This is a genomic window from Paraburkholderia phenoliruptrix, assembly GCF_902859825.1.
GTDB classification, from domain to species: Bacteria; Pseudomonadota; Gammaproteobacteria; order Burkholderiales; family Burkholderiaceae; genus Paraburkholderia; species Paraburkholderia phenoliruptrix.
The window spans coordinates 171,670-229,340 of record NZ_CADIKB010000006.1 but is presented as its reverse complement, the minus strand read 5'-3'; the positions used below and the strand labels follow the sequence as shown (position 1 = coordinate 229,340).

Here is a 57,671-nt window from a genome sequence, read left to right as displayed (position 1 = left end):
GTGCGGCTGGCCGTCGACTATCGCACCACATCGATCTCGTGTGCTTTCGCAAGTATGGGCACCAGGAACAGGATATGCCGGCGATCAGGCAGCCGCTCATGTATCGCGCGAGCGTGGCCACCGGCAAGGTGTATTTCGAATTGCTCCAACATCGCCGCGACGCGGGCATCGCCCGCACACCGATCATCCGGGTCGAGCGGCAGTATCCCTTCCCCGCGCAGCAACTGGCCGCCGAACTCGCACGCTTCCCGAATCTGAAGACCGGGGTGTGGTGCCGGGAGGAAGCGCACAACCAGGGCGCATGGAGTTTCGTCGAGCCGCGGTTGCGGGAGATGCTGCCGTCCGGCGCGAGAATGCTGTATGCCGCCCCCGACGCCTCTGCATCGACCGCACCGGGATACCACTCGGCGCACGTGGCGCGGCAGGGCGCACTCGTTACGCAAGCGTTCACCGGGTAAGCGCGCATGCGTGTCGCGATGATGCTCTACACGGGTTTTCAGTTGCTCGAAGTGAGCGGTCCGATGGATGTGTTTCATCAGGCCAACCGTCTCTTCGGCGGGGTGCTTTATAAACAGCATCTGATCGGCCCGGCGCCGGGGACTGTGTTGTCCTCGAACGGCACGGCCGTGCGCGCGACGGGATGCCTGCTCGACACGCGCACGCCTTTCGACATTATCGTGGTGCCGGGAGCGCAGGCCGTGGGCTCGGCGCGCGAGCATCGGGAACTCGTCGACTGGTTGAGCGATGTGGGACCGAAAACCCGCCGGCTCGCATCCATTTCGAACGGTGCATTTCTGCTCGCCCGCGCGGGTCTCGCCGACGGCCGCTGGCTGACCACGCATTGGCGCGACGCGCACCGGCTCGCCACCGAATATCCGCTCGTGCATGTGATGTCGAATCCGGGTTGCCTGAAGGACGGCAACCTGTACTCGTCCGGTGGCGCGAGTGCAGGCATTCATCTGGCGTTGGCGTTCGTGCGGGAGGACCTGGGCGAAAACGCCGTGGGAACGATCGCGCGAGCACTCCTGGCGCCGCCGTATCGAGGCAGCGGCGATATGCGGGAAATTCAATGATAGACACCGATCTGATTCACAAGGCGCTCGCGAATCCGCTGCGGCGCGACATCCTTGCCTGGTTGAAAGTCCCCGCCGAGGCCTTTCCAGGCCGCTTTGTCGACCTGGGCCGCGGCGTCCCTATGCACGCGATTCAGGCACGCAGCGGTCTTTCCCAATCGACGGTATCGGTGCATGTCGCCCTCCTCGTCGAAGCGCGGCTTCTCGTATCGACGCGCGTCGGGCAGTGGATCTTTCTTGCACGTAATGAAGAAGTGATACGGTCCTTCGCTGAACAGCTAAGCCTGAACTTATAGATGGACATGCTCCACACAATGCGGATGTTCGCGCGCATCGCGCGAGGAAAAAAGTACGGACAACGGGGTTACGGTGTCACATGTGAATGGGTTCGGCGACATGCGCGTGGGGCGCTCCAAAGCGCTTAACTCGCACCTGCATCGATCGACGATGCTCGCTTTGCAACGCCAAGCCGGACAGACAAGAGGCTCAAAAATGTCATCGCGAAGGCCAGCATCACGGCCACATGCAGTCCTGAGGCGATATCGCTGGACTCGGGGCGCACGAGCGAACCGAATACGCCAACGCCCACGACACCGCCGACTTGTCGCGCGGTATTCAACACGCCCGAAGCAATACCGATTGAGGCTGAGTCGACATGCGCGAGCACAGCGGTATTGATGGACGGCACCGCGAGCGCGACCCCCGTGCCCACAGCCAATAAGGGCAATGCAATGGCGAGCGCGCTGCTGTCCGCGCGGAGGAACGCCAACAAGGCATAGCCGAGTGCCGCCAGCGACTGGCCGACGACCATGGGCAGGCGATAACCGAAGCGTGCGGTAAGACGGCCCGATACAACGTTGGCCACTGTCACGACTGCGGTCATCGGCAGAAACGCGATGCCGGTCTCGAGCGGCGTGTAGTGACATGCATTCTGAAAGAAAAGGCTCATCGCGAACATCAATCCGTAATAGCCAAAATTCAGCGTGAGGCCGGTGATTGAACAGACGTTCAGCACGGCGTTCCGAAAGAGCGCGAGCGGCAATAGCGGCTGCACGCGGCGCCCTTCGACGACGATGAACGCCGCTGCCGCCACCACCGCCGCCGCCAGGCCCGTCATGACCGGGGCGCTGGTCCAGCCGCGCCGGCCGCTTTCAACAACGGCGTACGTCAACACGGATAGCGCCACGACCGCCAGCAGTTGTCCGGCGAGGTCGATGCGGCGCGCCTCGTGACGCACGGTATCGGGCGCATGCGCGAGCGTAAGCCAGATGCCGACAATGCCAATCGGCACGTTGATAAGGAAGATGGACGACCAGCCAAAGCGTTCGACCAACACGCCGCCGACCAGCGGGCCGGCGCCGAGCGCGAGCGCTGCGGTGCCGGCCCAGATGCTCACGGCTTTGGCGCGCGCGTGCGCATCCGGGAATGCGGCGCCGAGCAGCGCCAGCGACGATGGTACGCACAAGGCGGCGCCCACTCCCTGCAGCCCCCGTGATGTGACAAGCACCGTCGCATCGGCCGAGAGACCACAACCGATGGACGCGCCGGTGAAGACGGCGAAGCCGCAGACGAAGATCAGACGCGCGCCGAAGCGGTCGGCGAGCGAGCCCGCCGTGAGCAACAGGCTGGCGAATGCGAGCGTGTACGCGTTGACGACCCATTCGAGCTCTGTCGAGCCGATTGCGAGGCTCGCGCGGATGCGGGCGAGCGCGACATTCACGACCGTTACGTCGAGACAGATGAGCGCAAAACCGAGGCTCGTCGCCAGCAAGGCGAGTCGCGATGATTGCCGCCGCGTGGAGAGTGAAATGTACATGTGTCCGTGCCAGAGAGAACGCGACGGGAAATTGCCTCAAAGGCCGTCGCGTAGCCGAACTCTATTCCTCAAGCAGGGTTTGGTAAATGCAATCCGATCGGGCACAGAACCCGGTATTATTGAGTAATGGACCTTCTCAAGGCAATGACCGTGTTCGTGCGCGTGGTCGAAACGGGTAGCCTCACGGCAGCGGCGGTAGCGTGCGACCTGTCGCCGACCATGATCGGTAGTCACCTGCAGGCGCTCGAAGCGCGGCTCGGCACACGGCTTATACATCGGACCACGCGTAAGCAGCGGGTGAGCGCGTTCGGCCAGACCTACTACGAGCGCTGTGTCGAGATACTCGGCCTGATCGACGATTCAGAACGGCTAGCGCACGATCATCTCGCAACGCCGCGCGGCCGCTTGCGCGTGACGGCGCCTGTCATGTTCAACAACGAGTGCCTCATTCCGGCCATTGCTGAATACTGCGACCGCTATCCGGAGGTAAAACTGCATATCGTCGCGACCGATGCTGTCTCGGATCTTCTCAATGATGGGTTTGAGGCGGCGATTCGCATCGGTGCGCTGGGCAATCCAGATCTGGTAGCACGCCCGCTCATGCCGTATCGGCTCGTTTTATGTGCTTCGCGCGCCTACCTGAGGGCGCACGGCGTCCCTGCGACGCCCGATGCGCTGCGCACACACCAATGTCTCACTTACGCGTATCCACCGCGGTCCGAGTGGTACGCGGGCGAGCCCGAGTGGGTGCTGAACGGACCAGAAGGGCGCGTGGCGGTACATGTGGACGGGCGCCTGAAGATCGACAATTCTGAAGCGTTGAGGCGAGCCGCATTGGGCGGTCTGGGCATCGCCCTGCTTCCGGCAATCCTCGTGAACGACGATCTTCGCTCAAAGCGGCTGGTGGAAGTGCTGCCGGACTACGCCGCGCCAGAGCGGCAACTGCACCTGCTATACCTACCCGATCGGCACATGTCGCCAAAACTGCGCAGTTTTATTGATTTCGTGGTGGAACGCTTCGGTGCGGAAACTACGGCACATCGCGGATAAACAGCGAGTGGCCTAAAGCCCACCATCATCGCACTTATAACGACCAAGCCCGGCGCAACAACCTTCACGCGGATGTCCGCAGCAAGTGAGAGCGCAAGCCGACTGATGCCGGCGTTATTGGTCGGAAACTGAGGTGCGGGCCAACGCGAGCCCCGTGTCGAATATCCCAAAGTTGCCGTTCCCATACCTACGAGCCCACACGAAACCGGTCGACGTCCGCGCTTGCGGTAATCCACTTGGGGCGCCGGCCGCGGCCGCTCCAGGTGTCGCCAGTCTCGGGATTCCGGTAGCGCACCGGGACAGTCCCCTTCCCTTTCGCCGCGGCATGGCGCGGCTTTGTGGGTTCTCCGCGTAGTTCGTCGAGCGTGATGTTGTAGGCCGCCATCTTGAGCCGGATCGCCGCGATCACCTGTACTTTCTCGGCAACCTGATGAACGCGGATGGTGTTGTCGATGTCCGCAAGCTGTGCCTGAAGAATTTCCCGCTGGGCCTTGAGTGTTTCGAGGTCTTCCATTGTGATTGCCTCTTCTGAATTGTTGTTCTACTGCGCGCCCGCCGAACCTGAACTTCCGCTGAAATAGTTGAACGCACCACTAAAGTCGGCCTGGGTGATGGCGACCTCACCCGTTTTCTGCAGCACGACCGCATTGTTTCTAACGATTTCGAAGTGCGGCCGCCCCGGCGCCGACGGCATACTGACCTCGTTCACACCTTCCACAAGCTCGAAGACGGCCCGATTTGCGCCACATGTCACCGTCAGCGTAGCGCGCCGCGTCATCAACGCCGTGACGTGAACTCGCGCCGTGAGCGGCGCGAGAGATCTGGGTGGGACGGCCGACGGATCAACCAATGCCCTCGCCATGTCCGTTCTCAAATCAACCGGGTGCAAGCGATAGAAATAATAGAACGCGTCACTTTCAATAACGGGCCGCGCGCCTGTTTTAAACCATGCGATGTAATAGCGGCTAGCATCAAGATACGCCGTGTGATTCAGTAGTTCTCCGAATCGGCTGTTGTAGACATGCGCTTTCGATGTCGAACCTATCGGCGCAACATAAGTCGACTCGGCCCAATCGTTCCACGTCACGATTTGCACCCAGTTCGCACCGGATTCGATCGCCGCTTGCCATTCCTTTGCCATTCCGCTGAAACCGTCCGTCTCGAACGCACGATAATTGGTGCCGTTCGAAAGACCACGGTAGTACGGTGTAACGCTCGTCATGAAAGTCTTGCCGATGCGCCTGAACGTGGATGACAGAAGCGTTGTTGAGCGAGCGAGCGCATCGGGCGGCGCGCCCGCGCCGAAGAAAAAATAGCCGTCCGCGGAGGTGGACCTCGCGGCGATTTCGGCGGCCTGTTCCTCGCCAATCGTCGCCTCGCCGCTACTCGGGGAAAAATGCGGGATGAACCACGCACCGAGCCTGTTCGCCTCCCGCATCAAGGACTCACAGCGCGCGGCATCTCTGCCGCCCAGTCCATAAGCGGACAGAACCGGCTTGCCCCCCTGCTTCAACTGCGCTTTGAGTCCGCTCGTTGTGCGTACGATATCGGGCAGTTCGTTCTGCGCGTTGCCGTCCGCGGACACGTAAAGCTTGAAAGCGCCACCCAGGCGCTCGGCCGCCTCGTACATCTGCAGTACACGCATTTTGTACATCGGCTCGCTAACGCTCCAGCCTCCGCAGTTGAGCGCGAAACCGTCGATGCCGCGAGCCATCGCCTCGCGGAATTCGGCGAGATAGTCCTCGACGCCCGCGTCGGTCCCGCCTCGAGGCCACGCCACCATGTAGTGCGCGAACACGTAGCGCGTCGATGCCGGCTGGGCACGCACGGGGGTAATCCCGCAGGGCATCATCGCGGAAAGCGCCAACCCTTTCAGCAAGCTCCGACGTTTCATACGTTCGTCACCGTGGTGGACACACTTTCATTTATACGGAAACCGGTGCTGCCTTCGCCCGGATTCGGCTCGACAACGCAAGCACGATGGCGCCGGCGAGCGCAATGCCCATTGTCGCGCCGATGAGCCCAAATGCATATGACAGCAGCGATACGAGGAGCAGCGACGCCCCCACTTCCAGCGACGATATCTTGACGAACCAGCGCCTGTCCACAGAAAACACATGAAGCGAAAATATCCTGCACATAAAGATCACGCCTGCCCCCAGGAAGGCGGCGAATAGAAAGCCAAACTGCAACGCGGGCGCACCGAGGCGACCCGTTGGAAAGAGATGGACGCGCAGCGCGATCCAACTGGTCAGCATTAACAACCCCATTGTGCCGGCGACTCCCGCGAGCACCGCTGCGGCGCGCATGCGAAGCAATGGCGCGATGGCGCGGCCGAGCTTGCTGCTTACCACGAGTGCAAATGCCTGTCCGCTATTGAACGCCAGATTGTGCACGCTCTTGACGCCGCGATAGAGCGCGGCAGCAGACGGCCCCAGAATGAATGTCACGATCATGATGTCCGCATGTTTCGCGCCCGAGAAGATCGCGTTCGAATACCAACTGCCCAGAATTTCTTTCCGGTGTTCGCTCAGGAACTCGCGATAGCGAAATGTCCACGGGTTGAATCGCTCTGCGTCAGGATATGACGCGAAGTCGGAAGGACGCGCATTGCCGCCGCGCGCCGTACCCAGATACGCCACGAGCATCATCGCGCCATATGCAGCTTCGACGAGCAGCAGCAGGTCCGGCAACATGGGTTGCAAAGCCTGCTTCGCGATGACGAGCCATACAACGGCGATGCGGCTCACCGCAGAAATCGTCGAAATCGCGCAGACGAGGCCGCTACGGCCATAGAGTCGCAGCACACCGAGCGAAAAGTGCGAAAGCCCATAACACGCGGGTGCAGCGAGCAACGTCCAGAAATAATGCGGCTGTGCAAATAGCCCGGTTCGCGCGAGCCATACGGTAAGCGACGCAAATACGATAGTCGATCCGGTTGCACTCGCGAAGTCGAGAAAGATCAACGTGGACACGCGCGAGCGAATCCGCTCGATAGTGAAGATGCGTGGCGACCCGAAGTTGAAAAGGTCGATGGCTACGTAGAATAGCGCGAGCAGCGCGTATGATTTGCCGAGCCAGTCCGGATCGAGATGGCGCAATGCCACCGCAACGGCAATGAAGTTGCCAAGCGCCGGCAGCGCGGAGGCAAGCACCACGTAGAGAAAATCCTTTTTCATCGCGAGGAAGCCGCCTTGAGCTCATCGCAATAGAGGTGGTATTGCTCCTGCAAGGTGGAGAATTGAAAGTTCCTCGCAATGGCTCGATGACTGGCTGCCTCGCGGCGCCTGAATGACGCGTCCGTCGCGCGCTGTTGAATTCGTGCGCAAAGGGCGCCGAGGTCGCCGGGCTCGACAAGACTCTGTTCTTCGAGAACCTCGCCGATTCCACCCACGCGCGTCGCGACTACCGGAATGCCCAGCGCCATCGCCTCGAGCATCGCCCGCGGCATGCCTTCCTGAAATGAGGGCAGCACGAAAAGCGCATGCTGTGCGACGCGTCGGCGCACTTCGTCGCCGTCCATCGCGCCGGCAAAATGGACGACGTCCGCCACGCCCTCTGCTTCAGCGATACGCTGAAAGCGCTCGCGCAAAACGCCGTCGCCTATCAAGGTAAGACGAACATCGAGCTTGTCGGCGTGCAGTCGGGCAATGGCGCGTATCAGCAGGTCATGCCCCTTGCTCTCGTTGTGCATCATCGCGACATTGACGATGCGAAAACCGCTCTGGTCGCCATCCTCGTCATGCGAAGTGTGCTCGAACATTTCATCTGGAAGATACACATCGCTGAATCCGAATGCACGATCCAACCTGCGTGGCGGATAACGCTGTTGCAACGAGTGTGCCGTTACATAGCGGACAGTTTTCGCACGATGAACAGCATGTTGCGTCGCCCAGCAATGCAAGCTGCGCGCAATGCGCCGTAGCGGATGGCGCGACGCGGCGTCGCTGAAATAATCGGCCGGGTCCGCGACGACTTCGGCGGAAAACGGCTTGCGCGTCAGCTTGCATATCAGCATGGCAAGCATCGCGATATTGCCTGGAAAGCGAATCAGCAACACATCGGCGTGATTAACGACGTCATACACGCGGCGCATTAGACGCGGAATACCCAGAACCAGCGCCCGTACGCCCCGGTTCGCACCGAGGTCGAGAAAAGAGGTACGCGCGCCGGTCACTTTTTTCCCGAGAGCCTTCGACGTCGGAAAGGAGCGCGCGGCAATCCTGACCTCGTCGAAACTCTGGGTGAAACGCACCGCGAACTGCTCATAGCCCATATGCGGACTATAGATTTCCGCTCCGACGCGCGAGAAGTTTCCGTCCATCAGTAGCGTGATCGAAGAGCTGTACTTCATTTTTGATGTACTCCACCAGTTCGTCGTAACGGTTCGCCGAAGCTTTATCGAGGCTATTCCAGAACGGCGTGGGATCGTTTCTCAGTCGCTCCACGGTGTCCGCCACCTTCACCGGGTCGAAGTCTCCCGCATGAAACACGTAGTCGTCGATACCGAGGTCGCTATAGGCAGCGTGTCCCTTGCGTTCGTACGACAGATGCACGCTCGGTACGCCGGCGAGCACGCTTTCCAGACTGCCATGCAGACGCACCGACACGATGATGGCATCACGCCGGAGGACAATGTCGCGAAGCAAGGCATTGCACTGCACGCCGAAGGTGCGCTGGTAGAACACGTCGTCGCTATTGCCGCGGCCTGAACTTTGCAGAGCGAAGCCGGCGTCCGGAATCAGTTCGACGAGACGCCTGATGTTCTTCAGGTACACCTCGGAATAGGGCTTGCCGCTCAGGTCGCGAAAGACGAAGAAGACCTTGCGGCGCTCCTGTGTCGTCAAGGCAATGGCGGGAATTTGCAGATGCTTGCCGATCTCCAGTACGACCAGATCGCCGGTTCGCACGCCTCGCCGGTGTTGCAACTCCTCGCGGCTCTTGTCGTCGCGAAGAAAAATCGTGTCGACATGCCGGCGAATCAGCGCTTTGAGAATGACCCCGGACATGCCTTTGAAGGGCCCGACGCTTTGCGGCAGATAAACCGTCCTGCTGCGGCGGCCACCGAGCGCTGTGCCGGCAATCTGCGTACCGTGCGCGATCAGCGCCTTCCACCCCTCGCTCAACGTGCCCGACCTCAGATAGCCGCCCCCTACCCCAAAGAAGATCGCGGCGCGCATGGACCCGATACGTCGCACGATTCTCACTACAAAATCGGCAAGGGAAATCAGCTCCACGTTCGTGTCGTCGAGATAACCGGCAAATGCAGCCTTGTCCAGACACACGACGGTAACGGGACCCACTATCCCCGCCGAGCGAATGGCACGCAGGCTTAACTTCACCAGCAAGCCATCTCCGCTATTGCGCGGGCTGTACGCATGCAGCAGGAAGACCTCAGGCGTTTTCATAGCAGCTCATGAGTGATTTGAAGAAACGATCGGCGCGGAAGGCGTGATCGAACACATGGCGGGCATTGGCGCCCATGCGACGGCATTCCTCTATCGACAATGCATTGAGCTGGTCGGCGAGGCATGTGCCGCTCAACTCCCGCAACATGAGACCGTTGTAGCCATGAATCACCTGCTCGGGCAAAGAGCCCTCGCTGGATACGACGAGCACCTTGCCAGCCCGCATCGCCTCGATAGGAACAAGCGCGAGGCCCTCCCATCTGGAAGGCACGACGATCACATCCATGTCGAGCATCGCGCGGCGCGTCTCATCCGGCCCAACCCAGCCGTGATAGGTGACCCGTGGATCGTCGGACTGCACGTTCACACCGCCGCGCACTGCAGCACCGAACACGTGTACGTGCAGTCCCTCCCTGAGCAGTGGAATCGCGTTGAGAAGGATGTCGAATCCCTTCTGATAGTCGAGCCTTCCGAAATAGCCGATATGGATTGTCGTCACAGGGTTCAGCGTCAACGCAGCGGTCTCGATCGAACGTTCGCTTGCGCTGTCGGGCGCGATGCCTGTGTAGACGAGGTCGATGTTGTCGAGCCCGATACCGTGCCGCTTGGCCGCCCGTACCTCGTCGAACGACATGCACAGAATCCGGGTGCAGCGGTTGGCCATCGCCCGTTCGACAAATGCGAACGCATGACGCGTGACGGGCGCGATGTCCCGTTTCATGAACGACCACGCATGCGGCGTGTAAAGGATCTTCTCGTCACGAAAGCGATTCAACCGTACATACAGGCCCGGAAAAGTACTGTGGCAATGAATGACGTCGGCCTGTAAACCAACGAGTACTTTTTTCAGCCTGTGAGCAATCGCCGGGACGAGAAGCGGGTTCCGGCTCGAGCGGTAATGAACAACCGAGATCCCCGCTACGCCGATATCGGCGAGCTTCAGATTTCTCGGATCGCACAAGAGCACGATTTCGTGCCCCATGTTACGTTGCTCGACCATCAGCGCGCGGACGTAGTTGGCCACACCACCTATCCATGTCTCAACCACATGTACGATCTTCATGTCGAACTCACCGAAGCAGAAAGGGAAGTACGGACGTTTTCGCCACCAGGTAGCGAAACAGCTGTTCAGGCGTTTGAAATAGAGGCTGCATTCACGTTATTTCGTCAATTTGCGGTCGTACCGATAGGCGACATAGCGATATGAGCCGTATTTCGAGCGATAACCGAATGCGCGTGCATCCACCGCATTGAAGATCACGCCCTTCAACGTTGCGTTAGCACGCTGCAAATGCCGCGCGCTTTCGGTAAGTTCGCCGATCACCGTTCGTTGGAAACGTGCAATCAGAAACGTAGTGCCTGCACCGCTTGCAACAATGCCGGCGTCGGCCACGGCGAGTACCGGCGGCGCGTCGATCACCACGAGGTCGTAGCGTTCGCTGAGGCGCTGCATCAGCCGACTCATGCTTTCGCTCATCAGCAGTTCCGCTGCATTGGGCGGAATGCTGCCGGTCGTGATCAGATCGAGCCCTTCGGAAACGTCATGCCGGATCACTTCGTCGAGCATGGCCTCTCCGGACAATACGTTCGACAGCCCCTTCCCGCGCGAAACGCCGAAGTACTGGTTGAGGTAGCCGCGCCGCATGTCGGCGTCGACAAGAATCACACGTTTGTCCGTGCTGGCCATGATCGCGGCGAGATTCGACGCCACGAACGACTTGCCCACACCGGGGCCCGGTCCCGTCAACAGCAGACGATTGTTGGGCGCGTCGAGCATCGCAAAACGCAGGGCTGTGCGCAGGCTGCGCAAGCTTTCAATAGACGGCTCATCGGGGCGAGCCGCCGCGAGCAGCGCGAGGCCCGAGCGGCGCGTCCGGATCGCTTCGTCGAGTGTGCGCTGTTCCGTCGAGTAGGGAATCGCGCCATATACGTTCAGGCCGGCATAGCGTTCAATGTCCTGGACATCCGTGATACCGCCATAGAAGTGCTCGCGTGCGAAAGCCGTCGCGACGCCCATCATCAGGCCGGCAATCAACGCAAGGCCCATCACGAGCGGTTTTTTCGGCTGAACCGGCTCTTCCGGAATGCGCGCGGTATCCACTTGCCGAACATTGCCGACCTTGCCGGCCGACACGAGTTTCAACTGCTGCAAATTGTTCAGCGCGCCGAGATAGACGTCGGTATTGACCTGCACGTCGCGCATCAACGCCACCGTGCCCTGCTCCAGATTCGGCAGCGATTTCATCCGCCCATCTACCGCCTGGAGCCGTGCCTTCATTGCAGCGATCTGCTGTTCCACTGCTCGCACCGAGGGATGATCGGACGAGTAGCCGCTCGCCAGTTCGGCGCGCTTTTGTTGCAAGGTCAACAGATTGGTTTGCCACGCGACCGTCTCCTGCAAAAGCGTCTGTGCTTCGAGACCGAGGTCGTACGTGCCCTTCGAATTCCGGTAAGCGTTGTAGCGTTGTTCTGCCTGTTCCACGTCGTGTTTCAGGCCCGGCAGCAGTCCCTCGAGAAATGCGGCCGACTTGTCAGCCTCGGCTGCTTTGCGCTTGATGTTTTGCGCCACGTAGGCACTGCCGAGCGAATTGAGAATGGCCGTAATCTGCTCCGGGTCCCGTCCTCGCAGCGACGCGGTAATGATGTCGCTCTGCTTGCCTTTCTGCTCGACGGTCAGCTTTTTCTGCAGCGCTTCGAGCGTCAGGAGTTTCGAATATCGTGTGAGAGTAAATGCCGCGCCAGGCTTGCCGCTTATTTGCTTAACGAGCAGTCGGAACTGGCCGATGCTTTGATTCGACACGATCGGCTCTCCCACCCTCCCTTCAATCGGCGAATCGAGGTCCGACTGTGTGACGCGGAACCGGTTATTACCGAGCAGCGTGAGCTTGAAGCGCTTGCCGATGAGGCCGGACGGCACGTCGAATTGCTCGACCGCGATCGATTCGCTTCCCCAGCAGAAACCTCCCATACCCAACAGTCCCGGATTGGACAGGGCGTTATTGTTATCGGCTATCAGCCAGCCGATGAGCGGAAAACGGCGCGGGGCAGCGTCGATATAAAGGCGAAGATCGTTCACCGCCTGATCGACCACCGCTCGCGACTGCAGGATTTCGACTTCACCTTCCGCCTGCGTTTTGACGTCGAAGAGAGACGATACGTCGCCGAGTAACGACGTCGCGCTAGTCGGGTTGTCCTCCTCGACCTGGATCATGATGTTGGCTTCGTAGTTCGGACGCGCCACAAATGCATACGCGGTGCCGAGAAGCACGACTACGGCGCAAATTGCTGCAATCAACCAACGGCTCCCGACCAGCACATCCACATAGCGAATGAGATCGGCATCCTCGTCGACTGGATCACCCACGGTCATGTCAATTTTATTGTTCATCGTCTCTACGTCTCTTTAAGCGAGTGCCTTAATGCGCGATGTCCAGGATTCGGTGCCACGAGCGATCAACTCGTACACCTCGTAAAAATGCGAGAGCGGCTTGCGATAAGGATCAGGCACATCGAAATCTTCCACGTCGCCGAGGCGGAACACCTTGCCTCGCGCCGACGGATGCCTGTGCATGATTTCCTGGCTGTGTACACGCTCCATCGTCAGGATCAGATCGGTCACGCTGACCAATGCCGCATTCAACGGGCGCGCACGATGCTTCGAAATGTCCAGTCCGTTCTCGGCACAGACCTGGATAGCAGCGGGATCCGCGGCATATCCGGTTAATGCGTCGAGTCCAGCCGACTCCACCACGATTCCCTCGAGCTCACGACGCAGCAGGTATTCAGCCATCGGGCTTCGGCAGATATTGCCGACGCAAACCACCAGCATGCTTCTGATCATTTCCCGGCGATCGCTCCGTAAAGTGCCGCATTCACGGCGGGCAGAAGTAGATTCAGCACACGGCTGAAACGAACGAGACCGTTTCCGTCCACGTACACAATGTCGTGCGGCTCCAGCGCAAACTGATTGGCGAGCACCATCGACACCGGCGATTTGGCGTCCAGGTGATACACCTGTGGGCTCGCGCTCAACGAGTCACGGATCACATAAACTTCCGACGCATCCGCGGAATTGCTGTTGATGCTGCCGGCCTGCGAAATGGCCTCGCTCAGCGACAAGGTGCCGTCGCGCATGGGGAGCGCGGTCGACGGCCTGGATACTTCGCCCATCACGTACACGCCGCTGTCGTCGCGCGCGCGCACACGGAGCAGGTCGCCGTCGCGCAGAATGATCCGGGCGGGATTGAAGCCGCCTTCGAACATCGAGGTCATGTCGAGCGGATACGAGCGGCCGTCGCGAACGAGGACAAGCCGGCTCTGATCCGCCGTCGTGGCGAACCCGCCCGCTCGGCTCACCGCGTCGTACAGCGTCATCGGAATGTCGTTCAGCGGCTGGGCACCGGGCGTGTGCACTTCACCGTCGACAAAGATCTGTCGCGCGCGAAACGACGCCATGCGCACCGTGACCTGCGGGTTAAGGAACGCTTTACTCAGTCGGAGCGCGAGCGCCTGCTGAATCTGATCGGTTGTCATGCCCGCAGCGTGCAAGGTTCCTGCATACGGAAATTGCAGATTGCCGCGCTGGTCCACGACGAATCCCGGCACCGGGTCAGAGTTGCGCGTTGCCGCCTGACCGGGCGCTCCCTGCGCAACCGCGAGTTCCGGATGGTCCCAGACCGTAATCTGCAGGACGTCCCCTGCTCCGACCGCATACGGTGAAGGTTTCGCGGATAGCTCGCGCACCGCCTCATCGAGATCTTTAGTGCGAGTCGCACGCAGCCTATGAATGAGCGTTGCGTCGATGTTCATGATCGGCACGGGCGCCGCCTCGGCACGCGCCTCGGCATCGTGAGAGACCGCAATAGTTGCAGGCTTGACCATCTTCATGCCGGGCGCTGCTGCGCATCCCGCCAACGCGATGGGAAGCGCCAACGCGACCGCGTTAAGAATCGCACCGCGCATCGCAGCCTTTGACTTGCGACTACCCCAAGCGCGTGCAATCTGTTTGTCCCGCTTTCGCATACATCCCCTTTACAACACGTTTGATAACGATTCCGCGAACCCTGCGCGTCACGCAAGGTTCAGAGAATTCAGTACGCCTGAGTGCCGACAAACCCCCGCAGGATCGTGGTAAAAACGATCCGCAGATCGAGTGCGAATGACCAATGACGCAGGTAGTAAAGATCGTGTTCGACGCGGGCGACCATCTTCTCTACTCGCTCGGTTTCTCCGCGATGCCCGTTCACCTGTGCCCATCCGGTGATGCCGGGCTTGACGCGGTAACGGTCCATGTACCCGCTAATCTGCTTGCGGTAGAGTTCGTCGTGCTCAATGGCGTGCGGACGCGGTCCGACCACCGACATTTCGCCGCGAAGTACATTGATGAACTGCGGGAGTTCGTCGAGGCTCGTGCGGCGCAAAAAGCGGCCGACCCGTGTGATGCGCGGATCATCGCGAGTGGCCTGCCTCACCACACCCTGTTCCGGGGCATGAATACGCATGGACCTGAACTTGTAGATAGAGAACGGTCTTCCATTTAGCCCCTTGCGGCGCTGCCGGAAAAACACCGGGCCGGGCGACGAGCATTTGACGCATACCGCAATGCCCAGCATCAGCGGTGACAAAGCGAGCAAGGCGAGCGCCGCGAACACGCGATCGAATACTTCCTTACCGGTGATTCCCTCGCGCGGCAGCGCGACGGGCGACAAGCTGATTGCGGGCCGGCCGATGTAGGCGAGTGCCCGTCCGTGCTCTTCGACGCCGAGTGCTTCCACGTCCGGTAACAGGCGCAGATCGATCAGCGTGTCGCGCAGTGCATCCACGCAGCGTTGCAGCGATGCCTGTGCTGTGGCGGGAAGCGCCAGCCACACTTCGCGGATGGCATTCGCTTCTATCGAGTCGTGGACCCGTTTCAATGCAGCGAGATCACGGTCTATCGTCGATTGATCTGCTTCTGCGCCCACGGCGCCCAGTTCGACGATATCGACAATCCTGAAGCCAGATGCAGCATTCCCCTTCGTGTCCCGGGAAACGCGATCGAAATAGCGTCCGTAGCCAATGATCGAAACATGCCGCAAGTCGTGACCAGCGTGACGGTATCGACGCAGCAGCGAATACACAAAGATTCGCGTGGCAAGCAGCAAAGCGACAGTCAGTATCGTCCACGCGAGCAGCCAGCGGCCAGACAGCATGTGCATGCCGCCGAGCAGAAGCACCAGTGCGCTCGCCATCGTCTGAACCGAGACCCACGCCGCGATGAGACGCAAAAGGAGCGGATGCAACGGCCTGCCGCGCCACGAGAGATAAATTGAAAACCCCGGGAAAACGACTGCAACCATGGCCGCCACCATTGCAGCGAAGAGACAATGCAGCAGCGGATGCGGCACCGTTTCGCCAAAGCAGAGCCGTGCTGCAATAACGGCCCCCAGCAAGGTCATCGCGATATCGCACAGTCGAGCAAGAACGATCTTCATCGGGTCTCTCCAGATGGGCGGTAAGCATGTCAACGACTAGAGCCACACCGAACGGCTAGTCGCCCGTGAGTACGACACGAAGGCACGGCGGGAAGCGATTTCCCGGCCGCGTCAATGACGCGCAACTCGCTTTATCGTCTGCGCGTGCATGAGTTACGAGTGGAATTCAATTGCGCTTGATATGCGTTTCACCATCAATAGAAATGCAATTGCATTCGGTGAAACGGATCATATTCGCGGCAATGGCGGCCCATTAATCCACGTCCGATACGAACACAGTGTTGGCGGAAACGAGCACATCGGCGATTTTTCGGCAGATCGCGCGAAATGAGCGTGCTCGGCATCGGCGTTGCCGAAGCCGCACACGGCTGAGCGAGTAAAACGGATAGAAGAGTTCGCGAGCGTCCGCGCGCCATCAGGATAGCGGCAATGCAAACCTTATTGCAGATGAACTATCGACCTTATTGGCGTCTTAATTGCCGCTACATCGAGGACTATTTCCTGAAGTGCGTTTGCCACCTGGAACCGCTTTTCGAAGCGGCGACGCCGTGGCGTCACGACCGCTCACTGGCAGCAAGGCGATCCATGCGGCCTGGAATGCGCGGCAAGGCTTTGCCGCGCGGCCAGTTCAACGCAAAGCCCATCGGCACACCGAAGAGCAGCACCCAGCGCACGACGTAATACACCAGCACATTCGAATCGAACAGGAAAAACAGAAACGGCAGAGGCCACATCACCGCTCGCAGGGCCGTCCATCGTGACGAACGCCGCCCCACCCTGTTAAGCGCGATGAGAAGCCATACCGGAATCGCGAACGACAGCACGAATCCCATCAAGCCGAAATTGACGAGGAACTCGCCCGGCATGCCGAAGAGCAATGTCGTTTTATCCATAGTGCCGCGCTCCAGTGCTCGCACGATCTCGCTCTTCTCCTGCGCGAACGTATCGGGCTTGTCATGCCACAGTGCGGTTGGAACAATCGACGCCAGTGCGCCGACAAAACTGCGGCCCATTGCGAGTTCGTACGCTGGCTTTTCTACTTCATTAATGGCGACGGCCTGGACGTCGAAACGCGACAGATCTCGAAACAGAAACGCACTCAACGGTCCCATGCTCACTTCGAGATCGCGCTGCTCCGCGAAGCGTTGCGGCAGTTTCGCGAGGTCCGAATAACCTAAACCCAGCTTCAACGGTATCAGCACAATGCCCGTGAGCGCCACGCCCAAGCCGAAGGTGCGCGACTTTTTCGCGCTGATAGGTTTGACGAAACCGTGATAGAGGAAAAGCGCAAACACGAGCACAAACACGATGCCCTGACGGCTGCCGGCCACGCCGGCGGAAAGCCACCCCAACGCACCCAACTGCACGAACGCAATAGTCGTGAACAATACGTTGCGGCGTCTCCTCATGGTGAGACAAACGAATACCCAAAGCGGGGAGGTGTTGGCAAAAGCCTGAATCACGCCGAGGCCGCGAAACGGATCGTAGTCGGTACCGTTACTTTCCACGCGAGTGTCGTAAAGTTGCACGACGTGCGAATAACCGCCGAGCTTCGCGTACATGAACGCGAGCGCGCACAGCGAGAGTGCTGCAAACAGATAGGCGAGGCCCCCTGCTCTCGCCGTTCTATCCGTGCGCGCAGTCCAATGCGTTAGCATCTTTCCGTTTATGTCGAGCGCGATCCTGATCAGCGCTACGCCCGCCATACTCAATAAGTACCACAGAACGACCGGCGCACTGTCTTGCGGAAACAGCTTCAGATAGATCTCGTCCCCGACCAGCAACTGCCAGAGCGGAAAGATCCCAAAGAAAAACAGAAGGAAAAACCGGAACCAGCGGACCGTCGGATTGCGCGGTTTGATCGACAGAATCATCGCGATCAGCAGACCGTTAAGAATAATGGTTAGTGCATGCGCGCGTGCGGTGTAGAGAACGACAAGTGTGATTGCACACGCCATGCCGGCAACGAGCGTGAGCCACAATGCTTTGAGATTGCTGGAGGGAGCGGGCACGCGTCCACTGGATTTGATTGCGATCATGGCTGCCATGTTTGTGTGGTTTTTCTCCGTTCCGCCGCCTCATGGGCCGCACAGGAGAGCCGCGCGGTACGCTTGCGCAACGTGCTTTTTATCCATCGATTGAGGTTCACTTCGACAATCGAAAAGCAGGCGTAGCCCGCTACCAATGCACTGGACACGAGAATCGCGATCGAGGCGAACGGATGGTGTTGAATACCGTATCGTTTGACAATCAACGCCGCGGCGGCCAGCGCGAATGGATGAGCGAGGTACAGCGAATAGGAAGCTGCGCCAATGGCCGTCGCGATTCTGCCGGGAATCGACTCGCACGCCGCGCGAACCAGCCACTCCATACTGACCGTCCCCGCAAAGATCATCATGAAGGGCAACCCATACGTAATCACTCGCCCATTGGCCGCGTCATTGGCGGGCATAAAAACGAGCGCGAGAAGCCCACCTACGACCAGCGCGAGGCTCAATAGCAGCGGTCGCGAGTCGTCGCGTATGTAGAGATAGGCCGCGATGCCCATGACAAACTCAAGCAGCAACGGCGAAGTGAGGAACCTCAGCGTAGGATCTGACGGCGTCAGGATCATCCCGCCAGCAACGAAAAAAAGCAGGACTGCGCAAGTAAACGGTAGACGCGCGCGCATTGGAAAGCTTAACGACGCGGCGAAGACAAGATAGAACAGGAACTCGTAGCTCAGCGTCCACCCTGTCTGTATCAGGAACTTGTCTCCCGTTGGAATCAAGGTGAACGAATTGATCACGGTCGTCGTGCCGCCGCTGCTGTTGACGACTGCGGGGTTCACCAGGTAGACCGCCAGCGCAACGAGCGACAACGTCCAGTAAAGCGGCACGATCCTGAGTACGCGTGCCTTGAGAAAGTCGCGTGCGCCAATCTTCCGGTTCATCGTTACATAGCACATGATGAAGCCGGAAATGATGAAGAAAAGATCGACGCCCGATCCGCCGAATTCCCACGTTGCGCCAGTGCCCGACATCTGCCCTTGCTTGTGAATGGCGTGACAGACAACCACCAGAACCGCCGCCACGGCTCGCAAAAGCTGAACGGAGTACAACATGTGAGCTCCCGACTGCCAGATGACGTTGATCGATGACCGCGCGCAATTCGCGCTACGAATAGCGATTGGAGCGGTCGATGTTAGCATCGGCCGTAAATCAAATCCGTCATAACGTTTGGTGAAATCCGCCACATTGTTCGGCTCTCAAGTCGTGAGCCGCGTCGTTGCGCTTCTCTCGAAAGGGCGTCATTTACCACCGCGTGCCAAGATGTTGGCAAAATCCGCCAGCCCTCAATTACCGATAAAAAGCGTCGGTAGCATACGTTCGAACGATTGAAGACGGCTTTGCAATAGCCACACAAGTCAAACATTTCGGGGAACGTACGACGATGGGCCCTCGCATCATTGCATCTCACGAGAACGCACTTGAAGCGACCACTTCGTCCCAGCAGGGCAATACGAAGCACATTGGCGTTGCACTCTTCAACGGATTCGCCCTGCCCGACGTTGCGTCCCTCATCGAGGTCTTTCAGTCGGCGAATGCGCTCAGCGACCCTGACCAATCCGGCCGCCCGCACTACGAGGTCTCGCTTCTATCCGCATCGGGTGGACGGATTGCGAGTTCATCTTCGGTATTTATCTGGACCGATGGCGTGGGTTCGCTGCGCCAGGACGATCACTTCCACGCGCTATTTATTGCGGGTGGGATCGGCGCGACAACGGCGTTCCGCGACGACCGTCTGATTGTCTGGCTTCGACGCGTGTTTGCCGGCACTACGCTGGTTCATGCCATCGCCGAGGGAAGATTGCTGCTGGACGCGGCGGGCCTCACGGGTGCGAAGAGCGCGCGAACAGACGAGCGTCACTACACGGAAGCACGAGGCGCCGCTCGCTCGATCGACCATTCGCTGAGCCCGCTGCAAATTGCTTTGCGGCTTGTTGAGCAAGACATTGGCTCGGATATCGCACGCCAGGTCGCGCAATGGGTCGCGCCGCGGCAGAAGCTCGAGCCGGAGACGACCATTCGCGCCAGGCCCGCGCCGCATGTGAGCGAACAGATTCAGGCGTCCGCGAGATGGCTGGAGGCCAACGGGACGCGCCCCGTCTCCATCGAAGCGGTAGCGCAGATCGCGGCAATGAGCGAGCGGAATTTCCTGCGGCGCTTCAAGAACGAGATGGGCGTGACGCCTTCGGACTATCTTCTGCACGTACGGCTCGAAATGAGTTGCAAGTTGCTCGCGAGTACGAGCTTGCCGGTCGACAAGATTGCGCGCCGCTGCGGAATTGGCAGTGGTGGACGCCTCGCCAAACTCTTCCGCAAGCATCTTTCGACGACACCGACCGAATACCGCATGACAAGGCAAGGGCTCAGCAAGCCCTCATGAGCCGCCAGGCCGCTTCATGAACGACTGTCGATCATCACGATGACGGCCCAGAATAAGAATATATGTAGAAAGAAAAGGCAGTCGCCGCAATTGCATCGAATTGACGAATAAGATCGACTACTCGATTATTTTACGCAAATCAGCCGATTTCACGCCGCTCTGCGCGCCTGCCAACGGCTTAATCCAGCATCGCCAATAGTTCCGCAACGCTCACATTGGGCAACTTCCGGGCGATCATATCCCAGAAAATAAGTTCGTGCATAGCGCGAGCGTCCGCGTCGGTATTCCACTGGCGGGCACCGACGATGGTGTCGGCGGTCTCGCAGGCCGCATCGACGATTGCCTGAATGTATTGTTTACGCATATCCGCGTTAACGACCGGCGTTCGGACTTATTTAGCCCCGCTCGCAATCGTTTGCGAAAATATTCCGTGCCTTGCGATCCGGCGGGAAGCGCGTTCGCCCTGGCTGGACGGGGCTGGACGGCGATTTCACTCTACCGTATGCGTTATTCAGGTGCAAAATCCGCCCCGCGGCTGAGAAATAGCGGTTCCGGCGTCCCGTTCCTTTACACGTGCCGAAGCACACGAACGCTGCACCGTAACATGTCGAGACAATGGAAAATTGCTTCCCGTATATTCAGATGTGATGCGCATCTCCACAAACAATGATATATAGACGCGCTTTGTCTTCAGAAAAATTCACCAAAAAAATTAACCAGACTCTTCGTCAGACGTGTAAGGATGTCAATTGGATAAACGCGCTGTTTAGGTGCATCTTTTGTATGACCGTGATGTCGCGAACTGCCAATTTGTTGGCCGATTCAGCCATGTAATAATGGACTGCAAGCTAATCGTATAGGATTGGTTCACAACAAGAAAAGACAGAGCTAGAAGGCTTTGCAGGCCAATACATTCCGGGGAAAAAAGATGGAGCTAATAGAGACTCTGCCGCGCTGCACACCGCACAACGTCGAAGCGACGCGAAAGACCGAGGTAACGCATGTCGACATTGCATTGTTCAATGGTTTCGCCTTGCCCAAAGTCGCGGCGATCATCGAGGTCTTTCACAAGGCCAATGCGCTAACCGCGTCGCAGCGCTCGGGCCGCGTCTATTACGAGGTTTCATTACTGTCGGCCGCAGGCGGCCGGATTGCGAGTTCTTCGTCGGTCTTCGTCTGGACGGAAAGCGTCGAAACGCATAGAGGCACCAATGACCGCCATTTGCTGTTTATTGCGGGCGGTGCGGGCGTTGAGCACGCATGCCGCGATGAGCGCCTGAGCGCCTGGCTGCGGCGCCGCCATCCTTTCAGCGAGATCGTTCATCCCATTGCGGAGGGCCGGCAGCTTCTGGAGGTAACCGGACTGCCAAGCCGCTATTGTCCTCTCATGTACGGCGAGCAGGACGCGCACGAGCCGTATTCGAAACGCTCGCTCACCGAGGCACCTACAGCCGTCAGGACGGCATTACGACTTGTGGAAGAGCATCTGGGCCCCGACCTCGCGAAGCAGATCGCGGAGTCTATCGCGCCGGAGCATAGAACGCCGTTCAGCAACGCAGCGACGCATAGCGCGGCGCATCACGTCAGCGAGAAGATCATGGCCTCCGTTCGCTGGCTGGAGGCGAACGTCGACCGCCCCATTTCCATCGACGCAGCAGCCCAGGTCGCCGCCATGAGCGAGCGCAACTTCCTGCGGCGCTTCAAGAGCGAAATCGGCATGACACCTTCGGACTATCTGCTTCGAGCCCGCTTGAACATGAGTTGCCGGATGCTGATCGAGTCGCGTTTGCCGGTCGACAAGATCGCGCGGCGCTGTGGGATCGGCAGCGGTGGTCAGTTGGCCAAACTATTCAGAAAGTATCTGGCCACCACACCCTCCGATTATCGGATGAGCAACAGCGCACCGTTGAGCAATCCGTCCTGAGCGGGCGCATCGCCCTCCTGTTCGTTTCTTTCGCGCCGCTTTTCTCAGACTGCTTTTCTCAGACTTTGTCGGGCCGTTCCTGTCGCGCAGCACCGGCTGCGCCGCCCGCTTGCATTCTGCGGCTACCGCTGGCTACCCGCTCATCCACTCCGTGATTCGCACCATGATCCAGGCAACTGCGCGCCGCTCCTCCTTTCATGCCCAGGGCGCTCGCGTCTTCTACCGCGGCAACCCCGTGTACACGCAGGCGGCACCGCTTCGAATCGGTCTGCGTCTATGGGGTATCGACGAATATGAGGTGCTGCGTTGGGGCGAGCGGCTGCCCACGCTGGGCGAGCGCATCGTGTGGGACATCGTGCACGATCCCGATAGCGATGACGCCGGCATGGTGATCCACCTCGTGCGGTCATCCGCGGCAACCCTCGGTTCGTTCTGCTGGAACTGCGTCGGTGCAAACCGGGCGATGTACCGCGCAACGCGCTCCTCCTCGCTCAACGTGGCGGTATTTTCGGGCGACCCGCGACGTTTGCCGACACCGAGCTACGGGTTATGGGCGATGGCCGGCAGACGCTCCGAAGCAGAGACGGTCCACGAAGTCGTCCGGACACTCGTGTTTCCACGCATGATGGATACACGTTGACACCGGTGCCTCACGTGTCCCTCCGCTGACAACCTGTTCATCCCTGTTCGTTTCTCCGTTACGCGATTCGCTTCCTTGCTGGCGAACGGCGCGCGCGATAGTAACTTTCCTAGCGGTATCAACGTTCGCGCAGCAACGCCGCCGGCGCCGCCGCATGCGGTACCTCTGACCGGCCGCCTGAGTTCAGCGCTAATCGGCCTGCATTCCGTAGCTAACGGCGGCTCGCAGGCGGCTCGTCGGCGGCCGTATCCGGCTGATCGGCGAGGCCTGCGCCGGACGCCTCATGCAACGCCAGCCGCGCGCCCTTCATCGGTTATGCGTCGCCGGCGGCCTGTGCCGGGACGCTCAGTCGCGGCAGCCGGCTCATGCCGTCATGACGTCGAGACAATTCAACCAGGGAAAGACACCATGCCTCATATCGAACCAGGTTCGTCCGCATCCGGTAACAACTCGCCTCTGCCGCCGCCCGGCGGCATTCCTGCCGAGCCCGCCAGGCCCGCCGCCACTCCGCAGCCGCTCGTGCCCGGCATGCCGCCCGCGAGAGCACGGGGCACGGAAAGCTCGGGCGAGCAGCCCGCGTCGGCGGCGCGTTCGCGAAACGCGCCGCCGGCCTCGCCGGCCGACGCGCCGACGCCGCCCGCGCGCAGCGCATGGCCAACAGGCAAGGCATTCATGGGCGAATATCTGAGGTCCAATGGCTGCGGCGCACTCAGTCGCAATGGTGAGCTTTCGACGGTGGGACGCGCGTTGCCGCCGCTGACTCCGCAATCGGTGGGCCGCTATTTCAAGGAGCCGGCGGGCGATTGGCCGCGTGACCGCAACAAGCTCGGGCCCGCGGTCAACAAAAACCTGGAGCGGCTCGCCGGCATGGAAGCAGGACCGCAGCGCGAACAACTGCAACTCGAAACGACGCTGCAATGGCACGCGCTCTGTGAAGCCGAGCAAGGCGACGTGCTTGAAACGCTCGGCACGCAGCAGGCGGAACTTCTCGGCGATACCACGCGTCAGGCTTCGCACGATCTGCCGCGCACGCCGGTTCGGGACTGGCTCGAGCACACGGCCGTCTTCATGAAGCCGGACGTCGCCGGGCGGCTACTTAGCTCGTGCACACCCGAGGGCCGCCAGACTCTGGAGATGCCGATGAAGGCCGCGGGCGACGATGCGGAGCTCAAGGCCTTGCTGAAGGACCGCTTCGCCGATCTGCGCATGACCATGCCGCTCGACCACATGTACGACTACACCGGTTTCTGGTGGGACAACAACCGCCAGATCGGCACGCTGCCCGAAGGCGTCGCCGAGAACATCAAGGTCTGCGTGGTCGGCGCCGGTCCCGCCGGCATCATGGCAGCGGATGCGTTGAACCGCATTGGCGTGAAGCCCGTGGTGCTCGAACAGGCGGACCATATCGGCGGACGGATTGCGTCCGGACGTTGGGAGGGAGACCCCACGCCCTATCATCCTGGCGGCATGCGTTTTCATACGACGCGCGGCAACTTCTACTGGAGCATTGCCGAACACTACGGTCTGGAGCATGTGCCGTTCCCGAATTCGAGTTCCGTGCCGACCTCGTACATCATCGGCGGCAAGGTCTATGAGGCGCAGCCGGGTGAGCCGCCGGAAAACGCGACCATGCGCAAGGTCGCCGAAGACGTCATGCGTTCAATGACGGAGCCGCTCCTCGCGCCCATCCGCGAGGCACGCGACGCGGGCGATACCGCGCGTTTTCGCGAGCTCTGCGACGAGGCGAAGCAGAAGTTCGACAGCCACACGTTCCAGTCCGGCCTGAAGGCGCTCCTGAAGGAAAACGGCATTACCTGGAACAAGGATGAATGGCGCACGTTTGGCGCGACGGGCATCGGCGTGGGAGGCTATTCAGGCTACTTCAGCACAGGCTTCCTGGAGGAATTCCGCTTTCTCGTCGATGAGCGTCTCGAGGATCACGTCGCGCTCGTGGACGGCGCCGACGCGCCGCTCTACAAGATGATCGAGGATAGTGAGGATCTGCCGGAAGGCACGGTATCGCTTGCCGAGCAGAACGCGATTCAACTGAACGCCGAAGTACAGAGCATAAAAAAGATGGACGGCAAATACCATGTCACGTGGCTCGACAAGTCCAGCAACGAAACAAAAACTGCGCAGTACGACGAACTATTCTTCGCGGGCGGCCCACGTGAAGCGGTACGGCTTGGCCTGACCGGACCGCAGGCCGGTTCCGAGCCGCTGTTGCCGGACGATTTCGCTGCCGCCATCAAGGACGCTCGCGTGGTGGGCGCCACCAAGATGGCTGTGAAGATCGCCGCAGACCTGCTGGAAGACCGCGAACTGCCGGGTAATGTTCAGGCAGACGAACTATTCCAGCAATCTTACGTGGTGCCGGCCCGCGACGGCGGCGCCGTGGTCTACCCGAGCTATACGCTCGGCGACAATTCGACCAAGGTCGCCGGCATGGAGGGCCGCGAGCAGATGGACCTCTTTATCCGGACGCTTCGCGACGTGGCTTCGCGCGATCCGGACAATCCCGCCCATCAGAAGCTCGCGAATCTCGCCGACGTGGTCGAGCAAAGCCGCGACGGCATCGCATATACGCACTGGGGGCTCGAGCGTCACCAGTGGGGTGCGTTCAAGATGGACGGGCCCGACCAGCTCGACAACACGCGCACGCTGTACGCCGCGCTGTTGCGGATGAGCGATGGCGCCATTGCAATCGGCGAGGAACTGACGTTCGAGGGTGGCTTCGCGAGCGGAGCGCTCGCATCGGCAACGCACGGCGTGCAGCAGTTCGTGCGGCGCCAGGGCGGCAAACTGCCGCCGAATTCGCCGTACTACCAGGAGTTGCTGTAAAGCGGCGCCGCGCGCGGCAAAACAAGTGCTTTCCCTATAAGTTGCCTTATTGCTTGACATGGGCAATTTGATTTCATAAATTCGTTTCCATTCTGTCGCCATGCAGTTCGTGGCGGCACACGGCAACGTTGCCGTGCTACACATGGAAGGCTATGCAGCCCCCTAACTTGCGTTTCCAACGCTGGTCAGGGGGCTTTTTGTTTTGGGAGACGAAAACAGCAATGTCGCACTACGACCTGGCAAAGCCCGGCTCAGAGGAACTCGTCATCGCGTGCGTGCAGATGGAGCCGCACATCGGCGCCAAACGCGCCAACGTGGCGCGCCTGATCCGGCATGTGGAAACCGCCGCGAGCCAAGGCGCATCGCTCGTCGTGTTGCCCGAACTGGCCACGACAGGCTATGTGTTCGCGGATCGCGAGGAGGCTTTCTCGCTGGCCGAAGGACTGCCCGATGGCGAGACGTCGGAACTTTTCGCCGACACCGCGCAGCGCCTCGGCGTTCATATTGTGACGGGAATCGCCGAACGTGCCGGCAAGCGGCTTTATAACTCGGCGCTCATCAGCGGCCCTTCCGGTCATATCGGCATCTATCGCAAGCTGCATCTGTGGAATAACGAAAACCGCTTCTTCGAGCCGGGCGATCGCGGCGTGCCGGTGTTCGGCACCCCGCTCGGACGCATTGCGATTGCCATCTGCTATGACGGCTGGTTTCCCGAGACCTACCGGCTGGCGGCGATGCAAGGCGCGGACATTGTCTGCGTGCCGACCAACTGGGTGCCGATGCCCTCGCAGCCCGAGGACCGCTCCGCGATGGCAGCCACACTCACGATGGCGGCCGCGCACAGCAACGGCATGGCAATCGCCTGCGCGAACCGCATCGGCACCGAGCGCGGGCAGCGCTTTATCGGTCAAAGCCTGATTGTGGGCGGCGACGGCTGGCCGCTCGCCGGTCCCGCGAGCATCGACCGCGAAGAGGTGCTGTACGCGACGATCGACGTGAAGCGCACGCGCGCCGGGCGCACGCTCAACGCTTTCAATCACGTGCTGCGCGATCGCCGGGCCGACGTGTACGACCCCATGCTCGGCGCGCGCTGGCCTTCCTTTCAGACCTGAGCGTCACCGGATGCTTAGTACTCCACCCTACTCACAACCACTGCGAAGGACATCATGAGACCGTACGCTAAACTCTTCCTCGTTGCCGCCGTCGCGGCACTCGCCGGTGCCGGCACCTGCGCGAGCGCGTTCGCCGCCGAGCCGATCCGGATCGGCGTTGCAGTCGGGCTCTCGGGCGCGAACAGCGTGGTGGCACCGGCCGTGGTGCAGGCTTCGCAACTGGCCGTCGACGAAATCAACGCGTCCGGCGGCATTCTCGGCCGCCAGGTGCAGCTGGAGATTACCGACGACGCATCCGGTGCAGTCGGCGCGCAAAAAGCGTACGACACGCTCGTGTTCCAGAAGAACGTCGACGCGATCATCTCGATGGAAACGAGCGCCGCGCGCAATGCCGCGCTGCCCATCGTCGCCCGCGGCAAGAAGCCGTTTATCTACACATCGTTCTACGAAGGACGCTCGTGCAATCCGTGGATGTACGTGAACGGCTGGGTGCCGGAGCAGCAGGTCGCGCCGGTGGTTGATTACTTCGTGAAGGCAAAGGGCGCGAAGACCTTCTATCTGGTCGGCAACGATTACGCGTTCGGCCGCGGCATGCTGCAGTTCACGCGCAAGTACATCGAGGCGCACGGTGGCAAGGTAGTCGGCGAAGAATACCTTCCGACCGACGGCACCGACTGGACGCCGATTCTCTCGAAGATCCGCGCGGCGCACCCCGACGCGCTGATCAGCGCCACGGCGGGCGGCGCGCCCAACGTCGCGCTCGCGAAGCAGTTGAAAGGCTCGGGCCTGACGCTGCCCTACGGCAATCTCGCCATCGACGAAGGGACGGCGAAGAGCATGGGCGACGTCGCGACCGGCATTTATATGTCGGGCTCCTATCTAACGAGTATCGATACCTCCGCAAACAAGAAGTTTCTCGCGGCGATGGACAAGCGCTTCGGCAAGGACGTGAAGACGCCGAACGAACTGTCCGAGCCGCAGTACGAAGCGTTTTTTCTCTACAAGGCCGCCGTCGAAAAAGCGGGCTCGACCGATCCCGGCAAGGTCATCAAGGCGCTCGATCAGGTATCGTTCAATGGTCCGCGCGGTCAGATCGAGATGGTCAAGAGCCGGCATACGCCGCTCGCCATGCGTCTCGGCCAGATCCAGTCGGACGGCTCGGTGAAGATTCTGCAGACTTTCCCGGACGTCGATCCGGGCGCGCAGTGCCCGAACATCAAGTAGGCGCTACCGGCAATACGGCATCCGCCTGAGCGCGAGCCTCGCCGCGCGTTGCCCTGCGTTTTCGCGGATGCGACTGGAGACAACCATGGTTCTCGCATTAGACATTCTGACCACCACGGCCGTGCTGTTCATCGTCACAGCGGGCCTGATGGTGATTTTCGGCGTCATGAAGATCGTCAATTTCGCCCACGGCGCATTGCTGACGATGGGCGCGTACGCGAGCTTCGTCGTCACGCAATTGAAACTCAACCCGTGGTTCGGTCTGCCGCTCGCAATCGTGGTCGGCACCGTGGTCGGCATGGCGGTCGAACTGATCATCGTCCGGCCGCTGTATAAACGCCCGCTCGACGCGATTCTCGCCACATGGGGACTCGGCATCGTGATCGGACAACTCATCGTCATGACGTTCGGCCGCGAAGTGCAGTTCGTCGAGACGCCGTTAAAGGGCGTGGTGTCGATTGCAGGCACCGACTATTCCGCGTACCGCCTGTTGCTGATCCCGGTTGCGCTCGGCCTTTGCGCCATCATGACTGCGCTCTTGACCGGCACCCGCTTCGGCGTCAAGACGCGCGCGGTCATCATGAACGAGGACCTTGCGCGCGGGCTCGGCATTCATTCGGGACGTATCCGCTTCATCACCTTCAGCCTCGGTGCGGCCTTCGGTTCGCTCGCCGGCGTGCTGATCACGCCGCTATCGAGCGTTGACCCGGACATGGGCCTGCCATGGCTCGTCAGCGCCTTCATGCTGGTGATGGTGTCCGGCCATTCGATGCTGAGCCTGCTCGTCACCTGCTTCGTCTTCGGCGCGTGCCAGGTGCTCGTCAGCACCTTCGTGAGCCCGGTGCTCGGCGGGCTGACCATTGCCGTGCTGGCCGCGCTCACGTTGCGTATCCGCCCGCGGGGGTTTTCTCATGGCTAAAGTCAATGCGTCGCTGGACCATGCCGGGCGCGATCCGTCGGCCGCCGGCGAGCATCCCGGCCGCGCGCAAAAGCCGTTGCGCGGTCTTGCTGCGATCGGCATGCTGGGCGTTCTGTTGATCGCAGCAGGCCCCTTCGTCTTCGGCACCTACCTGCTGAACGTGCTGATCCAGGCGTTCTTTTTCTCGATCGTCGCGGTGACGGTCGATATCCTCTGGGGCTACACCGGCTATCTGACGTTCGGCCAATCTGCCTTCTTCGGACTCGGCGCCTATGCGGCCGGCCTCGTCTTCACGCACGGCGGCTTCTCGACGGCATATGTGCTGCTGGCGTTCGCGGCCACGCTCGCCGTGACGGCAGGCGTCGCCGCCCTGCTCGGCTGGCTGTCGTTCTACCGCGGCGCTTCGCCGTTCTTCGCGACCGTCATGTCGCTCGTGCTGCCCATCGTGCTCAGCCAGTTACTGCTCTCAGGTGGAGAATGGACAGGGTCGAGTTCAGGGCTTACCGGCTATCAGACCTTCGATCTTTCGCTCGAGGCGTGGTACTGGATAGCAGGCGCCGCGCTCGCCGTCGTCGTGGGACTCGCCTGGATCTTCGTGCGCAGCGACGGCGGCCGCGTGCTCGCGGCGATTCGCGACAACGAATCGCGCTGCCTGTATCTCGGCATCAACACCTCGCTCGTGAAGATCGTGCTGCTGGTCGCCACTGCGGCGGTGGCGGGACTCGCGGGTTTTGGGTACGGCTCGTTCAGCGGCGTTGTCGCGCCGGAATTGACCGGCTTCGTGCTCGGCACGCAATTGATCATCTGGGTGGCGCTCGGCGGGCGCGGCACGTTGTGGGGCCCGGTGATCGGCGCGTTGCTGATCAACGTGGGCACCTCGTATTTGAGCGGCATCATGCCCTTCGCCTGGCAGCTGATTCTGGGTGCCGCGTTCGTGGCGGTGATCGTGCTGTTGCCGCAAGGACTCGTGCCGCTGCTGCTCAAGCCGCTGCGCCATCTCGCGGCCGAGACGGGCGAACCGGCACTCGTCGAGCGGCCGGTGCGCGACGGTGATGAGCAGAGTGCGTCCGCGCCCGCGCTGCAGATGAGCGGCGTGGCGCGTCATTTCGGCAGTCTGAAGGTGTTGCAAGGCATCGATCTCGATGCGCAGGCGGGCGAGCTCGTCGGTCTCATCGGCCCGAACGGCGCAGGCAAGACGACGCTGATGCGCTGCATGAGCGACGGCGCGGAGCGCTCGGCCGGCACGGTCATGCTGTGCGGCAACGACATCCGGCAACTGCCGCCAGACCGTTGCGTGCGCTTTGGTCTTGGCCGCAAGTTCCAGAACGCCAACATCTTCGAAACGCTGACGGTTGCGCAATGCCTGCGCATTGCGAGTACGCTGATCGAGCGGCCCTCGCTCGTGCGGCGCTCACGCACCCTCGCGTTGCCGCCGTATGCGCTGGAGGTAATTCGCGCAACCCACCTGGAACGCAAGCTCGGCGCCGTGGCGAAAGATCTCTCGCATGGCGAACAACAGGCTCTGGAACTCGCGATGGTGCTCGCGCTCGAACCGCGCATCGTGCTGCTCGACGAGCCGACCGCGGGTCTCACGAAAACAGAGCGCACGCAGATCGGCGACGTGCTCGCGGCGCTGGCTCACCGGTATAAGCTGTGCTGTCTGCTCGTCGAGCACGACCTCGACTTCGTCGCGGGCATCGCCACGCGCATTGTCGTGCTGCATCAGGGGCGCATTGTGATGCAAGGGAATTTCGACGAGGTAGTCAACTCGGAACTCGTCAGAACCATTTATGCCGGCACCGCGCAAAACGATGCGGCCGTCGGCACGGCGACACAACGGGAGGCCTCGTGAGCCAGATCGCGTTGAACCTGAAGGACGTGACAAGCGGATACAAGGCGTCCGTCGTGCTCCGCAAGCTCTCGTTCAGCGTCGCGAACGGCGAAGCCGTCGCATTGCTCGGCAAAAACGGCATGGGCAAGACCACGCTGCTGAAAACGATCATGGGTTATCTGCCCAAGCAAAGCGGCGCGGTTTATGTGCACGGGCAGGACATGACGCGCCTGCCGCCGCATCGCATTGCGCGGGCCGGTATTGCTTATGCGCCGCAGGAGCACGCGTTGTTTCAGGACCTCAGCATCCGCGACAATCTGCGGCTCGGGCTCGCGAACGTTTCGGTGTTCGACGAGCGCTTTGCCGAGATCGAGCCGATTTTCCCCGTGTTCGCCACGCGCCTGCGCCAGTACGCCGGCACGCTGTCGGGCGGCGAGCAGAAGATGCTGCTGGTCGCGCGCGCGCTGATGATGCGCCCGTCCATCATTCTGCTCGACGAAATCACCGAGGGCTTGCAACCGTCCGTGATCGACCGGCTGGCGGAGGCCCTGTTGTGGGAACGCAGCCGTCACGGCACCACGCTCCTGCTAATCGAGCAGAACGTGCCGTTCGCGCTGAAGGTTGCCGACCGGTACGCGGTGCTCAAGCAAGGCGAAATCATCGACGAGGGCGACGCGAAAGAACAAGCGGCGGCCGAATCGATCTACGAACATCTGCGCGTCTGACTTCCATGACCATTGCACCATCGTTCTACCGACCGCTTTCCGCGCACGCGCTGCTGGAACGCACGGCGCGCGAGCCGCAGCAACGCGGCCGCCTCGTGCTCGAAGCGCTCGCGCGCATCGACGAAATCGACACCGAAGTGCGCGCGATGACCGCCGTGGCCTCCCGCGAAACTGCGCTCGCCAACGCGCTCGCGGCCACGGGCCCGCTTGCGGGCCTGCCGGTTGCCGTCAAGGACATCTTCGACACCAGCGAACTGGTGACGTCGTATGGCTCGCCGATCTACGAAGGCCATCAGCCGAAATCCGATGCGGCCATCGTGACTTTGCTGGAACGCAGCGGCGCGGTCGTCGTCGGCAAAACGGTGACGAGCGAGTTCGCCTACATGGCGCCGACCGTCACGCGCAATCCATGCGATCCGGGCCGCACGGCGGGCGGCTCGTCGTCCGGCTCGGCCGCCGCGGTCGCGGCCGGCATGGCGCCGTTTGCGGTCGGCTCGCAGACCGGCGGCTCGACGATCCGCCCTGCTTCGTTTTGCGGCGTCGCGGGTTTCAAGCCGACCATCGGCATGCTGCCGACCGTCGGCATGAAGTGCTTCTCGTGGTCGTTCGACACGGTTGGCCTCTTTGCCGCCGGCGTGCGCGACGTGGCTTATCTCGCGCAGGTTCTGAGCGGACGTCCGCTGGCGGTCAAAGACAACGCCGAGCCGCCCGTGTTCGGCGTGCCGGAGCATTACCCGTGGACCGAGCCGTCGGCGAACGCGAGCCATGTGCTGGAGACGGCGATACGCGCCGTGGAGCGCGCGGGCGGCCGCGTGCGGCCCGTTCGCTTCGACTCGTGGATGACCGACCTGATTGCCGCCCACGACACGATTCAGAGCTATGAAGCATGGCAGGCGCTCGGCTTCGAGTACGATCGTCATCGCGTGCAACTGTCGCCGATGCTGTTTGCGTTTCTCGCGCGCGCATCGAACGTGGATGTTGCCGCGTATACGAGCGCGTATGCGACGATGACTCGCGCGAAAGGCAAGCTCGGCGAGCTCTTCGACGGCATCACCGCGCTCCTCACGCCGAGCGCGCCCGACGAGGCCCCCAACGGACTTGCCTCGACCGGCGACCCCGCGTTCAATCGCAACTGGACGTTGCTCGGCTGTCCGTGCGTGAATGTGCCGGGCCTGAGGGGCGCCCGCGGTGCGCCTATCGGCGTCCAGGCGATCGGCCGGCCGTGGGACGACGCACGCTGCCTCGACGCCGCCGCGTTTGTGGAGCAGGCGGTCGCGGCAACCGTGCCTGGCCAACCGCTTGCCGCATCATAAAGCGCAGCGAGGAGAACACTGAATGGAGACGAACTCAAAACAGCCCGCGAAACCGCTGCCCGCCGACTCGGGTTGGCGCATTGGCGTGCTGTTCTCGCGCACGGGCGTCACCGCCGCCACCGAGTCCGAACATTTTTTCGGCACCGTGCTCGCCATCGAGGAGATCAATGCGGCAGGCGGCGTCGACGGCCGGCTGCTGGACCCGGTCGTATACGATCCGAAAAGCGATCCCGACGAATACCGCAGGCTCGCCTCGCGCATGCTGCAGGAAGACGAGGTCACGGTTATTTTCGGCTGCTCCACGTCGTCGAGCCGCAAGGCCGTGCTGCCCGTCATTGAACGTTATAACGCGCTGCTGTGGTATTGCTCGATCTACGAAGGATTCGAGTACTCGCCGAACGTGATCTACACGGGCGCAGTGCCGAATCAGAACAGCATGCAGCTCGCTGCTTACCTGCTGCGCAATCATGGCCGGCGTTTTTTTCTGGTTGGCGCCGACTACATTTATCCGCGAGAATCGAACCGGATCATGCGCGATATGGTCGAGCAGCACGGCGGCGAAATCGTCGAAGAAGTCTATTTGCCGAGCGACGCGGAGCCCGCCGCACTGCAGGAGGTCGTCGAGCAGATCCGCGCCGTCGAGCCCGACGTGGTATTTTCCACGTTGATCGGCCGGGGCGCGCGGGCGTTCTACAAGCTCTATCGCGAGCACGGCATCGATCCTGCACGCATCCCGATTGCAAGCTTGACGATGACCGAGGGCGAAACGCGGATGATCGGTCCTGAACTCTGCGGCAACCACATCATTTCGGCGAGCTACGTGAATACGCTGAAGCTGCCTGGCAACCAGCGCTTTCTGAAGTCATGGCGCGCGCGCTTTGGCGAACAGCCCGCGAGCATGTGGTCCGAGATGGCCTACAACCAGGTGCATCTGTTCGCGCTCGCGCTGGCGCGCACGCGCAGCCTCGACACCGCGAAACTCGTCGATGCGGTCTACGAAGTCGAATTCGACTCGCCCGAAGGCCTGCTGAAAATCGACCGCGCAAACAACCACGCCATTCTCACGCCGCGCATTGCGGTGTGCCGGCCGGACGGCGCGTTCGACATCGTCTGGGAAGGCCGTCATCCGGTCAAACCGGATCCTTATCTGACCTCATACGGATTCGCCGAATTCTGGCTCGACGGAGAGCCGGTATGAGCGCGGGGGCCCGCCGCATTTTCGACGATCTGCGCACGCTGCGCGTCGTCGTCATTCATCCGCCGGGCGACGACCGCAGCGTGCTCGAAGAGCAGTTGCGGCGCATAGGCTGCCCGGTTCGCGCGGTGTGGCCGCTGCCTGCGCATCTGCCGACGGATGCGGACGTGATCTTTTTCCTCGTGGGCCCCGAAATCCGCAACGCGGGCAACTGGAGCGCCGCCGACACGCAAGCCACCCTGATCGCGCTCTCCGACTACGAAAATCCAACGGCATTGAAAATGCTGCTGGATACGCAGGCGCATGGCGTCATCACGAAGCCGTATCGCTCCACCGGCGTGCTCAGCACGCTCGTGCTTGCGCGCGCGTCGTCCGGCTATCAGCAGCGGCTGCACGCGAAAATCGGCAAGCTCGAAGAAGCCATCAAGGCGCGCCGTCACATCGAGCGCGCCATGCGTATTCTGATCGACGCGCATCGGCTGAGCGAGAACGAAGCATACGAACACATGCGTTCTCGCGCGACCGAGTTGCGTGTGACCGTCGGCGAGATCGCGACGATCGTGATCGACGCTCACGAAGGCATGGAAAAGCTCGGGCTCGGCAAGCGCTCGAGGCCCTAGCGGGTCGAAGAAGCGGCATAAGCCCCCTGCACGCGGTGCACAGGTGCACGCCGTGCACGCGGTGCCGCGCGCCGCGGCGGCCCGCCGCTTCGCTCCGGCGGCGCCAACTTCCGAACTGCGCAGTACGCGCGCAATGCCCGCTGCTACAGTGGGTCCGACTTCGCCTCCTCAACCGATCTCGTCCTTTACCGCCCGAGCGAGACCACCATGATCGATGCCGCCGAACTCAAACGTCTGGACCAGCTCATTCATCAGCTCGGCACGGGCGGTGCCGGCACGGGCAGCGCCAACGACGAGAACATCGCGCGCGAGATCGAGCAGATTCTCGCCGACCTCTTCAGCGAAGGCGGTTCGTCGGGTTCCGGCATGCCGGCGATGCCTTCCCTGCCCCCCATGCCTTCGTCAGCGGGCCGCGTCGCGCCCGCCAGCTACAGGAGCCCGTCGCAAACGGGCGGCGTGCCGGCCGGCGACGGCTCAGGGCAAGTCGGCTCCGCGAGCACACCTCACGCCAGAAAGACCGCGCAGTACTTCATGACGAACCTGCAACGCGACTTCGGCCTGACCCGAAACCAGGCCGCGGGCATCGTCGCGAACCTGTGGCACGAAAGCGGCGGCATGAACCCGGGCATCAACCAGGGCGGCGCGATCGGCGCGCCGAACTCGAACATGCAATCCGGCTACGGCATCGCGCAATGGACCGGCTCGCGCAAGCAGGACTACCTGGACTATTGCTCGGCGAATCGTCTCGATCCGTCGAGCGAACAGGCCAATTACGGCTTCCTCAAACACGAATTGCAGACGACGCAGGCAGGCGCCATCGACGCCGTCAGGAACACTGAGTCGGCGCAGGACGCCACGGTCGTGTTCTGCAACACGTTCGAGCGCCCGGGCGACCCACAGATGTCGAGCCGCCTCGCCGATCTGCAATACATACTGACCGCGTGACCCGTCGCGGCACGCGAGTCGCCGCGGCCCAACCCAGCCGCGGCTGAGGCTGAGGCGCAGCGTGCTCAGCGCTCGAGCGTCTCTGAAGGCGCCTCGTGAAACTGCTTGCGATAGCCGCTCACGAGCGTCGAACGATTCTGCACGCCCCACTTGTTGGCTGTGAACAGCACCGAGCGCTCGCCGTTAAAGGAATCGTCGAGCAGGTCCGCGCGAATGCGCTCCATACGCAGCCGGCGGATCAGCTCGGTCGGCGAAAGCCCGAGCGAATGCTTGAACGCGCTTTGCAACGCGCGCTCCGTGACGCCGACTTCAGCGGCCACTTCGCGCACGGAAAGATCACGCCTGTCGAGGTTTTCCTGCAGATAGCGATACGCGCGCCGGTAGCGCGCGGGCAGGCGCGCGGTCACATCGTCGAGTTGCGGTGCCTGGCGCGCGGCCTTGCCCGTGTACGACACCAACACTTGCGAATCGTCGCGCAGACACTGCGTGGCAATCAGCGCGTAGCGGCCGAAAAACAGCATGCCTTCGCGGCTGCGCCCGAGCGCCTGATGCGTTTTGGCCACCGCGTACAGATATTCGAGCTGCCGATGCCCGGTCGACGCCGCATGGTCGACCCGATGCAGCGGCTCCAGCAGCATCTCGGCCAGCTGCGGCGCATCGGACGCGAGCGCGGCCAGCACGACTTCGAGGCGTGTGCTGCGCAGGTAATCGCCGAAGCCGCGCTGCTGCGCCCAGTTCAGATGCGCGGTGATGCCCTCGAGCGCCGCGCGTTCGCCGCGGGCCAGCGCGCGCAGCTGCCGCAAGTAGTCGACGCGCTGGCGCAGCAGCGGCGTGCAGACGTTCAGCGCCTCCACTTCGTGCAGATCGGCTTCATCGCTTGCCGACGCCATCGGGCGGAATCCGCCGGCTGCGCCCACACCGCGCAGCGCGTGATCGCCGAGACCCGACTGCCAGTACGCGTGATCGCTCAGCAGCGTGGCGCTGCGCAATTCGCGCTGCACGGCAACGTCGAAACGCAAGGTGGCGACGAGTTCGCGCCAGTGACCCAGCGACGGCTCCGTAGCCGCGGCGGCCAATTCGTCGAGCGCGTCGCTCGAATCGCGCGAGCGGCCCAGTTCGTGCAAGGTGCCCACGATGCCGAGGCGGGCCTCGATCTGCTGCGCCGCCTCGATCTCCGGCTCCTCGGCGAGCCGCGCGAAGCACGACAGCGCCGTGGCGAGCCGGTGACGAAACAGCGCCTGCCAGCCGGCGTTGCGGCACGACGCCGCGCGGATCGCCTGGCGCGGCGAGCGGATCGCCTTCTGTGCGCGGCGGTACTGTTCTTCGGCCTCGTCGCAGATGCCGAGCGTCATCTGCATGTCGGCATGCAGGCGCAGCAGTTCGGGCGCCGCTGCGGCCCCGCGCGCGATATCCGACCAGCGGCTCGCCTGGGCACCCGCCGGTTGCAGGTCGCCGTCGCGTATCTTGTTGAGAAAACCGTCCGGCAAATCGTGCACGGACAACGACGCCGCCAGCGGAAAGTAAAGCGTCAGAAACATAGTGCGACTCCTCGTTGATGCGCGCGCGGCTCGGCCACCGGCACGCACGCCTGCTGCAAACCGATCGTTGCGTATGCCACCATCGTTCGCATTCCCTAATCTAGGCAGATATGCGGCGCACATTTTCAACAAATCTGAGCGTTCCGGCCGATTTGAGAACTGTTGAGATTCACGATGCGCGGCATACGTCGACGCGCGCCGCAAGTGCTCTTTCGCGTAGCACGGGAACGCCCGCTTGCGCGACGGCCGTGCGCTAGCCCCTATTGCCGAACCATGCAACTCGCAATAAGCTGACGAATCCATTTGATCCGCCCCACGCGGTACCGCCCGGACGAAGTGGGCTTGCCGAATCCGCTGGAGACCCAGGATGCCGTCATTACGACCGAACGAAACAGTCATGGCGTTCAGTCGCTACACGCTGTCCCAGGAGCCGCCCCGGCTTGTCGCCGACGGCCTCGAGGTCGAACTGGGCGCGCGGGCGCTCGAGTTGCTGATCGCGCTCGTCGAGGCGCGCGGCAGGCCGGTTGCGCAAGCCGAACTGGGCCGCCGCGGCTGGCCGGAGCTGAACGTCGACGTCAATACGGTCCAGGCGCAAATTTCGGCGCTCCGACGCGCGCTCGGCGACGAACGCGATCTCATCGTCACCGTGCCGGGCTTCGGTTATCGCTTCGCCGCCGAGGTCGAGACGAATGGCTTCGCGCAGCAGGCTCCGGCGGCGGCGTCCGCTGCGCCAATGCCGAGCGCGCCGCCCGTCGCGACGGCGCCGCCACCCGCTTTGGCGGTGAGCGCTTCGCGCATGCCCCAGCAACTCACACCGTTCATCGGCCGGCATGCCGAGCTTTCCGAAGTGCTCGGCCTGATCTCGATCACGCGGCTCATCACGCTCGTCGGTGCGACCGGCACCGGCAAGGCGCGGCTCGCACACGAAGCGGCGCGGCGCCTCGCCGCGCGGTTTCGCGACGGCGTGCTGCCGGTCGCGCTATCCGCGCTGACGCCCGGCGACGGTTACGCCGATGCCTTCGCGCTCGCATTGAAGCTGCCGGCGGATCCGGCACGCAGTCCGCTCGACCGTTTGCTGGACGGCGTGCGCACGCGCGACGTGCTGCTCGTGATCGATTGCAACGAGTGCAACAGCGGCGCGCTGGCGGCGCAGACCATCGGCGCATTGCTCGCGGCCGGACCGAACGTACGCGCCATCGTGACCGCCGGCGCGCCGCTCGGCTTGCGCAATGAAGAAGTGGTGACGCTCGGTCCGCTGCGCACGCCCGAACAGACCCACGTGAACGCCATCCTCGCACCGGAGTACGACGCGTTGCGGCTGCTGTTCGCACGGCTCGCCACGCTGTCTGCGCGCCGCGACCGACAGCGTCTGCCGTCCGCTGCGGCGCCGCGCACACCGGCCGGCAGTGCGATCCTCGCTGCGCTGGACGGCGGCGCGATGCCGCAAGCCGCCATCGACGCCGCTGTGCTCATCACGCAACTGCTCGCCGGCGTGCCGCTCGCGCTCGAACTTGCTGCCGCGACGATCGACCACAACCTGCGTAGCGGCGAGCCGCTCGACGCCGCCATGGCCCGCTATGCGCATAGCCTGGAAAGTATCATCGGACCGCGCATCGAGACGTCGGGCGTCCCGCATTCGCGCTCGGCGCCCATCACGCTCGCCTTCGACCTGCATTTCGCGCGGCTTGATCGGCGCGCACGACTGCACCTGCTGCGGCTCGCCATGTTCGCAGGCGAATTCCCGCGCTGCGCCGCCATCGGCTTGCTCACCGCATGCGAGGCGCCCACAGCGGCCAGTGCTGTGAGGTCGGGCGAAACGCCTCACGAAACCCTTCACGACACCTCCAATGCAATGCGCGATGCGATTCACGGCGACGCGCTCGCCGACGCCTCGCTCGACGCGTTGACCGACGCCGGTCTCGTCGAGGAAGTGGACAGCAGCGGGCAGTGGATGCTGCAGATCAGGCGCCCGGTCCGCCATCTCGCGCGCGACATGCTGCGCGACGCCGGCGAATACGACCGTACCGCGCTCGCGCTTGCGTCCGGCCTGCCCGTGCGCCTGAACGCGCATCGCAAGCGCGGCGAACGCGCGCATATCGACGCGCTCGACGTGAGCGATCTCGACGACTTGCGGGCGGCGCTCGAATGGAGCACCCAATGCGAGCGGTTCGAAACGGCGATTTCGCTGCTCGAATGCTCGGCGTGGCTGTGGACGCGCCTTTCGCTCGAACGTGAATATCTGCAGCGCAGCCGCGACGTGCTCGCCGGCGTACAGGCCACCGCCACGCCACGACGCCGCGACGAGATGCGGCTTCACGCCGTCCTGGCGAGCGCGCTGCCCCTCGCGCAAGCGCCTGTCGCGCAAGCCATTGCCGCGTGGGAGACGGTCTACGAACTGGCCAACGCCTGTGCGGACAGCGCCTTCCGCGAGCGTGCGCTGGCCGCTCTGATCGTGTGCTGCAGCGAGGCGGGCGATACGCGTCGCGCGGCGGAACTGCAGGCTCGCTACGACCGCATCGCACGAACCGGCAATGCGCGCAACGGCGGCGCGCCCGGCTGACGGCGCGTGGGTCATGGGCTGCCTGGCGCGGCGCAGGGGCAGCGAATGGGTTGCGCGCCGCGTCACGTGTATTCGCTGCCCAACGCTTCGGCGATGCGCGCGGCGATGGAATCTCCGCCGATGCTGAGAAACTTCGCGACGATCGCGAGCGCCGTGGGGTCGCCGCCCTGCAGTACCGCAGCCGCGCAACGCCGCCAGTCGCGATCCGCGAGCATGTACAAACACCAGCTCTGCAATGCCGTGACGACGGGCGAACCATAGCCCTGCTCGTCGATCTGCCGCAATAGACGCAGCGCATCGATCCAGCGCCGCGAATTGACCAGGAGCCTGACCTCGCAGATGTCGACGACCGCAGGGTTCGGATGAAGCCTGCGCAAGACGAGCAGCAGTTCCTCCAGATCGGCGTGCGCGCCGAGCCGCAATCCCACGGAAAAAATCGTCAGCAGCACACCCAGCACCGCGAAACTGCATTGATCGTTTTTCATTGCACGTACCAGGGCGAACGAATGGCCGAAGGCGACCTCCTGCATTCTCGGACGCGCGGCGCTTTGACATCGCATGCATACGAAGCACGGAGCGCGATCGCGAAGCATGCGCTTCACCCGCAGTTCGCTCCCATGCGCGATCGTTCCTGCGCTGGGCGTCGGCGGCTATGTCCGCACCCTGCGGATTTCGCGCGCGCACACTGCGCTTCGCATCCGCTCGCGCACGCCGATGCGCTTCCCATAGTCTGTGTGTGTTGAAGTCGGCGCGATCTGGCGACCTCATCAGTCTTCGTTTTCTGCATGAACCCACCTTGTGAGAGGAACCATGACCACGAATAACGTGAATTCCGCGTACTTCCAGAGCCCGACGTTCCAGTACCCCGGCGCACAGTCGTCTGGCGGCGCGAGTCAGGCACAGATCGACGCCGATATCCAGCAGTTGCTGAACGACCTCGGCCTGTCCGGCGGACAGTATCCGGGCGGCAGCCAGAATACGGGCGGCGGGCAGTTCCCGGGCTCGACCGGTCAGTATCCCGGCATGCCCTCGAACGGCAATCCGCCGCTGCGCTCGATCAAGCTGTCCACCCGCTCCGGCGGCGAGGTGAGCCTGCTGGAAGATCCGTCGGGCAACCTGTACGACAAGACCGGCAAATCGGTCGGCACCGTGGGCGCGGACGGCAGCGTGAGCTTTACCGCCGACGGCAAGAAGGAAGTCAACGAGCTCATGACGAACGGCCGCTCGCCTTTCGACCTGATCATGAGCGGCAACCTCGTCGAAGGCGAGAAGCAGAGCGACGGCACCTACAAGTTCGCGGCCGATCAGGTCAACATCGGCGCGGGCGACCTGAACCTCGGCACCCCGGCGAACGGCCACGTCCAACCGCTGACGGTTGAGCAACCGGTGCAGTTGCCGGGCAACTTCGGTCTTACCGTCTGACGAGCCGCCGACCGGTGCACACGTATTCAGCGATGACCTGCTCGATGCCGGAGCCGGAGTCCTTCAGCGTGCTGCCGTCCATCATCGGCACGGGTTCGACCGACCCCTACCCGCTCTATGAATGGTTGCGCGCGCACCGGCCGCTGTGCCGCGACGCGAGCGGTGTGTGGCTCGCGTCGTCGCATGCGCTCGTCACACGCATACTCGACGACGCCCGTTTTTCGGCGCGGCCGCCGCCCGGCGCCGTGCCGCTCGACGATCCGCTCGGCTACACGAACATGGTCGTGTTTCAGACCGGCGAAGCGCACGAACGGCTGCGGCGCTTTCTCGCGCCGCTCTTTTCGCGCAAGGCGCTATTGTCGCTGCAAGCGTTTATCGACGATGAAGTCGCGCGTCTCATCGATCAATGCGAAAGACTGCCGCGCTTCGATCTCGTCGCTCACATCGCGAGCGTGTTGCCGGTGCGTACCATCTGCCGTCTGCTCGGTTTTCCCGACGAGCATGGCGCGAATTATCTGCAGGCGTCGGCGGGCGCGTGGCAACTGATCAGCGGCGCGCCGATGTCCGCGGAAGAACGCGCGCTCGCAGCCGTGCAAACCGAAACGTTCATCGCGCAGGTCGAATCGTTCATGCTTGCCCTCGAGCCGGACGTCGTGCCCGATCATGCGGCCGCGCGCTTTCTGCGGCTCGAACAGGAAGGCGGCATTGGCCGGCGCGACATGCTCGTCAACGTTTTATTCCTGTTCATCGCGGGATACGGCACCACGTTGCTGTCGATCGGCAACAGCATCGCGGCACTGCTGCGCGCGCCGCGCGCCTGGCAGGCATTGAAGGACGACGGCTCGCTCGTGCCGCAAGCCGTGCGCGAGCTGTATCGCTACGACGCCGCCGTGCAGTCCGTATTCCGCTATGCATGGGACGACGTCGAGATCGACGGCTGCCGGATTCGTCGCGGCGAGCGCGTGATGCCGCTCATCGGAGCTGCGAATCGCGACCCCGCGGCGTTCGCTGCGGCCGATGAAATCCGCTTCGAGCGCGAAGCCGGACGTTCACTGACCTTCGGCGCGGGTCCGCACAGCTGCATGGGTCTCGCGCTCGCGCGGATGCAGCTGGAGTCGCTGTTGAGCGCGCTCATGCGGCGCATGCCCGGGCTACGGCTTGCGCCTCGCGAGCAGCCGCGCCAGCAGCACGGCTCGTTTCATGGCTACGACCGGCTGATGGTCGAGCATTAGGCGGGTTGCGGATTGCTCGCCCGTCATTCGGACAGGAACGTCACATCGCTCCGGTTGCCGGTATAGGTGTCGTACGACACCACCTGCGGGCCGCTGCCGCCTTGCGTATTGTTCGAACCGATCAGCGTGATGCGGCCGTTTTCATTGCTCGCGACGATCTCGACGTGCTCATCGTCGCCGACAATGCAGATATCGCCCGGCTTCGCCTCGCCGCGGCTCACGGTGCGCCAGCCGTCGCCCTTCAGTTCGCTGTGCAGCGTCGAAACGAGATTCGTGTGCTGCGACTCCGAAATCTTTCCCGACTTCACGAGACACGCGGACGCGAAGTTCGCGCAGCACACCGTCGTGTCGACGCCCTTGTCCATCGGCACGCCCTGGTCCGCCATGATGCTGGCCGCGGACTTGTGCAACTGCGTCTGCGCGACGCCCGCCGCATTGCCCGAGCCCGCCGGCCGCACGTTCGGGTCGCCCCGCTCCACGGCGCCGCCGGAATCGGCGGAGCCCGCGCCCGACGAACGGCGGTAACTGGCCTGCGTGACGCCGCCGCTGCCGGGAAGCGACGGCATGGAAGGCATCGGCATGCCTGACGATTCCTGCGACGGACTGGTGATGCTCAGCAGGAACTGCAAAAACAGTTCTTCGAGCGCGTTGTCCCCCATGCCGCCCGGCGAATTCCAGTTCGCACCCGCGCCGCCGCCGAAGTTGCCGAAGTTGCCGCCCGAGCTTGCCCACGCGTTCGGCTGCGCAATGATCGATCGCGTGAAGAGCGACGAAGAATCGGCCGCGCCCGTATATCCGCCAGCCGGATAGGACAGCGTGGAGAATGCGCTATACGTCATGACGACTCCTTGTTAGCGAGGCAACGCCGCCCGCGCCGGACCGCGCGATCATCGCAGCGCGGCGGCGGGCAGGCTTGAATGTAAAAGGAGCACGGCGCCATCGTTGCATGCAGTGCGCAGCGATGGGCGAAAAAGCGAAGCATGGGTCGACACCCGCCGGGCAAGTCGCGGTACACACTGCACGCCCATCGCCCATCGCCCATCGCCCATCGCCATGCGACGGTTGTGCGTGAGCCGGGTCGTCCGCGAGACGTCGTAACGCGGCGATTCTGCGCAAATCCGTCCGCCGCTTCGCAGCGCGGGGGCGCGCATGTCGCGCTTCATGTCTACTGGCGCCATTGCGTTGCGCCGAGACCGCCGTGCCGAAACCTTCGTTTGCCGCCCTCTGTTCCGTGCTCCCCGTCATGACTCCTGCTGCCGCGGTGCGCACAGCCGTCGCGCTTGCGCTCGCGAGCCTCGTCGCCGCCTGCGCCGACCCTTCGCCCGGTGCGATGCAACTGAAGGTCGCACAACAGCAGAAGCTCGTTCCGCCGGCCAACGAGACCTTGCCGCTGTCGCTGCGCGCCGGCTCGCAGGAAGTCCTGCAGGACGTCCTGAGCGCAGTCGGCGACGAAGTGTGGAACTGCCGCAGAAACGGCAACGCGCTTCTATGGGTCTCGACGGGCGCGGAAGCCACGCTCGTCGACCAGGCTCGCCAGAGCGTCGGCACGGTCATGCCGAACCGCATGTTCAGCGGGTACGACGGCAGCTATGTGATCGGACGCGTCACCGCCGACGAAACCGTCACACCGGGCGCGCTGCCGTGGCAACGCGTGACCGCGCGCTTGAACGCGGGCGAGCGTGCGGGCGAAGGCCGCTTCGCACGAACCACATCGGTGCAGCGCGTGCTCACGTCGGGCGGCGTGCCGCCTGACCTGGCTTGCGACCAGGAAGGCGTGTCGCTGTTCGTGCCGTATTCGGCGACCTATCTGTTCTATCGCGCGAGCGACCCGGCGGCGGTCGTGCCCGCGCCCGAGCCGCCGTTGAACGCGGCATCGGCCGCGCAATAGCGTCGCTGCCCGGCCCGCACCGTGCGCAACCGGCGGGTCCGCTGCGCGCGAGACGGCCTTCTGCCTGCCGCGCGCCACGCCGCCGCATGCTTCGGAGAACCCGATGAACTTCCGTCTTACCGCGCTCACGTGGCTTTTGCCGGGACGCGACAGCGCCGCCACCGCCGCGAGTTCACCGCATGCCGGCGAGGCGCCGCAGCCGGAACCGGTGCCCGTCGCCCATCAGGAAACACCGCTTGGCGGCCTCGCCCGTCTGTCGGACCGTGTGCGGCACAACCCCCTCACGCGGATCTTTCGCGCGTCGAACACCACGGTCACTGTGCTCGAATCGACGCTGAGCGCGGCCGGCAGCGTCGCGAATCCGGCCGGCGATCCGCGCTTTCCGCGTCCGCTGCAGCGCAGGCCGCAGCCGCAACAGGCGCCGCTCCGAAGCGAGGACGCGGCGATCGGCGCACAGGGCGCGAAGCTCGCCCACGCCTCGATTGAACGCACCGCCGCCTTCATCGCCGAGGGCAGCGCTGCGCGCGGATCGCTGCCCATGCCGAAGTTCATGAATCCCCGCGCGATTCGCGGCACGCTGCGGCGCCTGCGGAACCGCGAGGCGAACGCCGCCGCCCGCGAATGGGGACAAACGCTCGATGACCACTTCATGCAGCCCGTGATCGCGGTGAACCGGCTCTTTCCGATTCCAGCCGACGCAAGCCGCGAGGCGGCGGACGCGCGGCAGGCTGCCATCAATCGCCTGCTCGACGGTCTCACGCTGCGCCGCCCGCGGCCCGCGCGCGCCGACGCGTCGTTGCCGCCGGCCGTCGAGCGCCTGCCGCAGGCCTGCGTGGTGCCGCTCGCGCAGGCGCTCGCCGAGGCGAGCGACGGCGATCCGATACTCGCCGCGCGGATTCTCGACCGATTGCAGCAGCCGTTCGACATCGCCGGCGACGCGGCGCATGCCGCGCCGGACGAGCTCGAACGCCGCGCGTGGCGTTGCGCGCAAGACCTCGCGCATGCGCGTTGCGCCGCGCTCGAAGGCTTGCTGCGTCTGCAGTTCGGCGACGGCGCGCGGCATGCCGAGCGCGGCAATGGCGCTGCGGCGCGGCTCGTCGTCTATCTGCAGGCCGGCCGCAAACTACGCTCGATCGACGCCGACCTCGGCGCCACACCCGCGGATCTGAACCACGAGTCGACCTATCGCCCCTTTGCCGACGATCCGTATGGCCGGCATGCGATGCTCGCGCTCGATGCCGCGCGGCGTCTGCCGCCCGACGCCGCCGACGCGCACGACACCGGCGCGTGCGAGATCGAGGCGATTACGGCCTACCGGTTGTGGCAGCTGGGCTTCGACGAAAGCGGCCCGGGCTCGGATCTCGCCCGCGCGTCGCAATTGCTGTTCGACGGCGGCACCACGTGGGTGGCGCGAGGCGCCGAACGGCAGGCGCGCAAGGACCGGGCGCTGGGTCCGATCGACGGTGCGCCGCCGGCCCAGCGCTTCGCGCATGCAAGAGCGCGCATCGGACTGGCCGTGCACGACATGCCGCGAGCGTTCGGCAAGAACCGCTCGCCGATCGGCGTTTCCAGTCTGCTCGGCGCCGACACGCCGTTCTTCGACACCACGCGTGGACGGTACGACACTGCGCTGATCGCAGCGCGCGACGCGCTGCTCGACTACAGCCACGCGCAGTTGCCCGCCGCCGCGACGCCCGGCCGGATGCTCACGCATGCGTTGAACGCGGAGCGCCTGCAGGCGTGGAGCGCGGCGCGCCCCGACGTCCCCGCTGACGCGCCGCTGCGCGAGCTGCAAAAGCGCCGGCCTGAATCGTTCGAAATCGGCCGGCGCGCCGCGCGCCGCATGTGGGATGCGGCACGCGCACGCGTCGCCGCCTTGCGCGGACAAGGCGATGAACGGATGGAGCGCACTGTCGGGCGCACGCTGCGGATGTTCGACGACCGCGAGCGCCGCCGTCGTTTCATCGACGACATGACCGAGGGCGGTTTCACGCTCGCGGCGCTCGAGAGCTGGTTCAATGCGAGCGGAATGGCCGCCGCCGACGCCGCCCGCGCAGAGCCGACCGCGCGCCATCTGCAGGCGGCGCACGATCTGCTCGCGAACCCGGGCATCGCGCCGCTCGACAGGATCACGACGCGCAACCTGCGCGAACAGCACCTTGCGCTGATGGCGCAGAACGTGCCGGGCACGGGCTTTACGTCGTACGACGGCAACGCGCTCGGTATCGATGCAAGCGCGTGGGCCAATCTTCCCGCGAAGCTGCTGGTGTCGGCGGGACCGATCGTCACGGTGCTGGGCGGGCGCGATTCGCTGTATTCGATCGGCACGGCTTACGAGGGCGGCCAGATGATCTTCGGCACGCGCAGCCGCGTGAACGGCGCGCTGGGCGCGCAAGGCTTCGTCGGCGCGGCGTTGGAGGTGGGCGGTGTCGCGGTGATGGCCGGCGGTTGGGCGTCGTCGAGCGTGGGAGGCTATCTGGCGCGCGAGCAGTCGGTCGTGCTGCGCGCGCGGCGGCTCGCGCCCACGCCCGCCACCGCCGCGCTCGAAGCCGAACTGTGGCACAAGGACAGCCGGCAAATGGTCAACGCCTATTGGGACGCCGCCGAGCAGGCGCACACGCCCGAAGAATTCATGCAGATTCTCGCGGCGGGCATTGCGGACAACGATCGCATTTCGCTGTCGTCGCAAAACAATAACGCGACCTCCATCACGGCGACGCCGCTGACCGTCGGCGGCGTTGCGCGCGCGAACGTGCCCGGCGCGAGTTCGTCCGAGCGCGTCGGCGGGTATGCGGGCGTCAGCTCGGGCGTCACGCTGTACTCCGCCGCGGATCTCAAGGACAGCGGCGCGCTCGCCAGCACGATCGGCGCGACGGCCGTGCAGGGCTCGTTGACGGCGAGCGTGGGCGCGCAGTTCGCACCGCGTGCGTTTGCGCTCGGCGACGGCACGGGCGAGATCGGATCGGTGAGTCCCGGCGCGAAAACGCTCGGCGGCGCAGCGGTGGAGCTCACGCCGTTCGGGCGTTCGTCATTCGTCTTCGCGATGCGCGACAACCGCGGCTTCGTCGCCGAATACACAATGCAGGACCGCATGTTCCGCAACGCCGACGACTGGGCCCGCTCGGTCCGCGCGAACCCCGCGTGGGCACACGGCATTGGTGCCGAGCGGCTGCAACAGGTGATCGAGCAGACGCAGCAGGAATCGTCCGGCGAGTTTTCGTTCGGCGAACGCTGGGCGATCCGCGAAGAACGCGTGCCGCGTCTGAACCAGTATCTGACGCTCTCCAATCAGCTAAGAGCGCGTCTCGCGGATGCCTCGGCGCACACATTGAGCCGCGCGGAGCGCGCGCTGATCGAAGCAAAGCTGCGCACGCTCGAACGGAAAATGCAGGCCGCGTTTGAAGATCCGTCAGCCTGGCGGCCGCTCGGTCTCTTCGGTCTGCGTGAGGTCTCGCGCAGCAGCTCGCAAGGCTGGAAGTACGGCGTGCGCGCTTCGCACGAGCAAAGCCGCACCGGCAAGAGCCTGACGTTCTGGACGCCGGTGTCCGGGCCGCAGGCCGAATCTCCCGCAGAAGGCGGTGCAGGCGCCGGCGGCATGCCGGCCTCGGCTGCCGGTCCGGCAGCGCATCTTGCGAGCGCCGGCGAGCCCGCCAGCGCCGCGGGGCCTGCCGCGCCCGGCGGCGGAGTGTGAGCGCGGGCCGCTGCCTGCCTCGGCGGCTTACTGATGCGGCCGCCATGACCCGCAGACGCGAGCTATGAGGCGTGCTCTGCCGTCGACACGCGCTCCGTGCCGCTTTGCGCTTCGTGCGCAATGAGCCGCTCCATGATGCGGCGCGCGTGGACCGCGCCTGCGTCGATCGGCAGCATCACCGGTCGCAACGACCAGAAATCGCGCTCGCCCATCATGCGTTGCTGCGCTTCGAGCATGGGAATGTCTTCATCGCGAAACGGCGCGAGAAGACTCTGCGCCGTGCGGCTGACGAGTTCCGCGCCGTGCTCGCCCATGGCGCGCGGCAGACCGAACGCAAAGAAATAATGCGAGCTCATCGCCGTTTCGGGCGTAAGCCAATGCGCCGACTTCGCTTCGCGTGCTGTCTCGGGCAAGCCGCTTTCGCTAATGCGCACGACGATGGTCAGAAGGCCCGGCGGCATCCAGTGCACGTCGAGCTCGCGGTCGGCGCGTTCGCCGTACAGCAGGTTGAAGCTCTGGGTGAGCATGGGCCGCAAATATTCGCCCTTCATCTCGCGACGCACCGACACGGTGTCGCCCGCGACCGTCGCGCGTACCACGCCGCTCGCCATCTGTTCGCTGCCGAGCGTCTCGGGGTGCAGGTATTGAAAGTGGCTCAGATCGAGAAGATTGTCGGCGCTTAGCTGGTAATTCGCGCGCGTGTGCAGATAGCGCCCGGTCGTGAAGTTCTCGCGTGGATCGAGATAGTCGAAACCTGGCAGCGGCGTGTGCGCCGCACGCTCGGGATCGCCCGGCCAGAACCAGACCGCGCCGTAACGTTCGCGCACCGGATAATGGCGCGCCTGGGCCCGCGCGGGCGGGCTGGCCGTGCCGTTGCCGTTTCTGTTTCCATGCGGATTGAAGACACAACGGCCATCGGCGCCAAACCTCAGACCGTGATAGGGACATTCGAGCGCGCCGTCGACAAGACGTCCGCGCGACAGCGGCGCAAAGCGATGCGGGCAGCGGTCCGCGAGCGCGACGGCCTGTCCGCCGGCCGTGCGGTAAAACACGACTGGGTCGTCAAGCAAGGTGCGGGCAAGCGGCGCATTCGCTGTGACCTCACTGGATAGCGCGGCGACATACCAGGTATTGAGCAGATACGGCACGGCGACACTCCAGTCAGAAAGCGGTGATTCACCGGCGGCGTGGCCATATTAGGCAATATTCAATTCAATACGCTCAACAATTCTCACAGCGGTAAATAGCGGCAATCTGGCAATTTCATTGACGCCGTTTCGGAAATAACTGCGTCTCCTGACTGCCGCACGCTTGCACGCGGCGATTTAAAGATTTCGCGCCCGCGGCTAAAAGCACGCGCCAACCTTACATGTAAATTACATTGCCGTAATATTTGTGTGGAAAAGCCCACCAACACGGGACCTGAGCCGCTTCGCACGGCTTCGCGTCTGTAAGATTTCACAGCTGAAAGGCCGGCTCGATGTTTAATCCGTCGCGTAAAAAACGCACGGCGGACGTAGCAAACTACGAGAAACAGGTGGATGAAAAACGCCGTTCTGCTGATCCGCTTTTCAATCAGCCGATTGAATCGATGCCGGGAAACAAAACGTTACATCCTTGATGGACGGCTGCCTCTACTGTCGAGTCATTCGAATTGTGTAATCGCATCAACGCGCCGACGCATCGACTTACCAGTTCCAGCCATAACGTCCGCCCTCGCCCGCCAATTTCACGGGTGAGCGGTATCGCACGGAGGAAAAATGAAACTTGCAGTGATGACCAGAAGCGCAACACTGTTCGGGTTGATCTGCCGCTGTTTCGAAGCCGACGGCGCCGTCTGCCACCGGTTCGCCGATGACGTCGCCTTCGCGCGCGCAATCTATCGCGACGAATACAGCGCGATCCTGATCGACGCCGACACCGGTCTCAACCCGCTGCGTCCCGTGCTCGCCCGGCGCGCCTGTTATGCGGATCGTCGCGCGCCGTTGATCGTGGTCGGCGCGGGTCACGACCGGGAAGCGATTGCCCGCCTGTTCGACGCGGGCGCCGACGACGTGGTGCTTTCCCCTGTCGATGCCCGCGAGGTCATGCTGCGGGTTCACCTCGCACTGTTGCGCGTGCAACTACAAAGCGCCGACTCGAGCGATACGCTGGAATGTGGCGCGTACCGGCTCGATCGCCGGACCTGCACCGTGCACGTCGATAGCAAGGCGGTGCGCCTCACGCCGCGCGAGTTCGCGATTGCGTGGCTGCTGTTTTCGCGGCGCGGCGAATATGTGAGCCGCCGCCAGATTGCGGGAGCGGTATGGAGCCGCTCCGAGGACATCATTGGACGCACGCTCGAACAGCACATCTACAAGCTGCGCAAAAAGCTCGAACTGACGGGCCCATGGGGCGTGCATCTGCGCACGCTGTACGCTCACGGCTACCGCATCGAAATGGCCGACACGGCGGACGCCACGCTGGATGAGACCGCTGAAACCAGGGGCGGAGTGAAAAGCGGGAGCGCTGCGTTCGGCGCGCCGCACGAAGATGCCGACGCCAGCACTGTCCTCGCGGTGGCCTGCATGGAGCCCATGCCGCGCGCCTCTGCGCCCGTCTCGCCGCCCCGCGCGGAAGTGCACGCCGCGGACAGCGCCGTCGCCCGCAACGCGCCTTCATGGAGCGACTCGCAAGCAGGCTTCGCGGCATCGCCGGGCGGCGTGCCGAAAGCGCCGTACGCACTGGTGAGCGCAGCCGCTCTCGCCGCGCGCACGCGCGGCGACGGTTAGGTGTGCACACGGAACGGCGCGGCGTCGACGACGCCCGCGCCGCATTCGCTCCCTCACTAACCGATGAAGCTCCGCCTGCAATCCCACGCTTAGAACTCGATGATGCGAGGCGACAGCAAAAAGAGCCGTTCCATATGACTGCGCTGATCGTCGCGATAGCGGAACAGTGCGCCGATGAGCGGGATCTTCGAAAGACCCGGCACGCCGGTTTCGCCGTTCGTCGACGTATCGACGCGATAGCCCGCAATCAGCAGACTCTCGCCCTGCCCGACGAACGATTCCGTGTTGATCGTGCTCGTCGTAATCACCGGAATGTTGTCGACCTGCTGCGACGTAATCGCACCATCCTCGATATGAACGTTCAGCTTGATATCCGTCCTGCCGTTCTCCTCCACGACGAGCGGCAGCACGCGCAGCGACACGCCGGTCGACACGCTGTACAGATCCGCCGATGTGTAGCCCGACACGCGCACGAAGAAGCGCGTCTTTTGATCCATCACCGCCTCGACGTTATTGAGCGTGGCGACTTTCGGGCTCGCGTCGATTTTGGCGAGGTTGCTCTGCTGCAGCGCGTTCACGCGCGCGAGCAGGTAGCGCCCGGCGTTGCCGAGCACGGCTGTGAGCGAGCCGCCCACCGGCGTCGTGTTGATGACCGTCGTGCCGTCGGACAGCGTCTGCGTGCCGAAAATCGGATCGATATTGCCGTTGTAGCCGTTCTGCTGCGTCGTGCCGTTGCCGGTCTGAATGTCGATGTGGCTGTTGTGGGCGCGCCAGTCCACACCGATCTGCTTGAGCGCGTTGTCGTCGATCTCGATGATGTGCGCCTCGATCTCGATCAGGCGCGGCCGCACGTCGAGCTTGTCGATGAGGCTCTGGTACTGGGCGAGGCGCTGCGGCACGTCGCGGATCAGAACCGAGTTGGTGCGCGGATCGGCTTCGATCACGGGCAGCGTCTGGCTGCCGCTTACCGACGTATCGCCGCCGTTGTCGCCGTCGCCGCTATCGGTCGAGCCGACGGACTGCATGCCGGGTCCGCCGCCCGCGGCCATGCCGTTCAGCAATCCGCCGATACCGGGCGCGACGCCGCCGTTCGCGGCAATGCCGGCCGGCAGCGGCGGATTCACGCCGCTTCCGTAGCCGCCGCCGTCGGTACTGCCGGTGACGTCGCGCATCGGCTGCAGGCGGCGCATTGTCGGTTCGCGCGCGGCGCGGTTCGCGGCCTGCTCGTAACTGTCCGCGCCGTTGCGGCCGCGCTGCTCGCGCGGATGGTACATGGCCGACAGCACATTCGCGACGCCGGAAACCGTCACCGTCTTGCCGTCGATCTCGACGTTATGGTCCGCCGCCCATGCATGATGCAGCTGGAACACGCGGATCATCGAGCCCGTGCGCTGCGCGGCATTGTCGTCCAGACGCCGCGCCACTTCGGCGACGAGCTGCACGTACGCCTGCGGGCCGCTCACGAGCGCCGTCGCCTGATTCTCGTCGTAAGTGATCGGAAAGCGCGAGTTCTCAATGCGCAGTTGTGCAAGCGCCGAGCGCAGATCGGCGGCGCTCGCATGATCGAGCTTGATCACGCGCCGCGTGACGGTGTTCACGTCGCTGATGGACAGCACACTGCCGTCGTAAAACCACACAAAGCCGAAGCTCGACGCGAGCGTGTCGAGAAAACGCTGCGGCGGCATGTCGAAGCGGCCGCTCACGGTGCCGTGCACGTCGCCCGAAATCGTTGCGGGCACACCTTGTCCGGCAGTGAAATCGCGCAGCACGTCTTTCACGTCCTGCCCTTCGGCGCTGACGTGGACCACGGCACTGCGCCAGTGGATAGCCGCGGCTTGCGCGGGCGCCGCGAGCAAGGCGGGCAACGCGAAGGCAAGAGACGCTGCCAGCCGGGCAGCAAGCATGAGCCGTTTGTTGTTCATGGGTTCCACGATGTCCACGATGGTCGAGGGATGAGCCGCGCATCGTGCAACGCGACGCGGCGATGCCCAATGTATCGAAGCGTGTGAAGCACATCCTCAACAAATCTGACGGTTCGCGCGCATTTGAGGAGTGTTGAGGATTCGCGTGGCCGGCACGCGGCCTGATGGGCCGAATCGGTCTAATGGGCCTAGTGGCGAACCGCGCCGGCGATCGTGCGCAACTGCTCGCGAAGACCCGACAGCACCAGCTGGTCGCGGACCTGGTCGACGAAAATGCCCACGAAGAGCGCGAGCATCATCACCGTGAGCGCGCCCTTCACCGGCTGACTGAGCGTCATCAGTTCGAGTTTTTGCGCCGACTTCGCCGCGAAGCCGAACGCAAAATCGACGAGCAGCAGCATCAGCATCATCGGCGCGGCGAGCTTGGCGGTGGTTTGCATCAGCGAATCGGTCTGCTGCAGAACAAAGCTTTCCAGCACGTTCGCGGGCACCGGCGTCGCGGCGGTCAGCGGCCACCAGTGATACGACTCATAAAGCGCGCCGAGCAGGAAGGTCATGCCGCCGAAGGTCCAGAACGCGACGCTCGCCACCTGTGCGAGCAGCGTGCCCGTTGGCGTGGACTGTTCCTCGCGCAGCGGGTTGGTGATCTGCACGTTGTTGTAACCGGCCAGATCGTCGACGTAAATGCCGGCGCCTTCTGCCACCCAGAACACCGTGGAGGCCGCGAACCCCAGCAGCAGTCCGATGGCCGCCTCGCGCAAGCCGATGACGACGAGCGCCGTGCCGGTCAGCGACGTATAGAGCGAAACTGGCTGACCGTAAGCGATAAACGAGCTGAACAGAAGCACGATGCCGTTGCGCACCACGCCTTGCAGGATGCCGTCCGCGGTGGGCGGAAACAGGTAGAGCATCACGAAGAGCCGCACGGAGCACACGCCGAGCACCGTCAGCGAGCGAATCAGCGTGGCGCCGAACTGCGGCAGCGTGGTGAGCGTGTCATACATTATGGATGACTAACCAAGTTGAACTGTGGGGCGGCAATCTCATGGCGTCGCACCATGCACTCGTGTACAACAATGCAAACGCGCCAGCGCCGCTTCTTCCGCTTCCTCGTCGGCCGCGTCGGCCGTATGGCGCTCAAGCGAGACGCGCAACCCGGCAATGCGCTCGCTGCATAGATCGAGACGGCTGCGGTTGAGCGCCAGCGCGCGCGTGGCGGCGGCAAGCTCGTCGGCCTTGCCGCGCAATACCGTTTCGAGCGCGGCCAGTTCCGCTTCCGTCTGCTGCACGCGCACGGCGACGACATCGGCATAGCGCATCGTCGCGTTCAGATCGGCTAACTGGAACGTGTTGCCGCCTGTCATCATGCGCGCGATCCTCGCGTGAAAACCGCGCAGCTGCTCGCGTTCCGCCTCTGTGCGTGCGAGTTGCGCGTCGCGCGCCGCAAGCGCGCCGGCATGGGCTTCGCGCGCGGCAATCAGGCCGGCCTGCAGACGGCGCTCGAGCCGCTCGCGGCGAGCGAGCGTCAACTGCAGCGCGCTCACGCGCCGACGTGTCGTCTCGGGGCTGGGCGTCGCGCTCATCGGGTCAGCCGTTGGCCAACTGGAAAAGCCGCGCCTCGGTGTCCTGCGGCGCGGCCAGTTCATGCGTCGCCTGATTGAAGAACGCGCGGATCGCGTCGATCTTGCGAATCGCCTCGTCGGCGAGCGGGTTGCCGCCCGGCTGATATTCGCCGATCTGCAACAGCATCTCCACCTCGCGATGCTTCGCGAGCAGTTCGCGCAGGCGGGCCGCGGCGCGCACGTAATCCGGCGTCATCACCTGCGGCATGACGCGCGACAGGCTCGCCAGCACGTCGATCGCCGGATACTGGTTTTTGGCGGCGATTTCGCGCGACAGGATCATGTGTCCGTCGACGATCCCGCGCACTTCCTCGGCAATCGGATCGTTACCCGATTCGTCCTCGGCGAGCACCGTGTAGAGCGCCGTGATCGAACCGTGCTCGCCCATGCCGGCGCGCTCGAGAAGCCGCGGCAATTCGGCGAAGATCGACGGCGGGAAGCCGCGCCGCGCGGGCGGCTCGCCGGCGGCGAGGCCGATCTCGCGCTGCGCGCGCGCAAAGCGCGTGAGCGAATCCATCATCAGCAGCACGCGCTGTCCGCGGTCGCGGAAGTGCTCGGCAATCGCGGTCGCGACATACGCCGCCTTCGCGCGCTCGATCGACGAACGGTCCGACGTCGCACACACCACGACGGATCGCGCCATGCCTTCGGCCCCGAGAATCAGCTCGACGAACTCGCGCACTTCGCGGCCCCGCTCGCCGATGAGTGCGATCACCGTCACGTCGCATTGCGCACCGCGCGCGAACATGCCGAGCAGCGTGCTCTTGCCGACGCCCGCGGGCGCGAAGATGCCCATGCGCTGTCCCTCCGCGAGCGTCATCATGCCATCGACGACGCGTACGCCGGTGGCGAGCGGCGTGTCGATCATGCGCCGGCTCATCGGCGAAGGCGGGTTCGCGAACACCGGGCGTTGTTCGGTGGCGCCCAGTGGTCCGAGTCCGTCGATCGGCTCGCCGAGGCTGTCGATCACGCGGCCGAGCAAGCTGTCGCCGACCGGCACCGTCAGCGAACGGCCGAGGCCCACGACGCGCGTCGAGCGCGAAATGTCGGCGAGCCGCGAAAACGGCGACAGCAGCGCGACATCGCGCGTGAAACCGATTACTTCGGCATGCTGAAGTAATTTGCCGTTCGCCGCGCGCAGTTCGCACAGCTCGCCGAGCGTGACATCCAGCCCGGCCACCTTGACGAGCGTGCCGATGACTTCGAGCACCTTGCCGCTTCGCGCGACGCTCGCGGTCGAGAGGATCTCGTGTTCAATCGCATCGGCGAGGCGCTCGGCATCGAAAAGCGGCAGCAGCGCGTCGTCCGCGTCCCCGGCGTCGTGCATGCGGGGCTCGCGGTGCATCCGGGACAGATGGGCCGCGCCGGGCGGGGTCATTGCCAGCCCTCGTCGGCCCAGCCGTCGCCTGCCTCAGCGAGTTCGGCGGTGTCGTTCCCAGCCATCGCGGTATGCGGCGCAAGAGATGGCGCACCTTCATCCAGTTCGCCGGCTGACTGCTTGAGCGCCCGCGAAACCGCGAGCCGCATCGCCCGCATTTGTGTCGCGAGACTCGCGTCGATTGCGCCGAAATCCGACTCGCACAGGCAACTGCCCGCCGCGAGCCGCTTGTCCGCGATGACCGACAACGGGAACGGCCTGCCGACGTCGCGCCAGCGCGCGCCAAGCCGTTCGAAGGCCACACAGGCCTTGTCGTAGTCGACGGGGCTCACGGCGACGCGCAGCCACGTCGCGCCCTCGACGATGCGGTCCACCGCCGACAGCGCCCGCTCGAACAGCTGATCGGCCTCTTGCACCTGCACGATCTGCTCGACGGCCACGGTCACGATGCTCGCGATCCGCTCGCGCATTTTCAGTTGTGCTTTGCGTTGCCCGGCGCCGGCCTGCGCGAGCCGCTCGACCCAGTCCGCAAGCGCGCGCTCTTCGCCGTCGCGGTAACCGCGTGTCGCCGCCTGCTCGTACTCGTCGTGCGCGGCCTCGCGAATCGTCCCGGCTTCCGCACGGGCAGCGGCGACGATCGCCGCGGCTTCGTCGCGCGCGGCGGCGAGCGTGCTGTCGCGGTCGGCGGCGAGTTGCGCGTAGGCGGCGTCGATCTCCAGCAACGCCCCGAAGGCGGCACGCGGCACCACGTCCGCGTGCGCGCCGACATGCCCAGCGCCGCGCACATCGCCGTGGATGCCATCGGCGGCGTGCAGCAGCCGGTCCGATCTCAGCCAAATAGCCATGCCCACTCCGGAAGCAGTTCGGGAAGTTGCGCAAAGAGCAGCGTGGTGCCGCCCGCGTCGAGTTCGCGGGCGCTGGCGGCCGGCCACAGCGGCGGCAGGTCGCGCGGCAGCGCGAGCCGCAGCAGCGGACACGGGCAAGGCGCGCGGGGCCGGTGGCGCGGCTCGTCGTATTCCTCGTGCTCCTCGGGCTCGCCGTGACGCGCTGCCTCGCGCGGCTTTTCGCGTTCTCCCTGACGCCTGGCTTCGCCTGATGCTTGCGTGGACATGGCGGACTGCGCCGCCTCCTGCCTATCGCGCGCAATCAGCGCATAGCCTTCGCAGGCAAGCCGCTCGCCGTCGATTTCCTCGAGCGGAGGCAAGTGTCCTCGCGCGACGAGGCGCGTCGCATCAGACACGTGAGCCGGAACAGGAGCCGGCGCATGCGCCGGTCCCCTGGCCGGCGCCGCGGCGACCTGCGTCGGCGCGGCTCCGATCCGCTCCAGCGGCACACCGACCCATTGCGCGAGGCGGCGCCGGCTCGGTTTGTCGATCAACCGCCGCACCTCCGCACGGCGCAACAGCAGTGCGCGCATGCGCAGCACCCGCAGGCCGTCGTGCACCGGCAAAGCGTCGAGCACGACGGGATTGGGCGCGCGCAGGCTCTCGAAGCCCGGCATCGGCACCTGCGCCGCGCGCAACAGTGCCCGCGAACAGGCCGCCAGCGCGCCGGCTTGCGCGCCCGCCAGCGCGTCGAAGAGAGCGTCGAAGGAGGCGGACATGGCCTCAGGCGCGACGTCGAGTGCCGGTGCCCACCACGACGGATGCGCCCAGCGCGCGGCCTCGTGCGCGTTGCGCTGCCACGCGGCGAGCGCGGCGGCGGTGCGCGAAAACGGGAACGCCGCGGGGGGCACTGCCTGACCTCCCGTGCCGACCGCTTCCGCAACCGCAGACAAGGAAAACGTGGACACCGTCATCACGCCGCCGAAGAAGGTTTCGCGCGGCGCCACTTGCCGGCGAGCGCATGGATTCGCGCGTGAATCCGCACCTGGAGCGGAGCGGCCGGGCCTTGCGCCGGCATGCCGCGCCGCAGCCACAGAAACAGGCTCGCGGCGCCGGCGAGCAACACCAGCGCCGCTGCAATCAACGTGGGCAGCGGCGAGCTCTGCACCGGCGCGGGCTTCGCCAGGTCGACGGGATCGGCGGCCACGGCGGTCACGCTGACCGCGTCGTAGGTCAGGCCTTCCACGCTGTGCATCACCAGCGTCTTGATCTGCGGGACGAGCGCG

The 57,671-nt window shown here is 63.7% G+C and carries 51 protein-coding genes and 1 pseudogene (2 of these 52 only partly in view); 26 read left to right on the top strand and 26 right to left on the bottom strand.

What is annotated here, in order from left to right; translation table 11 throughout:
* The 4 genes and pseudogenes from HV711_RS33460 to HV711_RS09930 all read left to right on the top strand — a co-directional run.
* A pseudogene (locus HV711_RS33460) lies at positions 1-110 on the top strand (thiamine pyrophosphate-dependent enzyme) (its annotated part extends 336 nt beyond the left edge of the window); the annotation flags it as partial.
* Positions 99-458 carry a hypothetical protein gene (locus HV711_RS33455; RefSeq protein ID WP_244142680.1) on the top strand — a complete coding sequence of 120 codons (360 nt, stop codon included), beginning with the start codon at positions 99-101 and terminating at the stop codon, positions 456-458. The pseudogene HV711_RS33460 and the gene HV711_RS33455, both read left to right, overlap by 12 nt.
* Positions 459-464: 6 nt before the next feature.
* Positions 465-1,073, top strand: a complete 609-nt coding sequence (locus HV711_RS09935) for a GlxA family transcriptional regulator (protein ID WP_028360008.1) — start codon at positions 465-467, stop codon at positions 1,071-1,073.
* Complete coding sequence (locus HV711_RS09930) at positions 1,070-1,369, top strand: ArsR/SmtB family transcription factor (RefSeq protein WP_035483665.1); 300 nt, start codon at positions 1,070-1,072, stop codon at positions 1,367-1,369. The genes HV711_RS09935 and HV711_RS09930 overlap by 4 nt, the downstream gene beginning before the upstream one ends.
* A 125-nt stretch (positions 1,370-1,494) precedes the next feature.
* On the opposite strand, the gene HV711_RS09925 is transcribed toward HV711_RS09930, so the two are convergent.
* The gene (locus tag HV711_RS09925; protein ID WP_035483663.1) at positions 1,495-2,889 is read right to left on the bottom strand and encodes an MFS transporter; all 1,395 of its coding nucleotides are present in this window, start codon (positions 2,887-2,889) and stop codon (positions 1,495-1,497) included.
* 126 nt (positions 2,890-3,015) lie between these two features.
* On the opposite strand from HV711_RS09925, the gene HV711_RS09920 reads away from it, so the two are divergent.
* Positions 3,016-3,939: a LysR family transcriptional regulator gene (locus tag HV711_RS09920; RefSeq protein WP_035483661.1), complete on the top strand. Its 924-nt coding sequence runs from the start codon at positions 3,016-3,018 to the stop codon at positions 3,937-3,939.
* Positions 3,940-4,126: 187 nt separating this feature from the next.
* Here the strand turns inward: HV711_RS09920 and HV711_RS09915 are convergent, their stop codons facing one another.
* The 10 genes from HV711_RS09915 to HV711_RS09870 all read right to left on the bottom strand — a co-directional run bounded on the left by HV711_RS09915 (position 4,127) and on the right by HV711_RS09870 (position 15,820).
* Positions 4,127-4,453, bottom strand: a complete 327-nt coding sequence (locus tag HV711_RS09915) for an H-NS histone family protein (protein WP_014973482.1) — start codon at positions 4,451-4,453, stop codon at positions 4,127-4,129.
* A 27-nt stretch (positions 4,454-4,480) separates the two neighbouring features.
* The gene (locus HV711_RS09910) at positions 4,481-5,788 is read right to left on the bottom strand and encodes a glycoside hydrolase family 71 protein (protein WP_279612652.1); all 1,308 of its coding nucleotides are present in this window, start codon (positions 5,786-5,788) and stop codon (positions 4,481-4,483) included.
* A 76-nt stretch (positions 5,789-5,864) separates the two neighbouring features.
* Positions 5,865-7,118, bottom strand: coding sequence for a polysaccharide biosynthesis protein (locus HV711_RS09905; RefSeq protein ID WP_035483657.1), 1,254 nt, complete (start codon positions 7,116-7,118; stop codon positions 5,865-5,867).
* Positions 7,115-8,293: a glycosyltransferase gene (locus HV711_RS09900; protein WP_244142677.1), complete on the bottom strand. Its 1,179-nt coding sequence runs from the start codon at positions 8,291-8,293 to the stop codon at positions 7,115-7,117. Before HV711_RS09900 ends, HV711_RS09905 begins: the two co-directional genes overlap by 4 nt.
* Positions 8,223-9,347 carry a polysaccharide pyruvyl transferase family protein gene (locus HV711_RS09895; RefSeq protein WP_028360002.1) on the bottom strand — a complete coding sequence of 375 codons (1,125 nt, stop codon included), beginning with the start codon at positions 9,345-9,347 and terminating at the stop codon, positions 8,223-8,225. Before HV711_RS09895 ends, HV711_RS09900 begins: the two co-directional genes overlap by 71 nt.
* The gene (locus HV711_RS09890; protein ID WP_028360001.1) at positions 9,334-10,410 is read right to left on the bottom strand and encodes a glycosyltransferase; all 1,077 of its coding nucleotides are present in this window, start codon (positions 10,408-10,410) and stop codon (positions 9,334-9,336) included. The genes HV711_RS09895 and HV711_RS09890 overlap by 14 nt, the downstream gene beginning before the upstream one ends.
* A gap of 96 nt (positions 10,411-10,506) precedes the next feature.
* Positions 10,507-12,735 carry a polysaccharide biosynthesis tyrosine autokinase gene (locus HV711_RS09885; RefSeq protein ID WP_035483653.1) on the bottom strand — a complete coding sequence of 743 codons (2,229 nt, stop codon included), beginning with the start codon at positions 12,733-12,735 and terminating at the stop codon, positions 10,507-10,509.
* A 15-nt stretch (positions 12,736-12,750) separates the two neighbouring features.
* A complete protein-coding gene (locus tag HV711_RS09880) occupies positions 12,751-13,188 on the bottom strand; it encodes a low molecular weight protein-tyrosine-phosphatase (RefSeq protein ID WP_013592458.1) in 438 nt (145 codons plus the stop codon).
* Positions 13,185-14,369, bottom strand: coding sequence for a polysaccharide biosynthesis/export family protein (locus HV711_RS09875; protein ID WP_051224655.1), 1,185 nt, complete (start codon positions 14,367-14,369; stop codon positions 13,185-13,187). Before HV711_RS09875 ends, HV711_RS09880 begins: the two co-directional genes overlap by 4 nt.
* A 68-nt stretch (positions 14,370-14,437) precedes the next feature.
* Positions 14,438-15,820, bottom strand: coding sequence for an undecaprenyl-phosphate glucose phosphotransferase (locus tag HV711_RS09870; protein ID WP_035483651.1), 1,383 nt, complete (start codon positions 15,818-15,820; stop codon positions 14,438-14,440).
* Positions 15,821-15,968: 148 nt separating this feature from the next.
* On the opposite strand from HV711_RS09870, the gene HV711_RS09865 reads away from it, so the two are divergent.
* Positions 15,969-16,151 carry a hypothetical protein gene (locus tag HV711_RS09865; RefSeq protein ID WP_175145072.1) on the top strand — a complete coding sequence of 61 codons (183 nt, stop codon included), beginning with the start codon at positions 15,969-15,971 and terminating at the stop codon, positions 16,149-16,151.
* A 223-nt stretch (positions 16,152-16,374) separates the two neighbouring features.
* On the opposite strand, the gene HV711_RS09860 is transcribed toward HV711_RS09865, so the two are convergent.
* A complete protein-coding gene (locus tag HV711_RS09860) occupies positions 16,375-17,868 on the bottom strand; it encodes a hypothetical protein (protein ID WP_244142676.1) in 1,494 nt (497 codons plus the stop codon).
* Complete coding sequence (locus HV711_RS09855) at positions 17,856-19,055, bottom strand: acyltransferase family protein (RefSeq protein WP_244142675.1); 1,200 nt, start codon at positions 19,053-19,055, stop codon at positions 17,856-17,858. Before HV711_RS09855 ends, HV711_RS09860 begins: the two co-directional genes overlap by 13 nt.
* A gap of 197 nt (positions 19,056-19,252) precedes the next feature.
* Between HV711_RS09855 and HV711_RS09850 the strand changes: the two genes are divergently transcribed.
* On the top strand, positions 19,253-20,248 hold the full coding sequence (locus tag HV711_RS09850; protein WP_013592463.1) for a GlxA family transcriptional regulator: 996 nt from the start codon (positions 19,253-19,255) through the stop codon (positions 20,246-20,248).
* Positions 20,249-20,426: 178 nt separating this feature from the next.
* Here HV711_RS09850 and HV711_RS09845 read toward each other — a convergent pair whose 3' ends face one another.
* Complete coding sequence (locus HV711_RS09845) at positions 20,427-20,612, bottom strand: hypothetical protein (RefSeq protein ID WP_013592464.1); 186 nt, start codon at positions 20,610-20,612, stop codon at positions 20,427-20,429.
* A gap of 564 nt (positions 20,613-21,176) precedes the next feature.
* Between HV711_RS09845 and HV711_RS09840 the strand changes: the two genes are divergently transcribed.
* Both HV711_RS09840 and HV711_RS09835 read left to right on the top strand, forming a co-directional pair.
* Positions 21,177-22,172 carry a GlxA family transcriptional regulator gene (locus tag HV711_RS09840; RefSeq protein ID WP_035483647.1) on the top strand — a complete coding sequence of 332 codons (996 nt, stop codon included), beginning with the start codon at positions 21,177-21,179 and terminating at the stop codon, positions 22,170-22,172.
* Positions 22,173-22,335: 163 nt separating this feature from the next.
* Positions 22,336-22,812, top strand: a complete 477-nt coding sequence (locus HV711_RS09835) for a hypothetical protein (RefSeq protein WP_035483646.1) — start codon at positions 22,336-22,338, stop codon at positions 22,810-22,812.
* A 413-nt stretch (positions 22,813-23,225) separates the two neighbouring features.
* Here the strand turns inward: HV711_RS09835 and HV711_RS33450 are convergent, their stop codons facing one another.
* The gene (locus tag HV711_RS33450) at positions 23,226-23,486 is read right to left on the bottom strand and encodes a hypothetical protein (protein ID WP_254604769.1); all 261 of its coding nucleotides are present in this window, start codon (positions 23,484-23,486) and stop codon (positions 23,226-23,228) included.
* Here HV711_RS33450 and HV711_RS09830 point away from each other — a divergent pair.
* From HV711_RS09830 to HV711_RS09785, 10 genes are all read left to right on the top strand, one after another.
* Entirely contained in the window at positions 23,485-25,653 is a 2,169-nt protein-coding gene (locus HV711_RS09830; protein WP_254604768.1) for an FAD-dependent oxidoreductase, read from the top strand. The genes HV711_RS33450 and HV711_RS09830 overlap by 2 nt on opposite strands.
* A 221-nt stretch (positions 25,654-25,874) precedes the next feature.
* Positions 25,875-26,765, top strand: a complete 891-nt coding sequence (locus HV711_RS09825; protein WP_035483643.1) for a nitrilase family protein — start codon at positions 25,875-25,877, stop codon at positions 26,763-26,765.
* Between the two features lie 54 nt (positions 26,766-26,819).
* The gene (locus tag HV711_RS09820; protein ID WP_035483641.1) at positions 26,820-27,989 is read left to right on the top strand and encodes a substrate-binding protein; all 1,170 of its coding nucleotides are present in this window, start codon (positions 26,820-26,822) and stop codon (positions 27,987-27,989) included.
* Between the two features lie 85 nt (positions 27,990-28,074).
* Positions 28,075-28,908: a branched-chain amino acid ABC transporter permease gene (locus HV711_RS09815; protein ID WP_013592470.1), complete on the top strand. Its 834-nt coding sequence runs from the start codon at positions 28,075-28,077 to the stop codon at positions 28,906-28,908.
* A complete protein-coding gene (locus HV711_RS09810) occupies positions 28,901-30,760 on the top strand; it encodes an ABC transporter permease subunit (RefSeq protein WP_013592471.1) in 1,860 nt (619 codons plus the stop codon). Before HV711_RS09815 ends, HV711_RS09810 begins: the two co-directional genes overlap by 8 nt.
* A complete protein-coding gene (locus tag HV711_RS09805) occupies positions 30,757-31,464 on the top strand; it encodes a branched-chain amino acid ABC transporter ATP-binding protein (RefSeq protein ID WP_014973499.1) in 708 nt (235 codons plus the stop codon). Before HV711_RS09810 ends, HV711_RS09805 begins: the two co-directional genes overlap by 4 nt.
* A gap of 5 nt (positions 31,465-31,469) precedes the next feature.
* A complete protein-coding gene (locus tag HV711_RS09800; RefSeq protein ID WP_035483640.1) occupies positions 31,470-32,777 on the top strand; it encodes an amidase in 1,308 nt (435 codons plus the stop codon).
* A gap of 22 nt (positions 32,778-32,799) precedes the next feature.
* Positions 32,800-33,975: a transporter substrate-binding domain-containing protein gene (locus HV711_RS09795; protein WP_035483639.1), complete on the top strand. Its 1,176-nt coding sequence runs from the start codon at positions 32,800-32,802 to the stop codon at positions 33,973-33,975.
* Positions 33,972-34,592 (top strand): ANTAR domain-containing response regulator, encoded by a 621-nt coding sequence (locus HV711_RS09790; RefSeq protein ID WP_013592475.1) that lies wholly within the window; start codon positions 33,972-33,974, stop codon positions 34,590-34,592. Before HV711_RS09795 ends, HV711_RS09790 begins: the two co-directional genes overlap by 4 nt.
* Positions 34,593-34,799: 207 nt before the next feature.
* On the top strand, positions 34,800-35,537 hold the full coding sequence (locus HV711_RS09785) for a phage tail tip lysozyme (protein ID WP_028359988.1): 738 nt from the start codon (positions 34,800-34,802) through the stop codon (positions 35,535-35,537).
* A gap of 65 nt (positions 35,538-35,602) precedes the next feature.
* Here the strand turns inward: HV711_RS09785 and HV711_RS09780 are convergent, their stop codons facing one another.
* The gene (locus HV711_RS09780; RefSeq protein WP_028359987.1) at positions 35,603-37,075 is read right to left on the bottom strand and encodes a helix-turn-helix transcriptional regulator; all 1,473 of its coding nucleotides are present in this window, start codon (positions 37,073-37,075) and stop codon (positions 35,603-35,605) included.
* 397 nt (positions 37,076-37,472) lie between these two features.
* Between HV711_RS09780 and HV711_RS09775 the strand changes: the two genes are divergently transcribed.
* A complete protein-coding gene (locus HV711_RS09775) occupies positions 37,473-39,635 on the top strand; it encodes a winged helix-turn-helix domain-containing protein (RefSeq protein ID WP_244142674.1) in 2,163 nt (720 codons plus the stop codon).
* Between the two features lie 62 nt (positions 39,636-39,697).
* Here the strand turns inward: HV711_RS09775 and HV711_RS09770 are convergent, their stop codons facing one another.
* Positions 39,698-40,120, bottom strand: a complete 423-nt coding sequence (locus HV711_RS09770) for an HrpB1 family type III secretion system apparatus protein (protein WP_028359985.1) — start codon at positions 40,118-40,120, stop codon at positions 39,698-39,700.
* A 325-nt stretch (positions 40,121-40,445) separates the two neighbouring features.
* On the opposite strand from HV711_RS09770, the gene HV711_RS09765 reads away from it, so the two are divergent.
* Together HV711_RS09765 and HV711_RS09760 are read left to right on the top strand one after the other, a co-directional pair.
* Complete coding sequence (locus HV711_RS09765) at positions 40,446-41,057, top strand: hypothetical protein (RefSeq protein ID WP_014973506.1); 612 nt, start codon at positions 40,446-40,448, stop codon at positions 41,055-41,057.
* A gap of 14 nt (positions 41,058-41,071) precedes the next feature.
* Positions 41,072-42,289 (top strand): cytochrome P450, encoded by a 1,218-nt coding sequence (locus HV711_RS09760; RefSeq protein ID WP_244142673.1) that lies wholly within the window; start codon positions 41,072-41,074, stop codon positions 42,287-42,289.
* Between the two features lie 23 nt (positions 42,290-42,312).
* Here HV711_RS09760 and HV711_RS09755 read toward each other — a convergent pair whose 3' ends face one another.
* Positions 42,313-43,128, bottom strand: coding sequence for a hypothetical protein (locus HV711_RS09755; protein ID WP_035483633.1), 816 nt, complete (start codon positions 43,126-43,128; stop codon positions 42,313-42,315).
* A 404-nt stretch (positions 43,129-43,532) separates the two neighbouring features.
* On the opposite strand from HV711_RS09755, the gene HV711_RS09750 reads away from it, so the two are divergent.
* Both HV711_RS09750 and HV711_RS09745 read left to right on the top strand, forming a co-directional pair.
* Entirely contained in the window at positions 43,533-44,177 is a 645-nt protein-coding gene (locus tag HV711_RS09750) for a DUF3455 domain-containing protein (protein WP_035483670.1), read from the top strand.
* Positions 44,178-44,280: 103 nt separating this feature from the next.
* Positions 44,281-47,868: a hypothetical protein gene (locus tag HV711_RS09745; protein WP_175145070.1), complete on the top strand. Its 3,588-nt coding sequence runs from the start codon at positions 44,281-44,283 to the stop codon at positions 47,866-47,868.
* 62 nt (positions 47,869-47,930) lie between these two features.
* Here the strand turns inward: HV711_RS09745 and HV711_RS09740 are convergent, their stop codons facing one another.
* A complete protein-coding gene (locus tag HV711_RS09740) occupies positions 47,931-49,016 on the bottom strand; it encodes an aromatic ring-hydroxylating dioxygenase subunit alpha (RefSeq protein ID WP_035484461.1) in 1,086 nt (361 codons plus the stop codon).
* A 332-nt stretch (positions 49,017-49,348) separates the two neighbouring features.
* Here HV711_RS09740 and HV711_RS09735 point away from each other — a divergent pair, with 332 nt between their 5' ends.
* Complete coding sequence (locus HV711_RS09735; RefSeq protein WP_157097445.1) at positions 49,349-49,489, top strand: hypothetical protein; 141 nt, start codon at positions 49,349-49,351, stop codon at positions 49,487-49,489.
* Positions 49,490-49,628: 139 nt separating this feature from the next.
* A complete protein-coding gene (locus tag HV711_RS09730; protein ID WP_035484460.1) occupies positions 49,629-50,639 on the top strand; it encodes a response regulator transcription factor in 1,011 nt (336 codons plus the stop codon).
* 89 nt (positions 50,640-50,728) lie between these two features.
* Here the strand turns inward: HV711_RS09730 and sctC are convergent, their stop codons facing one another.
* The 7 genes from sctC to sctJ all read right to left on the bottom strand — a co-directional run.
* Positions 50,729-52,561: a type III secretion system outer membrane ring subunit SctC gene (gene sctC / locus HV711_RS09725; RefSeq protein ID WP_035484457.1), complete on the bottom strand. Its 1,833-nt coding sequence runs from the start codon at positions 52,559-52,561 to the stop codon at positions 50,729-50,731.
* A 188-nt stretch (positions 52,562-52,749) separates the two neighbouring features.
* Complete coding sequence (gene sctT, locus HV711_RS09720; RefSeq protein WP_035484455.1) at positions 52,750-53,565, bottom strand: type III secretion system export apparatus subunit SctT; 816 nt, start codon at positions 53,563-53,565, stop codon at positions 52,750-52,752.
* Positions 53,566-53,604: 39 nt separating this feature from the next.
* Entirely contained in the window at positions 53,605-54,144 is a 540-nt protein-coding gene (locus HV711_RS09715; protein WP_035484452.1) for a type III secretion protein, read from the bottom strand.
* Between the two features lie 4 nt (positions 54,145-54,148).
* Complete coding sequence (gene sctN / locus HV711_RS09710) at positions 54,149-55,510, bottom strand: type III secretion system ATPase SctN (RefSeq protein WP_035484450.1); 1,362 nt, start codon at positions 55,508-55,510, stop codon at positions 54,149-54,151.
* A 47-nt stretch (positions 55,511-55,557) separates the two neighbouring features.
* A complete protein-coding gene (sctL, locus tag HV711_RS09705) occupies positions 55,558-56,406 on the bottom strand; it encodes a type III secretion system stator protein SctL (RefSeq protein ID WP_035484448.1) in 849 nt (282 codons plus the stop codon).
* Complete coding sequence (locus tag HV711_RS09700) at positions 56,391-57,359, bottom strand: type III secretion protein HrpB4 (protein ID WP_035484469.1); 969 nt, start codon at positions 57,357-57,359, stop codon at positions 56,391-56,393. Before HV711_RS09700 ends, sctL begins: the two co-directional genes overlap by 16 nt.
* Positions 57,359-57,671: the 3' portion of a type III secretion system inner membrane ring lipoprotein SctJ gene (gene sctJ, locus HV711_RS09695; protein ID WP_051224699.1), read on the bottom strand. 536 nt of this gene lie beyond the right edge of the window; the window shows 313 of its 849 coding nt (coding positions 537-849); its start codon lies beyond the right edge, outside the window — the gene reads right to left on this strand; it ends in the stop codon at positions 57,359-57,361. Before sctJ ends, HV711_RS09700 begins: the two co-directional genes overlap by 1 nt.

Coding starts and splice junctions, on each gene's coding strand:
- HV711_RS09840 (WP_035483647.1), top strand. CDS start 21,177: ATGGAGCTAATAGAGACTCTGCCGCGCTGCACACCGCACAACGTCGAA.
- HV711_RS09820 (WP_035483641.1), top strand. CDS start 26,820: ATGAGACCGTACGCTAAACTCTTCCTCGTTGCCGCCGTCGCGGCACTC.
- HV711_RS09730 (WP_035484460.1), top strand. CDS start 49,629: ATGAAACTTGCAGTGATGACCAGAAGCGCAACACTGTTCGGGTTGATC.
- HV711_RS09745 (WP_175145070.1), top strand. CDS start 44,281: ATGAACTTCCGTCTTACCGCGCTCACGTGGCTTTTGCCGGGACGCGAC.
- sctT (WP_035484455.1), bottom strand. CDS start 53,565: ATGTATGACACGCTCACCACGCTGCCGCAGTTCGGCGCCACGCTGATT.
- HV711_RS09750 (WP_035483670.1), top strand. CDS start 43,533: ATGACTCCTGCTGCCGCGGTGCGCACAGCCGTCGCGCTTGCGCTCGCG.
- HV711_RS09860 (WP_244142676.1), bottom strand. CDS start 17,868: ATGGCAGCCATGATCGCAATCAAATCCAGTGGACGCGTGCCCGCTCCC.
- sctL (WP_035484448.1), bottom strand. CDS start 56,406: ATGGCTATTTGGCTGAGATCGGACCGGCTGCTGCACGCCGCCGATGGC.
- HV711_RS33455 (WP_244142680.1), top strand. CDS start 99: ATGTATCGCGCGAGCGTGGCCACCGGCAAGGTGTATTTCGAATTGCTC.
- HV711_RS09935 (WP_028360008.1), top strand. CDS start 465: ATGCGTGTCGCGATGATGCTCTACACGGGTTTTCAGTTGCTCGAAGTG.
- HV711_RS09810 (WP_013592471.1), top strand. CDS start 28,901: ATGGCTAAAGTCAATGCGTCGCTGGACCATGCCGGGCGCGATCCGTCG.
- HV711_RS09880 (WP_013592458.1), bottom strand. CDS start 13,188: ATGATCAGAAGCATGCTGGTGGTTTGCGTCGGCAATATCTGCCGAAGC.
- HV711_RS09715 (WP_035484452.1), bottom strand. CDS start 54,144: ATGAGCGCGACGCCCAGCCCCGAGACGACACGTCGGCGCGTGAGCGCG.
- sctC (WP_035484457.1), bottom strand. CDS start 52,561: ATGAACAACAAACGGCTCATGCTTGCTGCCCGGCTGGCAGCGTCTCTT.
- HV711_RS09845 (WP_013592464.1), bottom strand. CDS start 20,612: ATGCGTAAACAATACATTCAGGCAATCGTCGATGCGGCCTGCGAGACC.
- HV711_RS09785 (WP_028359988.1), top strand. CDS start 34,800: ATGATCGATGCCGCCGAACTCAAACGTCTGGACCAGCTCATTCATCAG.
- HV711_RS09895 (WP_028360002.1), bottom strand. CDS start 9,347: ATGAAAACGCCTGAGGTCTTCCTGCTGCATGCGTACAGCCCGCGCAAT.
- HV711_RS09910 (WP_279612652.1), bottom strand. CDS start 5,788: ATGCCCTGCGGGATTACCCCCGTGCGTGCCCAGCCGGCATCGACGCGC.
- HV711_RS09925 (WP_035483663.1), bottom strand. CDS start 2,889: ATGTACATTTCACTCTCCACGCGGCGGCAATCATCGCGACTCGCCTTG.
- HV711_RS33450 (WP_254604769.1), bottom strand. CDS start 23,486: ATGAATGCCTTGCCTGTTGGCCATGCGCTGCGCGCGGGCGGCGTCGGC.
- HV711_RS09875 (WP_051224655.1), bottom strand. CDS start 14,369: ATGCGAAAGCGGGACAAACAGATTGCACGCGCTTGGGGTAGTCGCAAG.
- HV711_RS09900 (WP_244142677.1), bottom strand. CDS start 8,293: ATGAAGTACAGCTCTTCGATCACGCTACTGATGGACGGAAACTTCTCG.
- HV711_RS09800 (WP_035483640.1), top strand. CDS start 31,470: ATGACCATTGCACCATCGTTCTACCGACCGCTTTCCGCGCACGCGCTG.
- HV711_RS09825 (WP_035483643.1), top strand. CDS start 25,875: ATGTCGCACTACGACCTGGCAAAGCCCGGCTCAGAGGAACTCGTCATC.
- HV711_RS09790 (WP_013592475.1), top strand. CDS start 33,972: ATGAGCGCGGGGGCCCGCCGCATTTTCGACGATCTGCGCACGCTGCGC.
- HV711_RS09755 (WP_035483633.1), bottom strand. CDS start 43,128: ATGACGTATAGCGCATTCTCCACGCTGTCCTATCCGGCTGGCGGATAT.
- HV711_RS09835 (WP_035483646.1), top strand. CDS start 22,336: ATGATCCAGGCAACTGCGCGCCGCTCCTCCTTTCATGCCCAGGGCGCT.
- HV711_RS09775 (WP_244142674.1), top strand. CDS start 37,473: ATGGCGTTCAGTCGCTACACGCTGTCCCAGGAGCCGCCCCGGCTTGTC.
- HV711_RS09865 (WP_175145072.1), top strand. CDS start 15,969: ATGAGTTACGAGTGGAATTCAATTGCGCTTGATATGCGTTTCACCATC.
- HV711_RS09735 (WP_157097445.1), top strand. CDS start 49,349: ATGTTTAATCCGTCGCGTAAAAAACGCACGGCGGACGTAGCAAACTAC.
- HV711_RS09905 (WP_035483657.1), bottom strand. CDS start 7,118: ATGAAAAAGGATTTTCTCTACGTGGTGCTTGCCTCCGCGCTGCCGGCG.
- HV711_RS09770 (WP_028359985.1), bottom strand. CDS start 40,120: ATGAAAAACGATCAATGCAGTTTCGCGGTGCTGGGTGTGCTGCTGACG.
- HV711_RS09765 (WP_014973506.1), top strand. CDS start 40,446: ATGACCACGAATAACGTGAATTCCGCGTACTTCCAGAGCCCGACGTTC.
- HV711_RS09780 (WP_028359987.1), bottom strand. CDS start 37,075: ATGTTTCTGACGCTTTACTTTCCGCTGGCGGCGTCGTTGTCCGTGCAC.
- HV711_RS09890 (WP_028360001.1), bottom strand. CDS start 10,410: ATGAAGATCGTACATGTGGTTGAGACATGGATAGGTGGTGTGGCCAAC.
- HV711_RS09850 (WP_013592463.1), top strand. CDS start 19,253: ATGGGCCCTCGCATCATTGCATCTCACGAGAACGCACTTGAAGCGACC.
- HV711_RS09795 (WP_035483639.1), top strand. CDS start 32,800: ATGGAGACGAACTCAAAACAGCCCGCGAAACCGCTGCCCGCCGACTCG.
- HV711_RS09830 (WP_254604768.1), top strand. CDS start 23,485: ATGGGCGAATATCTGAGGTCCAATGGCTGCGGCGCACTCAGTCGCAAT.
- HV711_RS09930 (WP_035483665.1), top strand. CDS start 1,070: ATGATAGACACCGATCTGATTCACAAGGCGCTCGCGAATCCGCTGCGG.
- HV711_RS09920 (WP_035483661.1), top strand. CDS start 3,016: ATGGACCTTCTCAAGGCAATGACCGTGTTCGTGCGCGTGGTCGAAACG.
- sctN (WP_035484450.1), bottom strand. CDS start 55,510: ATGCACGACGCCGGGGACGCGGACGACGCGCTGCTGCCGCTTTTCGAT.
- HV711_RS09700 (WP_035484469.1), bottom strand. CDS start 57,359: ATGACGGTGTCCACGTTTTCCTTGTCTGCGGTTGCGGAAGCGGTCGGC.
- HV711_RS09870 (WP_035483651.1), bottom strand. CDS start 15,820: ATGAAGATCGTTCTTGCTCGACTGTGCGATATCGCGATGACCTTGCTG.
- HV711_RS09815 (WP_013592470.1), top strand. CDS start 28,075: ATGGTTCTCGCATTAGACATTCTGACCACCACGGCCGTGCTGTTCATC.
- HV711_RS09915 (WP_014973482.1), bottom strand. CDS start 4,453: ATGGAAGACCTCGAAACACTCAAGGCCCAGCGGGAAATTCTTCAGGCA.
- HV711_RS09885 (WP_035483653.1), bottom strand. CDS start 12,735: ATGAACAATAAAATTGACATGACCGTGGGTGATCCAGTCGACGAGGAT.